The 57,097-nt window shown below is 54.8% G+C and carries 59 protein-coding genes and 7 pseudogenes (1 of these 66 cut by a window edge); 14 read left to right on the forward strand and 52 right to left on the reverse strand.

The window, feature by feature from the left end; translation table 11 throughout:
• Positions 1-442 precede the first annotated feature (442 nt).
• Positions 443-793 (forward strand): IS110 family transposase, encoded by a 351-nt coding sequence (locus tag PACILC2_RS06830; RefSeq protein WP_213528293.1) that lies wholly within the window; start codon positions 443-445, stop codon positions 791-793.
• Positions 794-804: 11 nt separating this feature from the next.
• Positions 805-1,692, forward strand: a complete 888-nt coding sequence (locus PACILC2_RS06835) for an IS110 family RNA-guided transposase (protein WP_244863317.1) — start codon at positions 805-807, stop codon at positions 1,690-1,692.
• Positions 1,693-2,286: 594 nt separating this feature from the next.
• Here the strand turns inward: PACILC2_RS06835 and PACILC2_RS29860 are convergent.
• Both PACILC2_RS29860 and PACILC2_RS06845 read right to left on the reverse strand, forming a co-directional pair.
• Complete coding sequence (locus PACILC2_RS29860; RefSeq protein WP_504739381.1) at positions 2,287-2,601, reverse strand: hypothetical protein; 315 nt, start codon at positions 2,599-2,601, stop codon at positions 2,287-2,289.
• A gap of 4 nt (positions 2,602-2,605) precedes the next feature.
• The gene (locus tag PACILC2_RS06845) at positions 2,606-3,376 is read right to left on the reverse strand and encodes a DeoR/GlpR family DNA-binding transcription regulator (RefSeq protein WP_307860411.1); all 771 of its coding nucleotides are present in this window, start codon (positions 3,374-3,376) and stop codon (positions 2,606-2,608) included.
• A 251-nt stretch (positions 3,377-3,627) separates the two neighbouring features.
• On the opposite strand from PACILC2_RS06845, the pseudogene PACILC2_RS26495 reads away from it, so the two are divergent.
• A pseudogene (locus PACILC2_RS26495) lies at positions 3,628-3,927 on the forward strand (fructose-bisphosphatase class II); the annotation flags it as partial.
• A 349-nt stretch (positions 3,928-4,276) separates the two neighbouring features.
• Here the strand turns inward: PACILC2_RS26495 and dhaL are convergent.
• The 9 genes and pseudogenes from dhaL to PACILC2_RS06895 form a co-directional block, all read right to left on the reverse strand.
• Positions 4,277-4,921: a dihydroxyacetone kinase subunit DhaL gene (dhaL, locus tag PACILC2_RS06855; RefSeq protein WP_213528297.1), complete on the reverse strand. Its 645-nt coding sequence runs from the start codon at positions 4,919-4,921 to the stop codon at positions 4,277-4,279.
• A 20-nt stretch (positions 4,922-4,941) separates the two neighbouring features.
• Positions 4,942-5,946 carry a dihydroxyacetone kinase subunit DhaK gene (locus tag PACILC2_RS06860; RefSeq protein ID WP_062492983.1) on the reverse strand — a complete coding sequence of 335 codons (1,005 nt, stop codon included), beginning with the start codon at positions 5,944-5,946 and terminating at the stop codon, positions 4,942-4,944.
• Positions 5,909-6,403 (reverse strand): ribose 5-phosphate isomerase B, encoded by a 495-nt coding sequence (gene rpiB, locus PACILC2_RS06865; protein ID WP_062492982.1) that lies wholly within the window; start codon positions 6,401-6,403, stop codon positions 5,909-5,911. The genes PACILC2_RS06860 and rpiB overlap by 38 nt, the downstream gene beginning before the upstream one ends.
• Before the next feature lie 21 nt (positions 6,404-6,424).
• Positions 6,425-7,506: pseudogene (locus PACILC2_RS06870) on the reverse strand (MDR/zinc-dependent alcohol dehydrogenase-like family protein).
• A 14-nt stretch (positions 7,507-7,520) separates the two neighbouring features.
• Positions 7,521-8,624, reverse strand: a complete 1,104-nt coding sequence (locus PACILC2_RS06875; protein WP_062492980.1) for an ABC transporter ATP-binding protein — start codon at positions 8,622-8,624, stop codon at positions 7,521-7,523.
• Positions 8,617-9,714, reverse strand: a complete 1,098-nt coding sequence (locus tag PACILC2_RS06880; RefSeq protein WP_307860422.1) for an ABC transporter ATP-binding protein — start codon at positions 9,712-9,714, stop codon at positions 8,617-8,619. The genes PACILC2_RS06875 and PACILC2_RS06880 overlap by 8 nt, the downstream gene beginning before the upstream one ends.
• Before the next feature lie 58 nt (positions 9,715-9,772).
• Positions 9,773-10,543, reverse strand: a complete 771-nt coding sequence (locus tag PACILC2_RS06885) for a carbohydrate ABC transporter permease (RefSeq protein ID WP_244863304.1) — start codon at positions 10,541-10,543, stop codon at positions 9,773-9,775.
• Positions 10,544-10,607: 64 nt separating this feature from the next.
• Positions 10,608-11,576 (reverse strand): carbohydrate ABC transporter permease, encoded by a 969-nt coding sequence (locus tag PACILC2_RS06890; RefSeq protein WP_213528299.1) that lies wholly within the window; start codon positions 11,574-11,576, stop codon positions 10,608-10,610.
• A 75-nt stretch (positions 11,577-11,651) separates the two neighbouring features.
• Positions 11,652-13,106: an ABC transporter substrate-binding protein gene (locus PACILC2_RS06895; protein ID WP_062492976.1), complete on the reverse strand. Its 1,455-nt coding sequence runs from the start codon at positions 13,104-13,106 to the stop codon at positions 11,652-11,654.
• A 372-nt stretch (positions 13,107-13,478) separates the two neighbouring features.
• Here PACILC2_RS06895 and PACILC2_RS28490 point away from each other — a divergent pair.
• The 3 genes and pseudogenes from PACILC2_RS28490 to PACILC2_RS28500 all read left to right on the forward strand — a co-directional run.
• Positions 13,479-13,598, forward strand: a pseudogene (locus tag PACILC2_RS28490) (DeoR family transcriptional regulator); the annotation flags it as partial.
• 116 nt (positions 13,599-13,714) lie between these two features.
• Complete coding sequence (locus tag PACILC2_RS28495; protein WP_307860412.1) at positions 13,715-13,840, forward strand: hypothetical protein; 126 nt, start codon at positions 13,715-13,717, stop codon at positions 13,838-13,840.
• Positions 13,816-14,244, forward strand: a complete 429-nt coding sequence (locus PACILC2_RS28500) for a DeoR/GlpR family DNA-binding transcription regulator (RefSeq protein ID WP_307860413.1) — start codon at positions 13,816-13,818, stop codon at positions 14,242-14,244. The genes PACILC2_RS28495 and PACILC2_RS28500 overlap by 25 nt, the downstream gene beginning before the upstream one ends.
• Positions 14,245-14,259: 15 nt before the next feature.
• Here PACILC2_RS28500 and PACILC2_RS26500 read toward each other — a convergent pair whose 3' ends face one another.
• The 5 genes from PACILC2_RS26500 to PACILC2_RS06920 all read right to left on the reverse strand — a co-directional run bounded on the left by PACILC2_RS26500 (position 14,260) and on the right by PACILC2_RS06920 (position 16,734).
• Positions 14,260-14,673: a dehydroquinate synthase/iron-containing alcohol dehydrogenase family protein gene (locus PACILC2_RS26500; RefSeq protein ID WP_244863305.1), complete on the reverse strand. Its 414-nt coding sequence runs from the start codon at positions 14,671-14,673 to the stop codon at positions 14,260-14,262.
• Complete coding sequence (locus PACILC2_RS26505) at positions 14,673-15,416, reverse strand: iron-containing alcohol dehydrogenase (RefSeq protein ID WP_244863306.1); 744 nt, start codon at positions 15,414-15,416, stop codon at positions 14,673-14,675. Before PACILC2_RS26505 ends, PACILC2_RS26500 begins: the two co-directional genes overlap by 1 nt.
• A 111-nt stretch (positions 15,417-15,527) precedes the next feature.
• Complete coding sequence (locus PACILC2_RS06910) at positions 15,528-15,695, reverse strand: hypothetical protein (protein WP_213528301.1); 168 nt, start codon at positions 15,693-15,695, stop codon at positions 15,528-15,530.
• A 14-nt stretch (positions 15,696-15,709) separates the two neighbouring features.
• Positions 15,710-15,883 (reverse strand): hypothetical protein, encoded by a 174-nt coding sequence (locus PACILC2_RS06915; RefSeq protein WP_213528303.1) that lies wholly within the window; start codon positions 15,881-15,883, stop codon positions 15,710-15,712.
• A 272-nt stretch (positions 15,884-16,155) separates the two neighbouring features.
• The gene (locus PACILC2_RS06920; RefSeq protein WP_244863307.1) at positions 16,156-16,734 is read right to left on the reverse strand and encodes a helix-turn-helix transcriptional regulator; all 579 of its coding nucleotides are present in this window, start codon (positions 16,732-16,734) and stop codon (positions 16,156-16,158) included.
• Positions 16,735-16,901: 167 nt separating this feature from the next.
• On the opposite strand from PACILC2_RS06920, the gene PACILC2_RS06925 reads away from it, so the two are divergent.
• From PACILC2_RS06925 to PACILC2_RS27910, 5 genes and pseudogenes are all read left to right on the forward strand, one after another.
• Positions 16,902-17,516 (forward strand): FMN-dependent NADH-azoreductase, encoded by a 615-nt coding sequence (locus PACILC2_RS06925; RefSeq protein WP_213528305.1) that lies wholly within the window; start codon positions 16,902-16,904, stop codon positions 17,514-17,516.
• Positions 17,517-17,553: 37 nt separating this feature from the next.
• A complete protein-coding gene (locus tag PACILC2_RS06930) occupies positions 17,554-19,014 on the forward strand; it encodes a DHA2 family efflux MFS transporter permease subunit (protein ID WP_244863308.1) in 1,461 nt (486 codons plus the stop codon).
• A gap of 117 nt (positions 19,015-19,131) precedes the next feature.
• A complete protein-coding gene (locus tag PACILC2_RS06935) occupies positions 19,132-20,271 on the forward strand; it encodes an NADH:flavin oxidoreductase (RefSeq protein WP_062492970.1) in 1,140 nt (379 codons plus the stop codon).
• A gap of 199 nt (positions 20,272-20,470) precedes the next feature.
• Positions 20,471-20,581 (forward strand): annotated as a pseudogene (locus PACILC2_RS27905) (tyrosine-type recombinase/integrase); the annotation flags it as partial.
• A 116-nt stretch (positions 20,582-20,697) separates the two neighbouring features.
• Complete coding sequence (locus PACILC2_RS27910) at positions 20,698-20,856, forward strand: hypothetical protein (protein WP_280515288.1); 159 nt, start codon at positions 20,698-20,700, stop codon at positions 20,854-20,856.
• A 136-nt stretch (positions 20,857-20,992) separates the two neighbouring features.
• Here PACILC2_RS27910 and PACILC2_RS06945 read toward each other — a convergent pair whose 3' ends face one another.
• From PACILC2_RS06945 to PACILC2_RS06965, 5 genes are all read right to left on the reverse strand, one after another.
• Positions 20,993-22,549: an APC family permease gene (locus tag PACILC2_RS06945; RefSeq protein ID WP_213528307.1), complete on the reverse strand. Its 1,557-nt coding sequence runs from the start codon at positions 22,547-22,549 to the stop codon at positions 20,993-20,995.
• A 145-nt stretch (positions 22,550-22,694) separates the two neighbouring features.
• A complete protein-coding gene (locus tag PACILC2_RS06950) occupies positions 22,695-23,297 on the reverse strand; it encodes a DUF3298 and DUF4163 domain-containing protein (RefSeq protein ID WP_213528309.1) in 603 nt (200 codons plus the stop codon).
• Positions 23,298-23,315: 18 nt separating this feature from the next.
• Positions 23,316-23,558, reverse strand: a complete 243-nt coding sequence (locus tag PACILC2_RS06955; RefSeq protein ID WP_213528311.1) for a GNAT family N-acetyltransferase — start codon at positions 23,556-23,558, stop codon at positions 23,316-23,318.
• On the reverse strand, positions 23,552-23,830 hold the full coding sequence (locus tag PACILC2_RS06960) for a hypothetical protein (protein ID WP_213528313.1): 279 nt from the start codon (positions 23,828-23,830) through the stop codon (positions 23,552-23,554). Before PACILC2_RS06960 ends, PACILC2_RS06955 begins: the two co-directional genes overlap by 7 nt.
• Positions 23,827-24,552 carry a phosphonate ABC transporter ATP-binding protein gene (locus tag PACILC2_RS06965; RefSeq protein WP_062492966.1) on the reverse strand — a complete coding sequence of 242 codons (726 nt, stop codon included), beginning with the start codon at positions 24,550-24,552 and terminating at the stop codon, positions 23,827-23,829. The genes PACILC2_RS06960 and PACILC2_RS06965 overlap by 4 nt, the downstream gene beginning before the upstream one ends.
• Positions 24,553-24,703: 151 nt before the next feature.
• Between PACILC2_RS06965 and PACILC2_RS06970 the strand changes: the two genes are divergently transcribed.
• A complete protein-coding gene (locus PACILC2_RS06970; protein ID WP_062492965.1) occupies positions 24,704-24,928 on the forward strand; it encodes a hypothetical protein in 225 nt (74 codons plus the stop codon).
• An 80-nt stretch (positions 24,929-25,008) separates the two neighbouring features.
• Here the strand turns inward: PACILC2_RS06970 and PACILC2_RS06975 are convergent, their stop codons facing one another.
• From PACILC2_RS06975 to PACILC2_RS07075, 26 genes and pseudogenes are all read right to left on the reverse strand, one after another.
• Entirely contained in the window at positions 25,009-26,403 is a 1,395-nt protein-coding gene (locus PACILC2_RS06975; protein ID WP_062492964.1) for a sulfatase family protein, read from the reverse strand.
• 43 nt (positions 26,404-26,446) lie between these two features.
• Complete coding sequence (locus PACILC2_RS06980) at positions 26,447-27,691, reverse strand: hypothetical protein (protein ID WP_244863309.1); 1,245 nt, start codon at positions 27,689-27,691, stop codon at positions 26,447-26,449.
• 135 nt (positions 27,692-27,826) lie between these two features.
• Positions 27,827-29,788 (reverse strand): glycosyl hydrolase, encoded by a 1,962-nt coding sequence (locus tag PACILC2_RS06985; RefSeq protein WP_244863310.1) that lies wholly within the window; start codon positions 29,786-29,788, stop codon positions 27,827-27,829.
• Positions 29,743-30,240, reverse strand: a complete 498-nt coding sequence (locus tag PACILC2_RS26510) for a beta-galactosidase (protein ID WP_244863311.1) — start codon at positions 30,238-30,240, stop codon at positions 29,743-29,745. The genes PACILC2_RS06985 and PACILC2_RS26510 overlap by 46 nt, the downstream gene beginning before the upstream one ends.
• Before the next feature lie 84 nt (positions 30,241-30,324).
• The gene (locus tag PACILC2_RS06990) at positions 30,325-31,161 is read right to left on the reverse strand and encodes a substrate-binding domain-containing protein (protein ID WP_307860416.1); all 837 of its coding nucleotides are present in this window, start codon (positions 31,159-31,161) and stop codon (positions 30,325-30,327) included.
• Positions 31,131-31,481, reverse strand: a complete 351-nt coding sequence (locus tag PACILC2_RS28505; RefSeq protein ID WP_307860418.1) for a LacI family DNA-binding transcriptional regulator — start codon at positions 31,479-31,481, stop codon at positions 31,131-31,133. The genes PACILC2_RS06990 and PACILC2_RS28505 overlap by 31 nt, the downstream gene beginning before the upstream one ends.
• A gap of 119 nt (positions 31,482-31,600) precedes the next feature.
• On the reverse strand, positions 31,601-31,807 hold the full coding sequence (locus tag PACILC2_RS29235) for a glucoamylase family protein (protein ID WP_372447072.1): 207 nt from the start codon (positions 31,805-31,807) through the stop codon (positions 31,601-31,603).
• Complete coding sequence (locus PACILC2_RS06995) at positions 31,713-32,855, reverse strand: glucoamylase family protein (protein WP_213528315.1); 1,143 nt, start codon at positions 32,853-32,855, stop codon at positions 31,713-31,715. The genes PACILC2_RS29235 and PACILC2_RS06995 overlap by 95 nt, the downstream gene beginning before the upstream one ends.
• 12 nt (positions 32,856-32,867) lie before the next feature.
• Positions 32,868-33,935: a Gfo/Idh/MocA family protein gene (locus PACILC2_RS07000; RefSeq protein ID WP_213528317.1), complete on the reverse strand. Its 1,068-nt coding sequence runs from the start codon at positions 33,933-33,935 to the stop codon at positions 32,868-32,870.
• 43 nt (positions 33,936-33,978) lie between these two features.
• Positions 33,979-34,290, reverse strand: coding sequence for an ABC transporter permease family protein (locus PACILC2_RS26515; protein WP_244863321.1), 312 nt, complete (start codon positions 34,288-34,290; stop codon positions 33,979-33,981).
• Positions 34,226-34,909, reverse strand: a complete 684-nt coding sequence (locus tag PACILC2_RS07005) for a carbohydrate ABC transporter permease (protein ID WP_244863312.1) — start codon at positions 34,907-34,909, stop codon at positions 34,226-34,228. The genes PACILC2_RS26515 and PACILC2_RS07005 overlap by 65 nt, the downstream gene beginning before the upstream one ends.
• Before the next feature lie 58 nt (positions 34,910-34,967).
• Complete coding sequence (locus PACILC2_RS07010; RefSeq protein ID WP_082655203.1) at positions 34,968-35,903, reverse strand: carbohydrate ABC transporter permease; 936 nt, start codon at positions 35,901-35,903, stop codon at positions 34,968-34,970.
• A pseudogene (locus tag PACILC2_RS29240) lies at positions 35,851-37,886 on the reverse strand (DUF5696 domain-containing protein). Before PACILC2_RS29240 ends, PACILC2_RS07010 begins: the two are co-directional and overlap by 53 nt.
• Positions 37,887-38,260: 374 nt before the next feature.
• A complete protein-coding gene (locus tag PACILC2_RS07025) occupies positions 38,261-38,407 on the reverse strand; it encodes a hypothetical protein (protein ID WP_213528323.1) in 147 nt (48 codons plus the stop codon).
• Entirely contained in the window at positions 38,392-40,206 is a 1,815-nt protein-coding gene (locus tag PACILC2_RS07030) for a hypothetical protein (protein ID WP_213528325.1), read from the reverse strand. Before PACILC2_RS07030 ends, PACILC2_RS07025 begins: the two co-directional genes overlap by 16 nt.
• Before the next feature lie 14 nt (positions 40,207-40,220).
• Positions 40,221-40,409 (reverse strand): hypothetical protein, encoded by a 189-nt coding sequence (locus tag PACILC2_RS26520; protein ID WP_244863313.1) that lies wholly within the window; start codon positions 40,407-40,409, stop codon positions 40,221-40,223.
• On the reverse strand, positions 40,406-41,095 hold the full coding sequence (locus tag PACILC2_RS07035; RefSeq protein ID WP_244863314.1) for a carbohydrate ABC transporter permease: 690 nt from the start codon (positions 41,093-41,095) through the stop codon (positions 40,406-40,408). The genes PACILC2_RS26520 and PACILC2_RS07035 overlap by 4 nt, the downstream gene beginning before the upstream one ends.
• Before the next feature lie 26 nt (positions 41,096-41,121).
• On the reverse strand, positions 41,122-42,015 hold the full coding sequence (locus tag PACILC2_RS07040; protein ID WP_062496831.1) for a carbohydrate ABC transporter permease: 894 nt from the start codon (positions 42,013-42,015) through the stop codon (positions 41,122-41,124).
• 8 nt (positions 42,016-42,023) lie between these two features.
• Positions 42,024-43,472, reverse strand: a complete 1,449-nt coding sequence (locus tag PACILC2_RS07045; RefSeq protein WP_213528327.1) for an ABC transporter substrate-binding protein — start codon at positions 43,470-43,472, stop codon at positions 42,024-42,026.
• 45 nt (positions 43,473-43,517) lie between these two features.
• Positions 43,518-44,323, reverse strand: a pseudogene (locus PACILC2_RS29865) (carbohydrate-binding protein); the annotation flags it as partial.
• A gap of 530 nt (positions 44,324-44,853) precedes the next feature.
• Positions 44,854-45,078 (reverse strand): hypothetical protein, encoded by a 225-nt coding sequence (locus PACILC2_RS07055; protein ID WP_213528331.1) that lies wholly within the window; start codon positions 45,076-45,078, stop codon positions 44,854-44,856.
• A 109-nt stretch (positions 45,079-45,187) separates the two neighbouring features.
• A complete protein-coding gene (locus PACILC2_RS07060; RefSeq protein ID WP_213528333.1) occupies positions 45,188-46,594 on the reverse strand; it encodes an ABC transporter substrate-binding protein in 1,407 nt (468 codons plus the stop codon).
• Between the two features lie 375 nt (positions 46,595-46,969).
• Positions 46,970-47,731, reverse strand: a complete 762-nt coding sequence (locus PACILC2_RS26525) for a Gfo/Idh/MocA family protein (RefSeq protein ID WP_307860423.1) — start codon at positions 47,729-47,731, stop codon at positions 46,970-46,972.
• Positions 47,686-48,096 (reverse strand): Gfo/Idh/MocA family protein, encoded by a 411-nt coding sequence (locus PACILC2_RS26530; protein WP_244863315.1) that lies wholly within the window; start codon positions 48,094-48,096, stop codon positions 47,686-47,688. The genes PACILC2_RS26525 and PACILC2_RS26530 overlap by 46 nt, the downstream gene beginning before the upstream one ends.
• A gap of 15 nt (positions 48,097-48,111) precedes the next feature.
• Entirely contained in the window at positions 48,112-48,882 is a 771-nt protein-coding gene (locus PACILC2_RS07070) for a sugar phosphate isomerase/epimerase family protein (protein ID WP_062492954.1), read from the reverse strand.
• Between the two features lie 103 nt (positions 48,883-48,985).
• Positions 48,986-49,726 (reverse strand): endonuclease/exonuclease/phosphatase family protein, encoded by a 741-nt coding sequence (locus PACILC2_RS07075; RefSeq protein ID WP_213528335.1) that lies wholly within the window; start codon positions 49,724-49,726, stop codon positions 48,986-48,988.
• 376 nt (positions 49,727-50,102) lie between these two features.
• Between PACILC2_RS07075 and PACILC2_RS07080 the strand changes: the two genes are divergently transcribed.
• Positions 50,103-50,849: an HAD family hydrolase gene (locus tag PACILC2_RS07080; RefSeq protein WP_213528337.1), complete on the forward strand. Its 747-nt coding sequence runs from the start codon at positions 50,103-50,105 to the stop codon at positions 50,847-50,849.
• 5 nt (positions 50,850-50,854) lie between these two features.
• Here PACILC2_RS07080 and PACILC2_RS07085 read toward each other — a convergent pair.
• Positions 50,855-53,100: pseudogene (locus PACILC2_RS07085) on the reverse strand (type IA DNA topoisomerase).
• Positions 53,101-53,106: 6 nt separating this feature from the next.
• Entirely contained in the window at positions 53,107-53,439 is a 333-nt protein-coding gene (locus tag PACILC2_RS07090) for a hypothetical protein (RefSeq protein WP_213528339.1), read from the reverse strand.
• 229 nt (positions 53,440-53,668) lie between these two features.
• Here PACILC2_RS07090 and PACILC2_RS07095 point away from each other — a divergent pair, with 229 nt between their 5' ends.
• Positions 53,669-53,839 (forward strand): hypothetical protein, encoded by a 171-nt coding sequence (locus tag PACILC2_RS07095; protein WP_213528341.1) that lies wholly within the window; start codon positions 53,669-53,671, stop codon positions 53,837-53,839.
• 311 nt (positions 53,840-54,150) lie between these two features.
• On the opposite strand, the gene PACILC2_RS07100 is transcribed toward PACILC2_RS07095, so the two are convergent.
• The 3 genes in view from PACILC2_RS07100 to PACILC2_RS07110 are tightly spaced (at most 28 nt apart) and all read right to left on the reverse strand, a layout consistent with a single transcriptional unit that may run on beyond the window.
• Complete coding sequence (locus PACILC2_RS07100; protein WP_213528343.1) at positions 54,151-55,596, reverse strand: sensor histidine kinase; 1,446 nt, start codon at positions 55,594-55,596, stop codon at positions 54,151-54,153.
• Positions 55,593-56,306, reverse strand: a complete 714-nt coding sequence (locus tag PACILC2_RS07105) for a response regulator transcription factor (protein WP_213528345.1) — start codon at positions 56,304-56,306, stop codon at positions 55,593-55,595. Before PACILC2_RS07105 ends, PACILC2_RS07100 begins: the two co-directional genes overlap by 4 nt.
• 28 nt (positions 56,307-56,334) lie before the next feature.
• A protein-coding gene (locus PACILC2_RS07110; protein WP_213528348.1) for a lantibiotic immunity ABC transporter MutG family permease subunit crosses the window boundary here: on the reverse strand, positions 56,335-57,097 show its 3' portion. It continues 29 nt past the right edge of the window; 763 of the gene's 792 nt are visible here — the last part of the coding sequence; its start codon lies beyond the right edge, outside the window — the gene reads right to left on this strand; its stop codon occupies positions 56,335-56,337.

Genomic DNA, 57,097 nt, shown 5'->3' on the forward strand with positions numbered 1-57,097 from the left:
CCTTGTATGCTAAGAGCAGCTCCTGATATAGGGGTTGCTCTTATAATTTTTGTACTTTGAAAACTGAATGTTGTTGTCCCGGTGGGGGACGCAGCCCAAGCGAAGCGCGGGAGCGGCCCAAAGGGACGAAAACAGGTGTTTACGATCTTGGGCTGTCTTTGGGAAAATGCCAGTAGGTGCTACCGACGGGAATGTTCCTTTCCCCCCTGTAGACTCGAATTTCGGGTTCTTCCAGCTAAAGAGTGTTCCCTTGGCCTCTTCCGTATTTTCCTACACGCTGACTGTATCCCGCGCGTCACCATCCCTTCCGCATTGCAGAGGAAGGTTTGTGCACCGATGGGCCGCGGTGTATACCAATAGCTCGCAAGGCTGTAAGCGGAGAGCTTTCCCAAGGACATCCCAGGACCGTAGCGCCCAGTCCACAGCAAAGGAGGTGATTTCCATGTCCCACATCTTGTTTGTCGGGATCGATGTTAGCAGCAAGAACAACGTCGTCTGTTGCCTTCCCGAAGGTGACACCGCCAAATCGATAAGCCGATTCACCGTGCCCAATGACGAGCCCGGCGTGCTTGCTCTCCAAGAGCGGATTCTTGCACTCATGCAGAAGCATCATCTCTCTCACATCCGCTTCGGCCTTGAGGCGACCGGCTGTTACTCCAGCCATCTCGCCCGATACCTGGAGAGCGTGCTGAGCTTCGCGCCGTATGAGCACAGCGTCTATGTGTTCAACCCCAGTCTCATCAAAGCGTTCAAGAAGACCCACTTCCTTGACGCCCCGAAAACGACAGGGTAGACGCCTGGTTCATCGCCGCGAAGCTCCGATCCGGTCATCTACCCCGTGCCTTCACGTGGAGCGAACCCATCGCTGCTCTGCAGCGCCTCTGTCGGACTCGTTTCCACGTTATACAGACTTTGACACGGGAGACCAATTTCCTGCTGACCAACTTGTTCCTGAAGTTCAGCAGCTATTCGGTCGGGCCGTTCGGCAAGAAAACGTCGGCGACGAGCCTTGCGGTGATGGAGCACTTCGCCAGCGTCGAGACTCTCATCGACATGCCGGTGGAGGACCTCGTGGCGTTCGTTGCCCGGTGCGGCAAAAACCGCTTTGAGAACCCGCAGGAAGTTGCGCAGGCACTGCAGAAAGCCGCCCGCTCTTCCTACCGCTTGCCCAAGGCGATGGCCGATGCCGTGAACCTAGCGATGGCGTCCAACATCCGAGTCATCCGCTCGCTTCAGGAACAGGCCAAGTCCTTGCAGAAGGCCATTGAAGAACATCTGGCTACGATTCCGCAGACGCTGACGTCTGTGCCCGGAATCGGCCCGCTCTTCGCTGCCGGCCTCATCTCGGAGATTGGAGACATCCAGCGCTTTCCGAATCAAAAGGCGCTTGCCAAGTACGCAGGCCTCGCTTGGACGGAAAGCCAATCCGGCGATTTCAAAGGCGTTGAATCCTGGCTTATTAAATCCGGCAATCGCTATCTGAAGTATTACTTCACCGAAGCCGCAAAGAGTGTCCAGGTGCACGACACTGTGTTTGCGCAGTACTTCAGCCTCAAAGCGGCCGAGCCGGCCCAATATGCCGAAAAACGTGCCCTTGCGCTTACAGCTCGTAAACTGGTGCGGTTGGTCGATTATCTGCTTCGAACCAACCGACTTTACGAACCCAGAGAGGTGATCCGACAACACCGATGACATAGGTCATACTACGAAACCACCTATTTCCTAGATCATTAGGAAATATCTGAAAATCTAGGTAGGGCAGGTTTAGTTTGGGTTTGCCTTTTTTCGGGTCACCCCCTGGAAAGCGTGCGGTTCATTCAAATTCGTTCATTTTAAGGGCTTGACATCGTACCGCTGCTCTTTTGAATGAGTTACTTTATTATATCATAGGGTCGCACCGGAATCCCCGTCCGCAGCCAGGGAGTAGCGCTTATCACCCAGGCCCTGAATCAGTCCTCTTTAAAAGCTGATTTTTTATAGATTTGATATTCCCAAGGCCCCAGTTCGATTGAGTGTTCTTATTTCATTTCCGTTGGTGTCTGACATTGGAACGACTTAAAAATGATTCTTCTCTTGAAAGTGAAGTTCTTAAATCGGTTTAATATGAAGGTAATGGTTATCAAATCCCTTTGTCGAATCATATTTGCCATTCATCACCAGTACAATTTCCTTTATTTTTGGACTCAAGTAATACGTTCATCGGTTGCAACAAAAAGGGCGGGTTCCGCGCTACCGCGCAAACCCGCCGCAAGCCATCCTTGGAGGACGACTCGAAGTCATACCAGCCTACCCCAAATTCTCAAACAACCGGCGCACGATGTCCGCCCCGCCGATAAACGTGCCGAAGGAGGCCCCGATGTTCGAGAGGGTGACGACCAACAAGATGCGCGTCACCTTGTTGTACCAAAACCCTTTGACGCTCAGCACGTCCTCGGACAAAGAAAAGACCCGGCGTGCTGCCGGACGCAGCCGACACCAACACAAAAAGCCGGCCCCATGGCCGGCTCCTTTCGTTCGTGACAGCAAAAGCGGCAACCGATCGCGTTGTTCACGCCACGCCGCGCAACACCACGCGCGCTGTGCGGCGCATACGAGGCTCACTCTATCACGCGACGATCAGCTCGATGTTTTTCTCCGCCAAGCTGTCCATCAATTCCGCGGCGGGCTCGATGTCCGTGATCAGCGTATCGATCTGATAGGCAGAAGCGAACGAGGCGATCGAGCTGGCGCCGATTTTGGTGTGGTCCAGCAGCGCGACCAGGCGATCTGCGGAATTCGCCATCACTTTCTTTAATTCCACTTCGTACACGTTGAAATCGGTCAGTCCCGCTTCCATGGTAAAGCCGCTTGCCGAGGTGAACATCGTATCCACGTTGATCGTTTCGAGAATGTTCGCTCCGAGTGTGCCTTCGACGCTGGTGGAACCGATCCGGAGCAGCCCGCCGATCAGAATGACCGTGATCGACGGATTTTCCTTTAGCTCCATGGCCGTCATCAGCCCATTGGTAACCACCGTCAGGCGAATCGGTCTCGTCTTCAGAGATCTGGCCATCTCCAGCGCGGTCGTACTCGCATCGAGCAGAATGCATTGTCCCGGCTGCACAAGCGAGGCGGCTTTCTCGCCGATGCGGATCTTTTCCTCCCGGTTCTTCTTTTCCCTCTCCGAGAAACTGTTGCCGCTCTCCGTCTTCTCGTTGACCATGGCGCCGCCGTACGTGCGGATCAGCAGACCTTCCTGCTCCATCGCGTTCAGATCCGCGCGCAATGTGGCTTCGGAAACGTTCGTATACTCGGACAATTCCTTGACCGTGATTCGTTTCTGATGATTCAAAATATCCAAAATGCGCTTTCTTCGTTCATGGGCAAAAAGTTTCACCACGTGAATCTCCTTCGAATGAGTAATTGAAAACTTTATGAAAATCATTTTACTGAATTTCATTTCAACATTCAACAATAAATACGAAACCATACGAAAACAACAGAAAAAATATGCTGTCATTGTATCAATATTTTTCAGCGTTTTAATTGGCGTTTTAAAAACAAACAACAATAATATACTTAATCACACTAATAGATTTTATTAAAATGAGGTAAACAATCAAATTCGAAAATATCGGAGGGTTCGAAATGAAAACTCTTGCGCTGGAATTCGCGGCCGTCACCGAAGCTGCCGCACTGGCTTCATTCCGCTGGGTAGGCCGCGGCAACAAGACGGAAGCCGACCAGGCCGCCACTACGGCCATGCGCGACCGGTTGAACCGGATGAACATCAACGGCACCGTCGTGATCGGCGAAGGGGAAATGGACGAAGCCCCCATGCTGTATATTGGGGAAAAAGTGGGCACCGGTTCGGGGGAGGAAGTGGATATCGCCGTCGACCCGCTGGAAGGAACGAACCTGATCGTGAACGGCCAGAGCGATTCCATCATGGGACTGGTTCCGCACGAGGTGCTGCCCATGAACCGGCTGGCGGGTTCCGACGAATGCATTTTACGGCAACCGGCATCACGGACGGATTTTTGCTGCGGGGGGGTGCAATCCCGGGAGGGCGCGCTCGTCACTCATACGCTGCTGCTGAGCGGCACGGAACGAAAGGCCCGTTTTCTCGAATCGACGCACTTCCTTCATTAAATATAGGAAGCTCATCAAAAAAAGACCCGGAAGCGGCGCCTCTTCGATTAGGCGTCCGTATTCCGGGTCTTGCTTTGCCGCCGGATCACCGCGCGCAAATCCCGGCGCGCGCGGTGCGGCGCATGGCGCGGTAAACCGCAAGGAATCAACCGGCCAGCGATTTGACGTATTGATAAAAGCTGTCGAGAATCATATAAGCCGATGTCGCTCCGGGATCCTGATGACCGACGGACCGTTCCCCCAGCCGGCTGGACCGGCCTTTCTGCGAAAGCATCTCCGCCGTCGCCTCCGCGCCTTCCTCCGCCGCCCGCACCGCGTCTTCCAGGCAGGCCGCCAAATCTTTGCCCGCCGCGCGGCCGGACTCCATCGCCTTCATGGCCGGGTACCACGCGTCCACCATCGTTTTATCCCCGGGCTGCGCTTTGCCGCGGTCGAGAATGCCGTTCACGGCGGCGATCCAGAACTGCACGATATCGTCGTCGCTCAGTTCGGTCTTGCCCTGCAGAACCGCGCCGCCCCGGAGAAAGGCCGTCGCATAGAGCGGACCGACGGAAGAACCGACGGCGTTCAAGAACGTCATGCCCGCCGCCTTGCTGATCTCCCCGCAGCCGCTCTCTCCGCCGAATTCCGCCAATTTGGCCTTGACGGCCTGCCATCCGATGGACATCGTGACGCCGTGATCCCCGTCGCCGACGGCCCGGTCCAGATCGGACAAATAATCTTTCTCCCGTTCGATCCGGTCCGCGATGTGATGCAGCGCCTGAATGAAATCCGCACTAGTCAGTTTCATGGTGCTCCTCCTTACGAGACTTACGACATCTGGACGAACATGGGGCAATCGGCCGGGTGATCGATGAGGCGGGCCAATTCGTCATCCACCTTCATGAGGGAAATCGAGCATCCGCCCATCTCCAGCGACGTGACGTACTCGCCCACATAGGAGCGGTGGATTTCGATCCCTTTGTCAGCCAGCACCTGCGCGGTCCGCCGGAACATAATGAACAGTTCCATGTAGGTCGTCGATCCCAAACCGTTCACCAGCACCACGACCCGGTCGCCTTTGGACAGAGGCATATCCGCAAATATGCGGTCCAGCAGATCGTCCGCCACTTCGTCCGCCGGTTTGATTTTTCCTCTCTGCACCCCGGGCTCCCCGTGAATGCCGAGTCCGATCTCCATCTCGTCCGCACCGAGTTCGAAGCTCGGCCGGCCCGTCTGGGGAATATGGCACGGGCTCAGGGCGACGCCCATCGTCTTCGTCATTTGATTGGCTTTGGAAGCGGCCCGGACCACTTCGTCCAGGTTGTAGTTCAGGTCGGCCGCGGCCCCGGCGACTTTGAAGACGAGAAAATCTCCCGCGATGCCGCGCCTTCTTTCTTCTTCGGACTTCGGAGCGGAAGCAACGTCGTCCGTGATTCTGACGGTTTCGACGCGAATGCCTTCCATTCCTGCCAATTCGGCCGCCATATCGAAATTCATGCAGTCACCGGCATAATTTCCATATAAATAGAGAACGCCCGCTCCCGCGTCGACCGCTTTGGTCACTTCGAGAATCGGATCCGGCGGCGGGGAAGCGAAAATGTTGCCGACCGGAACGCCGTCCATCATCCCTTTGCCGATCAGCCCGAGAAATGACGGTTCGTGGCCGGAGCCGCCGCCGCAAATGACGCCGACTTTCCCGGGCCGCACCGTGTTTACGCTCACAATGGACCGCGGATTTTGCGGAAGCTGCCGCACATACCGGGAATAGGCCGCGACATAGCCCTCAAGCATTTCCTCAACAACTGCAGTTGGATTGTTGATCAGCTTTTTCATCGTCCCCGCTCCTTATAAACTCCTGTTCTTTTTCCATGATCTTGTTGACCTTGCGGCTGGAATTGCCGCCCTCGAATTCGGCGTTCATCCATGCCTCCACCACTTTCAAGGCAGCCTCGGGGCCGATCACCTTGGCCCCCATGGTCAGAACCTGAGCGTTGTTGCTTTTGCGCGCGCGTTCCGCCGAATAGGTGTCGTGACACAGCGCCGCCCGGATGCCCGGCACTTTGCCCGCCGCGATTGCCATGCCGATTCCCGTGCCGCAGACCAGAATCGCCCTGGAAAATTCGCCCTTCCGCAGATCGAGCGCAACTTGAAACGCGACATCGGGATAATCGACCGCATCGCAGCTGTAGCACCCATAATCGACGACCTCATGGTTATGAAGTTCCAGGTACTTCTTGATCGTTTCTTTCAAATCGTAGGCGTTATGGTCGCTTCCCAATGCGACTTTCATGTTTGCTGCCACCCTTCCGTTTTAAGGAACCAAAATGACTTTGAGCGAGTTTTTGCCGCTTTTGACGAGTTCGAAACCTTCCTTGAACCGTTCCAGCGGCAACTGATGCGTGACGACGCCTTCCGTCGGCAGCTTGCCCGATGCAATGCCGTCGATGACGAGCGGATAGCAATACGGTCCGAGATGGGAGCCGAGGACGTCGAGTTCTTTGCGGTCGCTGATAATGCTCCAGTCCACCGTGACGGGATCCTTGAATACGCTGAATTCCACGAACCGGCCCAGTTTGCGGATCATGGAAAGGCCTTGCTCGACGGATTTCGGATGGCCGGTCGCTTCGATGTAGATATCGCAGCCGTAGCCGTCCGTCATGTTCTTGATTTCTTTCACGACATCCACTTTGCTCGGGTTCATGACGATGTCGGCGCCGAACTTTTGGCCAGCTCGAGCCGGTCGTCATGCAGGTCCAGCACGACCAGTTTGCCGGGACCCGCCAGACGCGCCGCGCCGACCATGCCGAGGCCCAGCGTTCCCGCGCCCGAAAGGACGACAAAATCTCCCAGCTGGATTTGGGCGCGCTGAACGGCGTGGAACGAGCAGGCGTAAGGTTCGATCAGGATGGCGGCCTCGATCGGCAGGTCCGCCGGCACTTTGAAGTTGATCGCCTCTTTGGTAAATTTCATATATTCGGCCATGCCGCCGTTGACGTTGTTTTGGAAGCCGTACAGGTCGTGCTTCTCGCACATCCAGTATTGCCCCCGCTTGCAGAAGCGGCATTCCCAGCACGGAACGATCTGTTCGGAAATGACCCGGTCCCCGACTTCGAATCCGGTTACGCCTTCCCCAAGCTCGACCACATGGCCGATGAACTCGTGGCCGGGGATGACGGGAGCCTTGATGTAAGCGGGCTGCGTCTCGTCCCCCCAGAAGCTCGGCGCCCCCAGATACGCCTTGACATCGCCGGCGCAAATGCCGCACGCCTCCACCTTGACGAGAATTTCACCGGGTCCCGCCTTCGGGGTGTCCACCGTTTCAAGCCGGTAATCCCCCGGGGCATACGCCACAACCGCTCTCATTTTTCCGGAATTGCCGTCGCCATGTTTCATTCCTCCATATTCGTTTATTGAATGCGATTGCCGTTGCTTGGGTCGAACAGATGAATCCGGTCTTCCCGAAACAGCAGATGGATCGGGTCCCCCGTCCGGTAGTGGACGTCTTCCCCGGTGACCAGGCTGAGCAGCGTCTCGCCCACCCGGATATGGACCCGGCATTCTTCGCCCAGGCTCTCGAAGATCGTAACCTTGGTGCTGATCGTGTGCGGGTCGCTTCCGCCGACGATATGGATGTCGGCCGGCCGGATGCCGAATCGGTACGGCTGGCTGTCTCTCACTTTTTCCCGGTAGGCGGCGGGAACCTCGAATTCCAGGAGCGAATCTTCGATGCGGAACATCTTTTTGCCCGTCTTCGCCGTGAAGGCGTGGACGGTAAACAGGTTCATCGGCGGTTCCCCGATAAAGCCGGCCACGAACTCGTTCACCGGATGGTTGTATACTTCCAGCGGGGTTCCGAACTGCTGCAGGACGCCTTCGTTAATAATGGCGATCCGGTCGGCAAGCGCCATCGCTTCCGACTGGTCGTGCGTCACGATGATGCTGGTCGACTTGATTTCCGTGTGCAGGCGTTTCAGCTCGGTGCGCATGCTCTGGCGCATTTTGCCGTCCAAATGGGACAATGGTTCGTCCAGCAGCAGAATGCCCGGTTTCCGCACGATCGCCCTGGCGATGTTGACCCGCTGTTTCTGTCCTCCTGACAGAGCCGCCGGCTTCATGTCGAGCAGCGAAGTGATGTGGAGAAGCTCCGCGATTTTCCCGACCTCGCGCTTGATTTCCTCCTCCGGCGTCTTTTTGGCGCGCAGATTGAAAGCGATGTTGTCGTACACCGTCAGCGGAGGATAAAGCGCGTAGTTCTCGAACGCGAGGCCCACGTTCCGCTTGCTCGGATGCAGGCGGTTGACCACCGTTCCGCCGATCTCGATTTCCCCGGAAGTGATATCCTCCAGACCGGCGATCATGCGCAGGGTGGTCGACTTGCCGCAGCCGGATGGGCCGAGGAAAGCGATGAATTCTCCGTCGCGGGCAGTCAAATTCAAAGATTTGACGGCATGAATCCGTTCTTTCTGCTTCATGTACGTCTTGTTCAAATCCCGGATCACCAGTTCAGCCAACGGAACGCACTCCCTTCTCTCCGGCTCTCGCGATGAATCGTCCGGTTCCGCTGTCGAAAAAGATGGCTTCCTCCACGTTGAATTTGAGATAGATCGGCTGGTCCGGCTTTACGTCCAAATCCGCAGCCGCGATCAGCCGGATCAGCTGCCCGTCGGCTTGAACCGTCAAAATCGCTTTCGCGCCGAGCGGTTCGAAGCTGTATACCGACGCGCGGAGCATGGAAGGATCGCCGGTGAAGCTGTATTTGATGTCCTTGGGACGGAACCCCGCCCGCACGGTATCCGCGCCGTGTTCCTCCAGCGCTTGCCTCACCCGGCCGGGAACCGCAAAATGATCGCTGTCGCCAAGCAAGTTCAGGTACATCCATCCGTCCTTGTTCACCAGACCGGCGGTCAAAATATTGATCTCCGGTTCGCCGAACGCTTCCGCGACGAATTCGGTGGCAGGCCGGTAGTAGATTTCGTCCGGCGTGCCGATCTGCTCGATTCTGCCTTGATTCAGAACGGCAATGCGGTCGGCCAGGCTGAGCGCTTCCAGATAGTCGTGCGTGACGTAGATTGTCGTGGTATTGAGATTGGCCTGCATTTCCTTGAATTCCGCCCGCATCTGGTGGCGCAGCTTGGCATCCAGGTGCGTCAGCGGTTCATCCATCAGAAACACTTCCGGATTTCGGACAAGCGCGCGCCCCAGCGAGACGCGCTGCCGCTGCCCGTTCGACAATTCGGAAGGGAGCCGCTGCAGCAGCCAGTCGATGCGCAATATTTTGGCCACCCGTTCGACCTCTTCCCGGATTTTGCCCTCCGGCTGGCGGTACTTCGGACTCCGCAGCGGGGAAGCGATATTTTCAAACACCGTCAAATGAGGATACAAGGCGTAGTTCTCGAACACCATCGCCACGTTGCGGTCCTCCGGCTCCAGCGAATTGACGACATTGCCGTTCATGGTGATGACGCCTTCCTCCGGCACCAGGATGCCCGCGATCAGGTTGAGCAAGGTGGTCTTGCCTGCGCCCGCCGGCCCGAAGATGACGTAGAACTCTTTGTCCTTGACGTCGATGCTGACCCCGCTCAGCGCCGTATTTTTTTGAATTTTTGGTAACGTGCTTCAGGGCGATATTCGCCATCGGCTCTCCTCCTTTCCCTTGTTGTCAGCCTTTCACCGCACCCATGCTCAAGCCGCGAACCAGGTGCTTCTGGATCAGCAAAGCCAATATCACTTCCGGCAGCGCCGAAATGGTGACCGCGGCTGCCATCTGTCCGTAATGGACCGTGTCGGAAGAGATGTATTTTAGAGACGCCACCGTCGTGGTGACGACATCCTGGCCGGCGAGCAGCAAGGCGAAGGTGAAGTTATTCCAGACGAAGATGAACGACAGCAGCGCCGCCGCAACCATGCCCGGCTTGATCAGAGGCATGTTGATTTTCAGAAACACGCGCCACCAGGAATATCCGTCGACCCTTGCGGCATGCTCGATTTCGGGAGAAATATCCTCAAAGTAGCCTCTCAGAATCCAAATGATAAAGGGCAGCGAAATCAGCTGAAACACCCAGATGAGACCGAACGCGGTGTCGTACAAGCCGATTCTTTGGTAGATCAGAAACAAAGGAAGAATGACGAGCATTTCAGGCGCAAACCGGAAAGACAGGAACGTAAACGCCAAATCTTCTTTCCCTTTGAAATCGAACCGGGCCAGCGCATAGGCCGCGGGCACGCCCACCACCAGCGACAGCAGCACCGCTCCCACGCTGACAAACACGTTATTCATGAAGTAGCCGATATACTCGCCGGTGGAAAACAGCACCCGATAGTTTTCCAGCGTCGGGTGGAACACGAAAATGGTGTTGAACATCTCGCGGTCGTGCTTGAACGAAATGAGCAGCATCCAAAACAGCGGAAACAAGGCAAACAAGGCGTACAAGAGCAGCGCCGAGTTTTCAGAATTTTGACAATCGGATTCGCATTTCCCATCGGTTATGGCCCCCTCAACTCCCGGATGCGTTTTTCTGCGCGCGGCTCCAGTATCGGATCAGATAGTAGCTCAGGATGTAAATGAACACCCAAAGAATGAGCATATAGGGAAGCGCAGTGCCCAATTCCTTGTACGTAAAGGCTTCGTTGTAAGCGGTCAGCGGCAACGACATTAAGGTGTCGCCGGGGCCGCCGCGGGTCAGGGCGAAAATTATCGAAAACTCCTGCAAGGAGATCATGATCCTGAACAGCAGGGCGATCAGCAGCAAAGGCTTGATCATCGGAAGCGTGAGCGTCTTGAACGTAAACCAGGCCGATCCACCGTCCACCATGGCTGATTCGAACGGCGCTTTGGGCAGCGATCGGAGTCCGGCCAGCACGAGGACGATGACGAAAGGCGTGTTTACCCAAACGTCGATCAGGACGACGGAGAACATGGCGGTCTTCGGATCCGCGCCCCACAGGAAGTTGTCGATTCCGATCGATCGAAGGGCGTAAGCGATGACGCCGACCGAGTTGTTCGTCATCAGCTGCCAGATCAGCGTCGCAATGACGGGCGCGATCATCAGCGGGAAGATCAGCACCATCCGAAGCGCCTTGGACAGCCGGGTGTCCTGGTTCAGCATCAGGGCAATCCCGATGCCGAGCAGCATTTCCACGCCAGTCGAGAAGAAGGCGTACTGCAAAGTGACCCAGACGCTGTGCCAGAACAACGGATCCGTCAGCATTTGGGTCCAGTTCTCCAGCCCGACGAACGAATAATCTTTGTATTTGAAAGAGTAGTTGGTCAGCGAGTAATAGATCGAAATAAAGAACGGGATCAAAATGCCGATCGTAAGCAGCAAGGCGGGGGCCAGAATCAGATAGGGCCGGGCCTTGCGCATGAAAGGAATCGGCGGGATCTTATCCGAATTCGGGGTCGCGCTTGCATTGGCCAGATCCGCGAACGGGACCGACGGGTCCGGTCTGCCGATTGAACTCATGGACATTCTCCTTCCGGTACGGCAGACGGACGCGACAGATCACGCCATCGCGTCCGCTCCCGTAAATCGATGGGATTATTGCACGCGAATGCGGGAGACGCGTTCGTTGATGTCTTTGGCGAGCTGCTTCATACGGCTTTCCGCATCCGCTTGCCCTGTCACGATATCTTGCAGGGCGGCCGCCCATTCGGTAGTGGTGTTGAAAAATTCGGGCTGCGGCGTGAACTTGATCGAAGTGTTGTCGATGACCGCCCGGAACGTTTGATAGTAGCCCGGGAACTTGGAGATCCGCGCAAGGAAGTCCGGGTCCTCCCATACCGATTGTCGGATCGGGTTGAACACTTTGGCTTGGGTCGCTCCCCAAAGGGTGTGCTCCTTGCCGGTGAAATACTGCATGAACAGCCACGCGGCGTCTTTCTTCTTGGACGACTGGTTCATGGCGATGGACCAGATCCACTCGTTGGCTCCGACCGGCTGGCCTTCCTTGACGATCGGAGGCGGCGCGGTGCCCAGGTTGCCCGCTTCTTGGGAAGCGCCTTCAGAACCCTGGAAGATGGCGAAAATGTCGGCGTCGAACGCCATGGCCGCTTTGCCGGCGCCCAGGTCGGAAGAAGCTTGATACCAAGTGTAGTTCGTCCAGTCTTTCGGTCCGGCTCTCTTGACGAGCTCGGCGAATTTCTTCGTGATTTCGATCGCTTCCGGGCTGTCCAGCTTGGAAACGAGCTTGCCGTCCTGAATTTCAAAGTCTTTGGCGCCGCTCATGCTGAACGCCGACATGTAGCCGGGGTGGATCGTCGCCCACGAACGGGTGCCGCGCACGGCAACGCCGTAGGAGCCTTCGCCGTTCCAGCCGTTCAGTTTCTCGCCGATTTCAATGAGTTCGTCGAACGTTTTCGGCGGCTGGGCGCCGATCGATTCGAGGGCGCGCTTGTTGTAAATCAGGACGTTTGACTCAAAGCCGAGCGGCAGCGCCCAGAGGCTGCCCGTGCCCACCGCGTGGCCGGGGACGAGATCCCAGCGGTCGCCGTCCAGGATGCCTTTGAAAATATCGTTTATGTCGTATCCGCTGTCCGTTTTGGAAGGGTCGTTAAGGAACGAGTCGAGTTCCTGAATGTAATCCGCCGGCGCGTACTCCCAGAGCTGATACGAACCGGTCATGAATACGTCCGGGTTCCCGTTGCGGGCGTTGAGCGCCGTCGTCAGCTTGTCGAAGTAGTTTTCTTCGGGCGTGATCGAATAGTTGACTTTGATCCCGGTCAGCTCTTCGAACTGCGGCAGTCTGGCGATGATGGCTTCCGCATAGGGATGCTGGTTCAGCATCACATTGATTTGTCCGCCGGAATGCTTCTTCCAGTCGAAGGCCCCGCCGTCCGATGCCGGCTGCGGGCTTGATGCGCCAGGACTTGCCCCGCCGGAAGCGCTCGGACTGGGGCTTGACGATTGTCCGCCGGAAGAACAGGCGGACAGGAAGACGAGTAAAGCGGTTACAACAAGCGGAATGATCGATTTCATGGCACGGCTTTTTTTCATGCTTGAATCCCCCATTGTCTCGTTGCGGCATGGCAACGAATTTTTTGACGATCCGTTGTAAGCGTTGCCAAGTTGTTGTGCTAATGGTTCCCTTCGAACTCCGCAACCCCTCCCTTTCATCGGAACAAATCCGGATTGTAAATTTAATGTTATCATTTATTTTCGATTTGTCAATTTCATTTTCGATTTTTATTATTTTTATTTGCAATTGTTTAATATAACGAACCATAACGATAAGTGTTATCTTACTTTTTCTTTTATTTAATGGATTAAACGCTTCCAACTTCAAATTGATAAGTCTATGCGCTTTTGATATGCTAAGCGTAATATGGACTTAACATAAAAAAATAAAAGGTGATTATCGTGTCAAAAATGTTCAAAACTGAAAGAAGAGACAAAATTATAGAGCTTCTAAAAGAACAACAAAGAGCGACAGTGAAGGAACTGTCGAAAATGCTGGGCGTATCCGAGGCCACTCTCCGTTCCGACCTGCAATGGATGGAGGAAGACGGCCTCTTGCAGCGGACGCACGGGGGCGCGGTTCTGCAGACCGAAGCGCAGACGGAAACCAGCTTTGCCGTCCGGGAAAAAAGAATCCGGAAGAGAAGATGGCCATCGCGGCCAAAGCGGCGGAATTGGTGGACAGCGGCCAATGCATCTTGCTCGATGCCAGCTCGACCGCTTTGGAACTGGCCAGACGCCTGAAAAAATGCCGATCCGGCTCATCGTGGTGACGAGCGGGATTCACGCCGCCCTTGAACTGCGGGAAAATCCGGGTATAACGGTCATTTTGATCGGCGGGGTGCTCAGGTTGGGGTCGTTTGCCATCGAAGGAACATTGGGGATGCACATCCTGCACCAGATCAATGTCGACACGATGTTCGCGTCGGCGAGAGGATTTACGATCGAGGACGGATTAACGGACTTCAACGTCTACGAGGTCGAACTGAAGAAGGAGATGGTGAAAGCGTCCCGGAAACTCATTGCGCTGCTCGATTACAGCAAGCTGGGCAAAAGCTCGATCTCTTCCTTTGCCCGGACTTCGGAAATCGACACGATCATCATCGATTCGAAGGCGTCGCCGGAGATGCTGGGCAAGCTGGCGGAGATGAATATCCGCGTCTTGAAAACGGAATAAAAAGGCAGGCACATTTCATGCCCGCCTTTCGTTATAGGCCTTCAGCAGCGTATTCCGGTTTTTGCGCACCTGATGGGCTTCTTTCAGGCTTCTGTCCAGCAGTTCCTTGTCGATCCCCAGTTCCGCCGGCGAGGCAGGGCCTCCCGCCGTCCGAAGCCACTCGCGAAGCTGATCGGGCGAAGGGATTTGCCCGATTTCCCGCTTCGTTTGGTCATCGAGCTCCATCAACCCTTCCCCGGCGATTTTCCGGTACAACGCCGATATTTCCGCGCACGCGACTCCCACTTTCGCACCGTGCAGCAGCTGCTTCTTGCCGAGCCGGATGTATTCCATCTCCCAATAGTGCGACAGATGATGTTCGGAACCCGAAGCCGGATAAGATTGTCCGAAGATGAGCATCGCCAGCCCCGATTCAATCAATCCGTTCATCAGAATGCGGATCCCATCCCGCTCCCGCTTTCCGATGCTCTCCACATGCTCCGCGCAGCGCGCAGCGCGTCGGCCGTGATCTTATAGGCCGCATGGCAGTACCTTTCCCCGGCGGTCCGATAGCCGTAAGTCCAGTCGAACAGCGAAGTGAACTTGCCGAGCATGTCCCCGAAACCGGCGGCGACCATGCGGGAAGGCGCTTGGACCAGCACGTCCAGTTCGGCGAAAATCGCCACGGGGGAAGATGCCGGGATCGTGATTTTCTCCCCTCGAACAATGATGGGGGCCCCTTTGGAATTGAAACCGTCAACCGACGGCGCCGTCGGCACGGAAAGGAACGGCTTGTTCGTCTTGAAGGCGATGAAACGGGATATATCGTGCAGCGTCCCCGCACCCGCAACCAGGATCAGATCGGTTTTCTCCGTATCGATCTCCAGCAGAACCTGGATAATCGTCTGCTCGTCCGCGACCACATCCCCGACGGCGTTCGGCTGCGCGAGAACGAGCCTGCTGTCGATCCCGGCATCTTTCAGTGACTGCTCCACTCTCTTTCCGGCCGCCTCGTACGTATTGGAGTCGGCCACCAATGCGATATGGCGGTATCCCCGCTCCGCCAAATAACCGGGAATCAGGTCGACGGCGCCCGCTTCCACGACAATCGAGTCCAGCGTGACGGGATTGTGCGGATGTCCGCACGGACAGGAGGCGACGGCCTGATTCACTTTTTGGATCATCGTTTCCATGGGCAAGAACCTCTTTTCGTCAAAATTCGATCGCATCTCTAACCCATGTTTTATTTTCCGCCGCCCGTTATCATTTTGTCAACTTTTATTTTCGATTATTTTCAATAATTTTCAATTCGAAACAATTTCCGTTTTCATTGTGCCGATATGTACGCGTGCTGCGCAAGGCAAGGGACGGATCAAGGGGTCACCGAATCCCATGAGCGGCAGGAAGACAACGATGCGGTCCATCACGAAGGGCCATCCCAACACTACCAACAAGTAAAACATTTCGAGCATGAACCGTTGCCTCCTCAGACCGGGACTTTCTCGTTCCAGTCAAATTGGTAATCGTAGATCCATTCGTTCGAGTGATTGTTCGCGGATTTCAAAAACAAAGGAAGCATCAGATCGCGGAAAAACACCTGGATCGGGCCTGTCGCATGCTTGCGCTGTCCGATGCTGCGGTAATTTGTTGTTATCGACAAAGCCGAGTCCGGAGCCGTTTGAATCAGTTGTAACCGATGTATACCCAGTATTTGGGATAGTGCCGGCGAAGCTGTCACTAAGTGACAAACTAAAGATTGGCATATTGAATTTGAAGTCTTTGTCGATAAATTAAGTGGGGTAGTGAAGCGCTCACCCAGCTAGTTTAATTGCCTAAGAACGATCCCTTTTTAACTTGACAGATCCTGGTCTTCTGTTATCCGATAAGAACATCGGTTTCCGCCTGACAAGAGATATTCCACTCGTTCGACGGTCACATGATCGCCGAGTACCGATCGAAAGAGTTCAAGCTCTTTCCGGCAAAACCGGAGCAAACAGCGGCAGCCTCCATGATCGGACAATGTTTCTGTACGAATAAGTAGCTTCCGTCCTCTTGCTCCTGTACTTCTGCGAAATACCCCTCGTTCATGCGGATCATTGATAAAGTTTGAAGCCTGTCCTTCAAATTTATCGCATCCGATAATTGCGCTTGATATGTTTCCTTCTGAGTAAGATTATGATCATCCAGTATTTTCCATAATCCTTCTTCTCCGAACGAGGCTCGAATCGAATGAAGCAAATCAACCGATAATTGCAAATAACCATTAGGAAACCAACGGTTCGCCAGAGCCGTCAGCCTCCATATTTTCGCAGGCCTGCCCATTGGGCGGGCCTCTTCTTCATATTCAACGACTTGTTGTTTTTGTAGTTCATATAAATGTTGACGCACAGCCATCCCTGTCAATGACAATTTGGAAGCTAATGTAACGGCATCCATAGGACCATGCTGCTTCAGCAGCGTAACAATCGCCTTTCTCGTGTTTTTTACAGACGTTTCGTCCTTCTTCTTCACGTCTCATCGACTCCCATGTTCCATAATTTTCGAACGGATCGTGCTTTTTCTACATTCTAAAGAAAATTCTTGACAAAGTCAAAACTAGAGGATAAATTTGGTTTATAAATATAATACTTTATAAAGTTTTTATCATCGAAAGTAAATCGTGAGCGGAGGGAAAGAAAATGACTACAACGTTATTTATTCAAGCTAACAATCGTTCGGCGGAGCACTCCGTCAGTGTAAAAATGTACGATGCTTTCTTATCGAGCTACAAGGAATCGCATCCAAAGGATTCGATTGTGGAAGTGAATTTATTTCATGAGCAACTACCCTATTTGGGAGCCACGATGATCGCAGGAAATTACAAATTCGCTCAAGGCATGACTCTTACCCCGGAAGAAGCAGCCGAGCATCGGATTGTCCGTAAACACCTGGAACTGTTTCTCGCAGCAGATAAAATCGTAATTGCTTTCCCTCTATGGAACTTGACGGCTCCCGCTATCTTGCATACGTATCTGGACTATATGCATCAGCCTCGCAAAACCTTTAAATATACAACGGAAGGATTGGTTGGCCTATTGCCCGACAAGAAGGTTGCTTTATTAAATGCCAGGGGCGGCGTGTACGGAGAACATGATGAACTCGCGGTCAATTTCGTCAAAAAACACTTACGGGTGTTCGGCATTCAGGACATCACAACGATTGTCATTGAGGGTCATAACCAGTACCCCGATCGCAGTCAGTCGATCATTGCGGAAGGACTCCGGAATACGGCGCTTGCGGCAAAAGAGTTCTAATGGTGGCTGCATGTCGAAATAGAGGGAGGGGAATTGTTTGGCGCAACAAAAAGAAGGCATCATCTTGATGTCCATTGCTTTAGGTTTGGTCCTGACCGCACTGGATAACACGATCGTATCGGCAAGCATCAATCGAATCATAGACGACATCGGCGGTCTCGATAAAATCACCTGGATTTATACTACCTACGCGCTGGCCGGAACCAGCACTATGTTGATATTCGGCAAGCTCTCCGACCTTTTCGGGAGAAAAACTTTGTATTTGATCGCAATCGGAATCTTCCTGCTGGGTTCTGCGCTCTGCGGAACGGCCGAGACGATTGAGCAACTTAGCATTTACCGGGTCATACAAGGAATCGGATCCGGCGGCATTTTCCCGATTTCCTTCTCCTTGATCTATACCTTGTATACCGACCCGAAAGAAGCGGGGAAACTGTCCGGGATATTCGGTGCGGTATTCGGACTCTCTTCCATTGCGGGACCGCAGATCGGCACGTGGATTTCGGAAACGCTGTCCTGGCGTTGGTGTTTCTATATCAACATGCCGTTCGGTATCGTCTCGTTCGTGGCTCTGCTCTTGACGCTTCGGGAATCCCGGGCGGAGACGAAACCGAAAATCGATGCGTTGGGCGCCATGCTGCTTGTCATCGCTACGGTCTGCGCCATGCTCGTGCTCCAAATGGGCGGTAAAGACGAGGCATGGACTTCATGGAAGATCATTGCTTTGTTCGGGGTCTCGGTTTTGGCCGTCATCAGTTTTTTCTTTGTGGAACGACGGGCCAAGGAACCGATATTGCCGTTGCAGCTTTTCAAAAACCGTATGGTGACAGGAACAAGCATTGTCGTATTTTGCCAAGGCGCCATTATGTTCGCCGCGATGACATACCTGCCGCTTTATACCAACTACGTACTTGGCGAAAGCAGATTAAATTTGCTGTTAACTCCATTGATGCTTTCCATGATCTGCGGCTCCGTTCTGATGGGTTTTATTCTAACTCGCTTCAAAATTCGTACCGTCATGTCGATCAACATGGCGATCGGAATCGTTGTTTCTTGCTTACTTATGAGTCTTTCAGCGGACGTCCCTTTTTGGCAATTCATTGGAATGGTAGTCTTACTCGGACTAGGTGTACTCGGCCCTTTGAACAGCATCAGCCAGAATGCAGTCGCATACAGCGTTGAAGAGCGCTTCATCGGTATCTCTTCATCGCTTGTCGGTTTCTTCCGCAGTATGGGTGGCGTAATGGGCGCTTCGATCATGGCTGTCATCGTCAATACTCAAATTGCAATGTCGGTCAAAAAGGCAGTTGCCCAGTTCAACCTGAATCCGAATTCGGACCCAGCCAATCATCCGCCGGATACCGAAACCGTGTTACGGTACAAGGATCAATTTGAACCGGAGATGTTTCCTTCTATAAGCACGCGATGGATCATGCCATCACACAAGGGTTTGTACTATTTCTTTGCTTATCCATCATCGGCGCCATCGCAACTCTGACGGTTGGATCAATGAAAATAAAAAAACGGTCCGAAGAAACATCCCGGGCCGCCACAAGTTCACAGCTTGAAATTTAAAAAAATAAGAAGAAATCGAACAAGGAGGATTTGATCAATCATGTCCAATGAATCAAAAGGGAACGCATCTGCTATTCATCCTTCCGTACAACCTTTATTTAAGCCATTCTCAATCGGCAAGTTGACGCTTCCAAATCGAATCGTCATGGCGCCTATGACCCGATCGTTCTCGCCGAACGGCATGCCCGGTCCTAATGTAGCCCAGTATTACCGACGCCGAGCTGAGAACGGGGTGGGTTTGATCATAACGGAAGGTACTGTCATTAACCACCCTTCGTCTGCTGACGATCCGAACGTCCCCCAATTCTACGGTCCTGCACTGGAAGGCTGGTCCTCCGTCGTAGAGCAGGTACATGCAGCTGGCGGTCTCATCTTCCCTCAACTATGGCATGTCGGCATGGCTCGGAAAGTTGGGAGTCCTCCGAATCCGGAATCCCTCCCTATAGGACCGTCCGGTATCGATCTGTCCGGCAATCAGGTAACTGTCCCCATGACCGAATCGGAAATCCTTTCCGTAATTGAGGCATTCGCCCAGGCAGCTACCGATGCGAAGCTGCTAGGATTCGACGGAATCGAAATCCATGGAGCGCACGGTTATTTGATCGATCAATTTTTCTGGAAACAAACCAATCAAAGATCGGACCGATACGGCGGCGACAGCTTCGAGGGACGAACGCGCTTCGCAGCAGAAGTCATTCGCTCCATTAGGAAAGCTGTTGGTCCCGACTTCCCTATCATACTTCGCCTTTCTCAATGGAAAACGTCAAACTATTCGGCTAAGCTGGCGGAGACGCCGAAGCAGTTAGCGTCATTCCTAGAGTCGCTTACAGCCGCAGGCGTCGATATTTATCATTGTTCGACCCGGCGATACTGGGAACCGGAATTCGAGGGCTCGGACCTGAACTTAGCAGGATGGGTAAAAGCATTGACCGGACGACCGACCATTACCGTCGGATCTGTAGGCTTGAACGAAGAGTTGATGCGTTCCTTCGCTTCCGGCCAAGTGACCCAGGTTACCAGCCTTAATGGCTTGATCGAAAGACTCGAGCGCAACGAATTTGATCTGGTGGCCGTTGGGCGCTCGTTGTTGGTAGATCCAGAGTGGGCCATGAAAATCCGGAACGGACGGTTCAACGAACTGAAACCTTTCATAGTCGAATCGTTGAGAACACTATCCTGATAGTTGTTATAAATTCATTCGACTCACGATCCAATGAGTGAACGATTAACTTTGGAAGGGGAACTAGCGTGACGGAAAAACGCACATCATCCAAAAAGAAGGCTCGTGAATTGGCCAAATATTTGCGCGGCGAGCGGCCAGACTACGCCTACTTGAGAAGTCGAAAAATTTCCAAGACATGATGATTGTCAAGACGCTCATGTATACCGGTATCCGCGTAAGCGAACTAATCAATATTCGGCTGGCGGACATTGATTTTCATTACTACCAGGTTCGCATCAATAACGGAAAAGGCGGCAAGGATCGCATTGTCCCATTCCCTCAGTCATTTAAAGAACTGTTGGCCATGCACGCTGACGCGATGAAGAAAAACATGCGGTCTATTTATTTGAATCATCGTGGAAGAAGAAGTGCACGGATCGGAGAATACGAAAGATTTTGTCCAAATATTCGGAGGAAGCTGGCCTTGTACAAAACTTATCGCCGCACAAGCTGCGACATTTCCTGCTGACTTGGCTCAATGCCGCAATTATAAGTCCGGATTCCCGGAAAGACAACGGAGAGATTAATCATTCGCTACATTAATAATTAATAGGATAAAATATTAAGATCGTTCGCCTTCGTTCGACAGAACCGTCCATCACCGGCCGGTTCGCTGTCGAACGGCTCGCATTATGTAAATTTGTGCGTTTCCCCGGGAAATGACAGCCGGCCCGCCCATTCATTTCCCGGACATCCTGCGGCGGTAAGTGCGTTCCATACGGATGATTTCGTCGCGCGTGCGCCGGGAAGCGTTCTCCAAACCTTCTTTATGCCGCTTGCCGTAACGAAAGTCCATGATGATCACGACGAGCACGATGATGGCGGCGGCCGCTGCTGCCCAGACGCTGAACAAATAAACGGCGGCGGCCGCGGTCAGCAGCAGCCAGACGAAGGCGATCCAGCCGAGCGGCTTTCCCCAACCGCCCAGCCGCCACGGCGCGTCGGCCTCCAGCCGGCTCCATCTGTCCCTGCGCGTCAGCTTGAGGCCGATCGGAATGGCGTACGCGATATGAAGACATAACATCACGAACGCCAGCGTGAAAGAGACCGGCGACAGCCGCTGCAGCCAGACGGCCGTATCGAGCAGTACGGCGCAAGTGAGGCCGGCGGCGGTGACGAGCCAGATCGCCCGGACGGGCATATGGCTTTTGGCCGACACCTGGGCCCACAGGAAGCTTCTGGGGGCCGCCTGATCGCGGGCCAGCGCGAAGAGCGACCGCGATGCCGTACCGAGCACCGCAAATCCGCTGAACCATAGCGCAAGCGCGATGCCGGCCGCGACGACCGGTCCCGCCGCCTTCCACGGCGCCAGCGCCAACTGGAGGAACAGGCTGCCGCCGGCGGCATCGGTGCCGGCTCCCCAGGACAGCGCCATGAACGCGAGCAGCACGAATCCGATCACGGCGACATAGGCAGCCGACAAAAACATCCCCCAGGGAACGCGGATGCGCGGATCGACCGTTTCTTCGCCCGCATGGCCGGCCGCGTCCCCGCCGATGAAAGCCCGCATCAGCAGCAGCGTGCCGGCTGCGAATGCCCATAGGTCGCCTTCCGTTCCGAGCACCGAATTGTCGAATCGATACAACCAGTCCGCCGGATAGGTCCCCGGCCAGACGATCCAGACGAGTCCGGCTATAATCGCGACCGCAAGCAGCGCCTGCAGCCAGGCGCCCGCCGCGTGTACGGCGGCAAGCAGGCGGATGCCCGCATGATGCGCTGCCGCTTGCGTGCCGAACAGCGCCAGCGTCCACGACCAGAACGTCAGCGCGCCGGGCGAATAGCCGAACCGCTGCGAGGCGTAAGCGTCCAGCAAACCGGCTGCCGTCACGTTCACGAGAACGAGCAGTGCCCCATATCCGGATAGATGGAGCCAGCCCGCATACCAGCCCCATCTCCGTCCGCCCAGTGCGGCAGCCCAGTGATAACAGCCGCCGGCCGTCGGCACCGCCGATGCGATCTCGGCCTGCGAAGCGCATACGGCCAGCGAGAACAGCGCGACGATCGGCCAGCCGTAGCCGATCACCGCCGGTCCGCCCAGCATGAGGGCCGGACCGAACAAAACCGCCGAGCTGCCGATCAAAGACATCACATTGAAGGATGCGCCGAACGACGACAGGCCCCCGAGGCCGCGGCGCAGCTGCTGGGCGAGACCGAACCGGTTCAGGTCATGTTTGTCCCGCATCCACCGGACATATTCGGTCTGATCGCCGAGCGTCAGATGCCGTGAAGCTCTCACCCGCCGTTCGGCCAGCGCGGCCAAAGCGATGGCTGTCGCGCAAACGGCGGCAAAAGCAGCGCTCCTACGAGCACGAACCCCATTGATGCCCACCTCCCTCTACTACCCTATGAAGAGGAAGCGAACCGCAGCACTGCTTGTTTTTTTACAGCATGGCAGCCAATGGCCCGTCATCGTTAATGATCGGCTCCAGCTCGTAGACGGAGATCGGAAAATAGGGAAATCCGTAAACGTACGGCGCCAATTCATACAATTGAAAGTAAATGACCAGCGAGCGGTCCGCTACATAAAAATCCTGGTCCGGACGTATCGACTGGAACGGCTGGAGCGTATCGATCTTCCGCTCTTTAATCTGCTCCGCCACGATTTCGGACAATACTTTGACATAGGGACTGCCGGGTTTGAACAATTCGTGAAGCGCATACGAGCGGCCGGTTGTCGTATCGAACGTCAGCGAGCGCTGCAGCGTCAGCCCGTGCGCCCCGCCGGTGTACGCATAATTGAAAAGCGAAATGCTCAGCACCTGGCTGTGGTTCGTCTTTGTCTCGAAATAGCCGATCATCTCGGCGCGCGGATCGTCCAGCGAGCCTTGATCGACGACGAGCTGGCGGACCGTGCCGCGAATGGCATCGTTAATGTCCGCTTCCGCTCTGCGGCTGTGCAAGCCGCGTACGACCGGAACCCACAGTTCCGTCTTCGGCAACACGACGCGATGCGACGAAATGATTGGAGGAGGGTGAAAAACCATAATGGAACACCTGCCTAGTCAGCAATGATGTTCCATTATATGCGCCCGCCTCATCTCATGCCATTCGATGCCTCCATGGTTCGAGGCGGCCGGACCGATATATTCGAAACCTTGTTTGCGGTAAAAATCGACCAGATGCTTCTCGCACATCAGCATGACGGATGCGAGTCCGTCGGTTTCGGCTTGACGGATCAGACGTCTGACAAGCTTGGAAGCGATGCCGCGGCGGCGCCATGACGGCTCGACTGCGACGGTCAACACGCAAAATGAATGCCGTCGTCGTCCGCCCCCTGAACCCCCTTCGCCTCGTCGCCGCAAGTCGGACTGTTCGTTCGTACGCCGTTGGCGATGCCGACCAGCTTGCCGCCGATCCAGGCCGACCAGAAATAAGCGCCGAATCGCCGGTAGCGGTAACGGAACGCTTCCGTCGTCGCCGCCGCCTCCGGCGGGTAGCACAGACGTTCCAGCCGGTAAGCTGCATCCAGCTCCTCCTCCCGAATCGGGCGCAGCTCGATCGCGGACAGCTCGCTCACAGCAGCATCTTCTCCCGCTCCGTCAGCCTTCTGCCGCTTACGTCGAGCACGATCCGGCCCTGATTCAGTCCGATCGTGCGGTCGGCGAAACGCTCCGCCCAATCGCCCTGGTGGAGCACCGCGATGACAATCAGCCCCTGCTCCTTGCACAGCCGCTTCAAGTCGGCGAGCACCGTATCGGCCGCGTGCGGATCGAGTCCCGATACCGGTTCGTCGGCCAATATCACCTTGGCGCCGTGCACGAGCGCCCGGGCGATCGCGATGCGCTGTTTCTCGCCGCCGCTCATGTTGCTCACTTTCTGGTGCGCCTTGTCCAGCAGCCCCATTTTCTCGATCATATCCATCGCGCCCATATAATCGTCATTGCGCACCATGCCGGTCAGACGCCGGAAGATCGACGTTTGATAAGCGGAACCGATCAGCACGTTTTTCAGACCGGTCCGGTTCGGATACAGAACGGGCTTCTCTTCCAGGTACGCGACCTCTCGCCGGATTTTGCGAATGCCCGCCCAGCCCTGCTTGAAAATATCCGTCCCGTCGAAGACGTACGTGCCGCCGCTCCATTTTTCGCGCAGCGCCAGGCAGCGCAGCAGCATCGACTTGCCGCTCCCGCTCGCGCCCTTGACGGCGATGAACTGGCCTTGTCCGGCTTCCAGCGTAATATCGTCCAGCACCTTGGGCCCGCCGGGTATCTGTTTCGTCAATCGGGATACGTGAATCATGTCCGTTTCTCCTTTGCAGCGCGTCCGTTTTTGCGAAATTTTCCTATAAACTAGTTTACGGGAAACAAAAAACAGTTTCCACCCGAACAAATGTTTGTTATAATAGAAACAAGAACAAACGTTCTATCCATTGCGAAGGAGGCTGACCAGCATGACCAACTGCGAGAACTATCGTTTTGTGGAAAAGCATCGTCCGTGGCGGGACTTGACGTTCAAGTTTTATGCCGACGGCAGACTGACCATTATCGATAACGAAGCGGGGGTGCCGGTCGCTCCGCGCGAATTGAAAGGAGACAGTCTGGATTTTTACGTACGGAAGCGCATTTCGTTCATCAAGAACGATCTGATCGCGAAGAAGACCAAGTACGGCGCCTGACGACGGTCAGGCAGCAGCCGTTATGATGAGAAAGCAGAGGTCGCACAAGGCGCCCCTGCTTTTTTATCCTATGAAGCCGCTTATTCGTAGTCCTTTACTTTTTCTTTCAGCCGATACAGCTGTTCCTTGAGGCTGCGGACGGTATCTGCATATTCCGGATCGTGGTAGACGCTGTTGAGTTCGTAAGGGTCTTTCTGCAGATCGAACAGTTCCCATTCCGGCTCTTTCGGATCGTCGATCGAATGGGTCGTGCCGAGCGCCTCCGCATAATAGTAGATTAATTTGTATCTTTCGGTGCGGATGCCGTAATGCGCGTACACGCCATGATGGGACAGATGCATCCAATAACGGTAATACATGGACGTTTGCCAGCCTTCCGGCACTTCGCCTTTCATCAGCGGCCGCAAGCTGCTTCCCTGCATATGATCCGGAATATCGATTCCCGCATAATCCAGGAAGGTCGGAGCGAAGTCCACATTCAGCGCCATCGCCTTCTGCACGCTGCCGGGACGGATTTCTTTCGGATACCTTACAATAAAGGGCATGCGCAGCGATTCCTCGTACATGAACCGTTTGTCGTACCAGCCGTGGTCGCCCAGGAAAAAGCCCTGGTCCGACGTGTAGATGACGATCGTATTGTCCGCTAGCCCCTTCTCGTCGAGATAATCCAGGAGACGGCCGACATTGTCGTCGACCGACGCGATACATCTCAAATAATCTTTTATGTACCGCTGGTATTTCCACTTCTTCACCTCGAGCGGCGTAAGCCCTTCCGGAGGCTCTCCTTTCGTATCGAGCGCATTCAAGTCCCTGTCGATCCTCATCGTAGCGGCTGCGGCGGCCGCCGCCCGGTTGCTGTAATCGTCATAGAACGTCTCCGGCTCCGGGATGTCGATATCCTCGTACATATGGGCATGCTTGTCGTCCGGCTCCCAATGGCGATGCGGCGCCTTATGATGGCACATGAGAAAGAATGGTTTGTCCTGATCGCGATTTTCGAGCCACTCGAGCGACAAGTCGGTGATGATGTCGGTGACATAGCCGGTATACGGCTTGAGCTCGCCCATTTCGTACATCGAAGGGTTGTGGTACTCCCCTTGATCGGGGAGAATATTCCAGTAATCGAAGCCGGTCGGGTCATAGACCCCTCCGTGCCCCAGATGCCATTTGCCGATCAGCCCGGTCTGATAGCCGTTCTTCTGCAAAATCTTGGGCACCGTTTGTTGTCTGCCATCCAGGCCGTCTCCCAATGTTTTGACCCCGTTCAAATGATTATAAAGACCGGTCAAAATCGTGGCCCGGCTCGGGGCGCAGATCGAGTTGGTGCAGAAGCAATTGTCGAACCGCATCCCTTCCTCGGCGATCCGGTCCAGGTTGGGCGTCTCGTTGATCCGGCTGCCGTAGCAGCTCATCGCATGAGCGGCATGATCGTCACTCATAATAAATAATATATTCGGGCGTGAATCGGACCCCATGGTTAACCATCCTTTCAGTCGAAGTAATCGGTATCAAGTACCGTTATGCGATCGTATTTTGATCGTCTGCGTAAGATGCCGTACCGGTCTGAAGCTGTTCCAGCTCGATAAGCCGCTCGGTGAAGAACGCCATCCCCCGTTTGAAGGCCGTCAGTCCGTACAGCATGGAGCTCCAGTCGATCAGGGTGATCTTCGTCGGGTACCAGCGGTTCGGCTGTTCGAGATGCCACCAGGAATAGCGGTGCAGGCCGTACCGATACGCCGCCCGGAATTTGCGCTCGTCTTCCTTGTCGTTCGGATTGGTGTAGCTGTCATAAGGGATATGCAGTTGATATAACGCATACAGATCGTAGATGCCTGCGGGATATACCGGCAGGAAACCCGCCACGATATAGGCCGAGGCGATGTTGTGCGGCGAATTGCCGATCTTGTCCGCATGGTAACCGCCGAACAACCCGTCGTTCGGGCCGGCCCCGTACCCCCACACATAGGACGGAACATCCTGAAGCTCCTTCCATTTTAACCGGTCGGCAAGGCACGCATTGGCGAAATAATCGCGGTACGTCGGGCTCTTGGCATATTCCGGAACAAGATAAAACGGAAATTGATGCACGAAGGAGGACAGGAACGCGCTGTGATTGGTCGTCGTGTCTGTCAACACCGTAATGTCCCGGTATTTCGACTTCGGAAGCTCATGCATTCGCTCCTCGGCAAAATTGTTGTACCACAAATCGCGGATATCCGGATTTTCCGGCTGTCCGAGCAGCGCCAGATAGGAGACCAGCACATATTCGTTGTAGGCAGGCAGCGGCGCAGTGCCGATCCCGTCCTTCACGATCATGTTGATGACGCCTTTATTCTTGTCCGCGACAACGACGCGCCAATCGATCGACCGGAGCAGATCGTACGCCATGGCGGCGATGTCCGGCGCCCTGTCCTTGAAATGCTCCCCGGCGAAGAGCGCTCCGGCAACCAGCAACGACGTGTCGATCGTCGAAATTTCCGAATTCAGATTCTCCCCTGTCTCCATATCGACAAAGTGAGCGTAGAAGCCGGTGAACGTATCGCGCGCCACCCGGCAGCCTTCGATCTCTCCCGTTACCCCGCGCAGCGTCACCCTTGCCTTCTCCGCAGCGTTGTCGTCCCAGCCTTCCAGATCGGCTACGCAAAGGCTGATCAGGCCGACGCCTGTGGCCGCAATGGAGCACCTGTTCTCCGGATTCGGGCCGAACGTCATAAACGCATCGCCGTACAGGCCGGTCCGCGGATGGCGCGCAGCATCGATCAAGGCGTACGAATCTTTGTATTGACGGTCAAAAAAGCTTTCACTTTCTCCGGCAGTTCCTGATAAACGTTCGTAACGGCGTTCGTAATGGCGTTTGTCATCGGATTACTCCTCTCATGATTCAAATCTCATGCTTTCTCATGATGCAAAGCGAATGACCAGACGATCGTCCACCTTGGCATGCTTCTTGGAAATAATATAAACGGTGCTGCCGTCTTGCCGAACGGAATACGCATCGCTCGCTGCAATCCTGCGGTCCGTTTCCAGCGCGATCACATCTTCGGCCTGCGTTAATCGGAAGGCCAGCTCGTCTTCGCTCACCTGCGCGATTTCCGCGGTCGAATAGACGATCTTTACGCCATGATACGTGATATCGAGCGGAAGCATAACCCCGTCTTTGCTGGAAAGTACGAACGGCCGGCCCTCCAGCAGCGGCGCCCCGCGGTCATACAGGCGAATCTCTTTGTCAAATCCGTCCAGATTGAGCAGATGAAGAAACCGTTCCCCGTCCTCCGTCGCCGTCGAGGTCATAAAAATGCCGTGGTCCCTGCAGTCATGCTGCAGCTCGGCCTTCGCGCCCAATCGCTCGAGCGCCGTGCGGAACAGCGGAATATCGCAGCGGTAAGCGGAAGCGATGACAATCGCTTTGCCGTCGCCGACAGCCGCTTCGAAAGCGCACACTTCGCGGGTATCGTACACGCGCAGCAGCGGCTGCGTCTTGCCGTGATCGAACGTCTGGGCGTAATAAGCGCGGATTTCCGGCCGCGGCGCGGCCCAACCCTCCGCGCACAGAGACAAGTAATAATGTCCTCCGTCTCGAAGCGTGCGCGTCGGCTTCACGCCGAAGGCATCGGCCAGAATGGTGCACGGAGCCCCTTCCATATCGTAGAGCGGAACTTCGCCGTACAGCAGAAGGCCGCCGCCGGCTTCCATATACGCGACCAGCTTGCGCTGGATATGCGCATGCATATATCTGGCCGATGGAAGGGCGATTACAGGCGTCTGCTGCGGATCGATCGGCTTGTTCTGCACATCGACGGAACCGAAGCGGTATCCCGCAAGCAGCATCGCGCGGGCCATAATATCCCATGCTCCGGCATTGCGATTCGCTTCGAGATTCGTAACGATGTCCTTCATTACGGTGCTGTGAGGATATTTATACTCCGTCATGTAATAGTCGGGAATGAAGCCATATGCGACCGCGTCGCGCTCCTCGTCCATGACAGCCAGCTTATCCGCCACGGCCATGACGGTCTTGTTGACGCGGGCCATTCTCGGATAGGTATAATTCAGATCGCCATCCGGACCGACCGGCGCCGCAAATCCGTGGCGCTCCCCGGTGAAGGCGATGCGGTCATTGCCGTCGCCGAGCTTTTGGTCCATCCGGTAGTTGTACCCGCCGCTGAATAAGTAGAAATTAAGCAGCCGATTTCCTTGCGCAATGCACATCCGTGTCTTGAAATCGACGGCCGAAGGGTCATAGCGGCTGCCGTAGGTTTCCCCGAAATTGCCGTCGCCGCAGTTAAACTCCAGCGACGCAAGCGGCTGATCCGGCAAATGAACCGCATCCATAAATCCGTTGATCAGATACAAGTCCTGAAAGGTGTCCATATTCAAGTCGCCGAAATAGATATCCGAGCCGGACAGGTAACCCGGCGCCTGCGTATACGATTCATACAGCTGGCTGATGCCGATCGGATAGGTTTTGCCTCTTCCGTTTCCTGTGCCGTGAATATTCACCAGGAACGGAATGCCGGTGACCCCCGATTGCTCCGCATATTTGCGAAGCTCGGCTACATACTTGGCAAAACGATGGCGCATATAATAGCCCAAATCGTGAAGCAGCGCAGCCGCATATTCCTCCCGCGGCGACCGGACGGCCTGCTCCCGCTCTTCCTTCCGGTCCAGCTTGAACGGGTATCGCCGTCCCAGCGTCCCGGCATCGTATTTCCGCTGCAGCCAACCGGCAAAGTCCTCCAGCACATGCTCCGTCAAATCGGGCGAATTGCTCACCCAGGAGAGCATGCCGATTTCATTGTCCAGCTGCACCCCGATCACATTGCCGCCTTTGCCGTATAGACGAGCGGCCAGAACCGGCATAACTGCGGCGTACCATTTTCCGCTTCCTGCAGAAATTCCGGGGCCAAGTAATCGACGGTCTTCGTCGGAACCGCACGCCCGTCCCATGTCACCGGCACGATCCGGGGATGTTTCGTATAGATCCAATGCGGCAGCCCTTCGTTTTTCATTTCCGCCATAATGAACGGACCCGGCCTGGCGATGAAATACAGCCCGTTCTCCCGGCACAAATCGATGAATCCGCCCAGATCGAGCTCCGGACGCGTTCTGCCTTCCAAATCGATTTCGCCTTCCACCGGTTCGTGGCACAGCCAGGGTATATACGAGGCTACGGCATTGAAGCCGGCCGCCTTCAGCTTATCGATGCGATCCTGCCAATCATATCTGGCCAACCGGTAGTAATGAATCTCGCCGCACATTATGAGTTGCGGCTTGCCGTCGATAAGGATCCGCTTGTTTTTGATTTCGATCATTTCCGTTCTCCTCTTCCAGAAGATGTCTCTCGATTGACCGGAGAAAGGTGAAACGTTTCGAAAATCCGCTAAACGTATCCCGGACTAATCGTGCCGATTAATCCGGCGAACCGTTTCACCGCTCCCCCGTTTACTCCGTTCTTTTTGAACGGAATCCCGGAGCACCAGCTGTGTCGGTAACTTGTAGTAATTTTGCGTCTCCTGGCCTTCGAGAATTTGGAATATCAAATGCGCCGCCAATGCGCCGCGTTCATATTTGGGCTGCATGACGGTTGTGAGCGCGGGACGAACGTATTGCGCCAGCTCGATATCGTCGAACCCGACGATGGAGACGTCCGAAGGCACCTTGATGCCGTACTCCCTGAACGCTTTGAGGCCCCCGATCGCCATCTCGTCGTTGGCATACATAATGGCTGTCGGCAGATTGCCTTGGGCGATCAGCATCTTCGTCATGCTGTAGCCGTTCTCCTGATTGAACATCCCGAACTGATGCAGCCGGCTTTTGCCGTCCAGCCCGTGCTTGCGCAGCGCGCTCTCGTAGCCGCGCGCCCGCTGCACATGCAGGCTGCTGATCGCATTGCCGCTTATAAACGCAATATCCCGATGCCCCTGCTCAATTAAATATTCCGCCGCCATACGGCAGCCCTGCTCGTTATCCACTTCAATGCTCACGACGAATTCACTGTCTACTTGCCGGTCAAGCAGAATGATCGGAAATTCTTTGCGAGCCGATTGAAGGATGATCTCTTCACTAATATTGTGCGCCAACACAATCGCGCCGTCGACCCGTTTTTCCGTCAAAAACTTGACGGCGGTGGAGGTTTTCTCGCCAACCGAGCTGCATGCGAGAAGATCGTAGCCCTTGGACATCGTAACCTCCTGAATGCCTTTTACCAGTTCTGCATAGTGAGGGCCGGCCAAGTCCGTAACAATAATGGCAATCGTACGCGTACTGTTTTTTTCAAATCGGATGCGAGGCCATTTTTTTGATAATTAAGCTGGCGTGCGGCTTCCATAACCTTTTGTTTCGTTTTTTTGCTGACCTTGGGATTGTCGTTCAAGGCATAGGAAACCGTCGATATCGATACACCCGCCATCTTGGCGACATCTTTGATCGTTGCCATTGTTGTCTCCTCATCTAGTTCCAGATTTACTCGGCAAGCTGCAGCGGCTCCTGCCGGATGCGGCGGCAGAAAACCGTTCTTGATGTTGTATGTTCCGGAAATAATTACATAATACATTCTTCGTTTTTCAACCGTAAACCTTCTTTATCGGCAGGAAATGATGCGATTCTATGAAGACGAATCTTGTTTTTCCGACATGCCGACAATTTCCATTCCTTTTTTGACATATTCGTTTTTCATGAACCATTCCCAGACAAACCGGTCCGGTAGTTCTCAATCATGAGCAGCGTGATGCCTTTGTCGATTCCGATCACATCGCGGGCATACCATGCCGGCGATACGGCGGTATTATAAGCATCCTTCAATCCGTACTCGCCGATCAGATCGGGGAACGTGTAGTAATGCTTGAGCGCCGCAATCGATTCCTCCGGCGTGAATACGATGGAGCCGAGCGCTCCGGCCGGCGGCAGCGTACCGTCTACCAAATGCGCATCGTTGCTGTAGCCCGAGGGCCGCCCCGTATTTCCCCTCATAGCCCCTCGGCCCGTCCGAGGCGGTAAGCCCCCATGCATCCGGACCGAATGTGCTGAACGTCTCCGCTTGATCGATGGCGAACAACCGGGCCGCTTTCGAGGCGTTCACGGAATTTACCCACCAATCGACTCCCTGTTTGTCGACTTTATTGCGCAAGTCAAACCATGCGTGCGAGAACTGATAGGTAAAGATCGAGCCGAACCAGGAATGGATGAAAGGCTCGCTGTCCCCATACGACCCGGTATGGCGGATAAAGCTGTAGAACATATTCTCGTCGAGCGGATAAGTCGGCGAACCGGCAGCCAAGAAATACAGCATCAGCTGCTCCGCATAGAAATCCCAATGGCCCTTGAAACCTTCTTCCGGATGGTATCCCATATAGAACAGATTCCGCTCCGGGTCGCGGTACCAATTCCAGTCCACTCTTTCGTAGATTTGCTCTGCGAGCTCCTTGATTTCCCCGCCGAAATATTCGCCTGCGACAATGGCGCCGCACAGCGCAATGGCCGTATCGATGATCGATACCTCGCTGTTGCCCGCTCTGGTCGCATCATTCATGTTCAGGAAGTGGTAGTAAAACCCGTTGATCTGCTCGGCGTGATTCCACAGCGTGTTCAATGTGCCCAGCGCACGCTCTTTCGCTTCCTCGCGCGTGATCCACCCGCGCTCGGCGCCGATCGCCAGAGCGGTCAGGCCGAAGCCGACCGAGGCGACGCTGCTCAAGTTCGGATTACCGGGCCCGCGGTCCCGGATCAGGCCGTAGCCTTTGCTTGCAGGGTCCGTATTGGCCTCCTTCCAGAAAAATTCGAAGCTTTTGCGGCTTTCCTCCTCCAGCAGCGGATCGTCAATCTTATCCCCCCGGTCGGGGGAGGCCGGACGGCTGCACCCGGCCAGCACGACTTGCAGCACGAACGTGACGAGCAGCAGCCCTGCCGTCAAACGCGTTATCCGGTTCATCTTGCCGCCCTCTTATAACCTCACCTCGCGTCCGGTCCGTGCCGATTCGTAAATGGCGGATAATATTTTGATCATTTCCACCCCTTGCTGCGGAGTAAAGATCGGCTGCGTGCGGCCCTGGACGACATCGACAAAATGGTTGATATTGTTGGCATGATCGCCGACATGATGGGTGTGAAGCTCCGGATTGACGTTCCACATTTTCCCTTCCACTTCCGTGATGAGCTTCAATTGGCCGTTTCTGAAGTTTGCGCCTGCTTTGGTGCCGCGCAGCTCGTAGAAGGTCACTTCCTCCTCGACATTGGAAGCCCAGCTGAACTCGATCTGCAGGCTGACCCCGTTGTCGAACCGGATGAAGCCCGTTGCCAGATCTTCCACATCAAATGTGCCCTGATCCTGCTTCTCGCCGAACCGGCTGTGCTCCGAATCGGAAATGTCCGTATCCGCAAATTTCGTATAGGTGGCGCCTACGACGGATACCGGGCGCGGATTGCCCATCAGCCAGACAGCCAGATCGATAAAGTGAACGCCGAGATCGATGAGCGGACCGCCTCCGGACAGTTCCTTGGTCGTAAACCATCCGCCCTTGCCCGGAATTCCGCGGCGGCGCAGCCAGCCGCAGCGGCCGGTATAAATCTCTCCCATGTGCCCTTGCTCAATAAATTTCTTCATATACCGGGCGGCGGCGCTGAACCGGTTGTTGCGCATCACGATCAGCGTTTTGCCCGTTCTCTCGGCGGTCTCCGCCATTTTGACCGCTTCCTCCGGGCTGACCGCATCCGGCTTTTCGCACAGGACGTGCTTGCCGGCTTCCAGCGCCGCAACGGTATACGGCGAATGGTACAAATTAGGGGTGCAAATATCGACGATATCGATCTCATCATGCGCCAGCAGATCGCGGTAGTCGGTGTATACATGCGGAATATTATACTGCTTGGCCGCTTCCTCCGCCCGCTCCCGGTTCACATCGCATACGGCTGTGAATTCCACTTCCGGATGCTGGGCCCACGCCGGACCATGCACATATTTGAAAATGCCTCCCGCTCCGATAATACCCAGTTTCAACTTTTGTTTGCTCATCGTTCCCACTCCTCCAATGATGAATATTTTTGGTCTTTGATGATTACTCGCCTGTAATGCCCGTCTTGTCGATAACCTCGACGAACCACCGCTGTGCGAACAGATACAGGATCAAGAGCGGAAGAATGATCAGCATCGTTCCGGCAAGCTTGATCGACTCGTTAATGTTCGCCGTATCGCCGCTCGTCTGGCCCGAGGTGAACACTTGAGAGAAGGCCAGATCGAAGGACTGCAGCTTCAGCGGAAGCGTCCTCATGCTTTCTCCCAAATAAAGCGATGTCGTATACGTTTCATTCCAGTGCCATACGAGCGAGAACAGGAAGACGACGACGATCGCCGGCACCGAGATCGGCATAATAATGCGGAAAAGGTTTGATCGCGCCTGCGCCGTCGATTTGCGCCGACTCCTCAAGCGCTTTGGGCACCGTTTTGAAAAACTGCAAATAGATCAGGATGAACAGCGCGCTCTTGAGTCCGCCGGCAAACAGGGCCGGTACGATAAACGGAAGCGGCGAGCCCAGCATGCCGTACTGCTGAAACAGCAGGAACAGCGGAATCATCACGACCTGCACCGGAATAATGAATGTCAGCAATATAAAGGCCAGCATTACGTTTTTGCCCGGAAACCGGAATCTGGCAAACCCGTAACCGACCAGGGCGCAGGATACGGTCTGGGCGATAGCCGGGAGCACCGAGTTGAGCAGCGACGCACCGAACGCCCGGGTGAAATCGAGCACCTTCCAGGCCTGGACATAGTTTTCCAGATGAAGCGTCTTCGGCAGCCACAGCACGGTCGGGTCGAGCAGATCGTCCAGACTCTTGAGGCTCTGGGAGAGCATATAAAAGATCGGATACAAATAGACAAAGCCGATGCTGATCAGCAGCGCGTACACGACGAGCTTGAAGACGATGCCGTCGTTGCCCTGCTTGCCGAGCAAAAACTTTTTCAGCTTGTTCCAGCCGTTTTCGATCATTTTTTATCTACGGTCCTGGCTGACCTCACAATGGAAGCGATGTCCGGCTTCATCCTGTTCACCTCACTGCCCTTCTCGGGTTGTAGTCTTCATTTCGGCCGAAGATGAGGACGACGAGCAGCAGGATCACAAAGATGATCGCAAAATAGATCCATGCCAGCGCTGTCGCATAGCCAAAACCGGTATTGATCTTAAACATATGCTCTTTGATCAGGTCGATCACGCCGTTTAAAGAGTTGGTAAACAGGTCGACGGTCGTATAGACGATATTGACCAGGATGAACGGCTTGATGCTGGGCAGCGTGATCTTCCAAAAAATTTCCCACGGCGAGGCGCCGTCGATCGAAGCCGCTTCATAAATTTGGCTGTTCACCTTCTGCAATCCGGCCAGAAAGATCAGAATCTGCACGCCCGAATACCATAAAATGACGATCAATTGCTGAATGACCGCAATAATCGGCTCCGACCAGGTCGGGCTAAAATTCGCCTCCAGAAACTGGACGATGCCGTAGCGCTCGACGATCGGAATGGAAGTCGCCCCTTGCGAGAACAATTCCTTGACGACCTCGCCGCTCGTAATGACAACCGGCAGAAAGAAAATCCCTCTGAACAAGCCTTTCAGGCGAATCGGCTGGTTAATCAGCAGCGCCACGAGCATTGCGAAGATGACGACCACCGGAATCATGAACACGACCTTCTGCACGAACAGGATCAATTCCTCCACATACTTCGGATCGGACAGAAACGCGTATTTGAAGTTGTCCCAGCCGATAAAGGTGGTGTTGATGCCGTCGGACGTGATCAGCACCCGATTAAAGCTCATGTACAGCGAGAAATAGATCGGATAAGCCATAAATAGCAGAAACCCGATAATCCAAGGGAGCACGAACAAATAACCCGTAAACATCTCTCTTCGTTTTCTGATCAGTTTCAGCAGCAACTCATTCACCCCCCGCCAGAATGAAGTCCATTCCCGGTACGGTACGGTTTTCATACTGAACGTCCTTCGTTCTGTAATTCACGATAATTTTGACGCCGTTGGAGTAGACGACTTCCACGACGCCCCAGTCCAGCATATTGCGCTGTTCGATGGTCGCGTCCTGCACCTGCCGCAGCGCCTCGTTCATCCGCTCGTAAGTGGAGACGATTTCTTCTTTCCAGTCCTCATAGTACGAGGTGAACATATAGTTGGAGAGCGTATACTTCAGCTTCCATGACGGCTCGCTGGTCACTTTAAAGGACGGATAAGCCCCGTACTCCACCATTCGCAGCAGGTACTCCTTCGGATTGGCGTTGTAATTGGCAGGCGGCGCAAAGTAATCGACAGATCCGTGCAGCACAATCTGCAGAAACGGCACGGTATCAGTCGCAAACATATACTGCGAAGAGTACATCGGCATTTCGAACATTTGCGTCGTATACGGCCACAAATATTCGTTCGGCGTATAGAAGCCAACGTTATCCAGCTTCTCCCGCAGCGCGCCCGCCAGCTTCGCATATTCCTCCGCCGACTGCTTCCGCGACAGGCGTTTCTGCGGATGATGATCCGACAATAGCAGCCGGCCTGTCTTGCCGATCGCCACGGAATCCATTCCCATATTGCCGAACCGCTCCGCATCCTTGGCCGCTATGCTTGACGCAACCTTCGGATTTATAAAGTAGACGGTCAGATCGCTGCTGCTTTCCTGGTCGACCCACAAATAGTAGGTTTCCTGCAGCACCTCGTTGCCGGCTGTGCGGATTCCGTCCGCATTCGGGCGGAAGTTGCCGTTGCTGCCGTACGCATTGGTATAGTCGTTGTACAGGAACAACGGGACGCCCTTGTCCGCCAGACGGTTCTTCAACTCAACGAGCCCTTTCTCACCTCCCAACTCCTTACCGACCGGGAACTTGTCGGGGTTGCTGCCATTCTGTCCGCCCTTGCCCCAGCCGGTGAACACGACGGACAGATTGTCAATTCCGCGCCCGCGCAAATCGTCCACGATTTTTCCGCCTCATCAAAGCTCGTCATTTTGACGATCCGGTTGCCGATGATTCCCGGCTCCTTGTCCGCGCCCAGCATCTCGAGGTTCAGCGGGATGTTCCCGTCCGAGCCCTGCTTCGGCGAAATCGCTCCCCGCTCGTTCAGGTAGCTCCGGTAAGCCTTCGCCATGCCGACGTAATCGGCGTCCTGGCCGCTTTGGAAAAGGTAGCGAACCTGCCGGTCCTCCTGGTTGCGATTGGCCTGGAACGTATTGAAGCCGCCCATGTTTTTGCTCGTTCGCTGAAAGTACGGATAGCGCAGCATAAATTTGGGCGATACCCAATAAAAGCCTGTATTCACGCCGCTCGGATAGGCGTTGATCCGGGCGCTGTATTTGCCGTCCTCGATAATGCCCAGAAAGCTGTTCTGCTTCACGCCGTGCGTCAGACCGAACACCGGCATCAGAATCGGCTGCTCGTTTATGGCCCACAGATCCGAATATTCGATCGCGTAATCCATACCGTACACGCGGCCTTCATACGCCTGATCGTACCGCGGATGGGTCGCCTGAAAACGAATGAGCGCCCCGCTGCCGTCCGGGATGAACATATAGCCCGGAATCTCGTTGTTCCTGACCGCTCCCAGAAACGGAAGCGGCTGAATGGAAGCCAATTTGCCGCTGCCGTTCTCCACGATGTCCTGGTCGGCGAATCGTACGACGAGCGAGTCGTTCTCCAGCTTCACTTCCATCGAGAACTTGATGCCGAGCGATTCGATAGCGTAGACGGCTTTCATTCCGCCGGGAACCGGCACCATGCTCTCCGTAGTTGCCCCGAGCGAACGGTAGCTGCCCCTTTTCAGCATCGCATTCTGATCGAAATATTCCAGCAGAAACGGCGAACGGACCGCCGATCCCCATTCCTCGTTCAGCTTCTCCTCCTTCAGCCACTTCTCGTCCGGCACGGAGCTCCATACGTAACCGGTGCGCTTGTTTTTAATCATAAAGCTTTGCATCTGCTCGCCGATGTACAATTCCAGACTGTCCGTTTGTCCGGCCAGCTCGAACCCGCTTGGAATTTCCCTTGGCGCGATCGCGGCGCTGTTGTTCGGTTCGGGTGAGGTATAGCTGTTGATTTTGTATTCGATCGCCCGGTCCGCCTGATCGTCCGAGAATCGATCGGACACTTCGGAGGGCTGCTCTTCCCCGGTCACCAGCGATACGGCGCCGAAAAGAGCAGCGATACGACGCACAGATAAGCGACCGTCTTTTTAATGAGAGACACGGTACTTCACCTCCTGGAAGATCGAATAAACAAAGTCCGTCACCTGGTTGGACAATCCGAACAGGATGAAGGCCAGCAGCGCCATAATCAACATGCCGACGATCGTCAGGAAAATATTTTGAATGACTGTCCGATCTCGTAATCGTGAATTTCCTTCACCATCATAAAGAAGAGAAAGGCGCAGTACACCACGATCGCCGTGGACGCGAAATTGTACAGCACGGCCTCGAGCCGCGTTAATCCCTGGGACAAGAGCGCCACCGGCCCGGCAAAATAATGTAAGGGCTCAAAGCGTATACCGAGCCTTTGAAAATATCCTTGAATTTGCCTTCCCCGTCATTGATCGTGCTGACCAGGTAGTTGGAGATGACCCAGGCAAAAAACGGAACGTACACCTTCAAAAATTCCGTGAACAAGTTCACCTTCTTGACATCCCAGTCCGCAAACAGGAAGTTCGTCTGATAGATCTCGAACAGGCGGACGGCGAACAGCAGCGCGAGCAGGATCCACGCCGACAACAGGGACGATTTCCCTTCCGCCTCCAGTTCGTAGTAGCCGTCAACCGGATGCCTCATCAGGCGGAACGTATGCAGCAGCTGCTTCACCAGCGTGATCTCCTTGAACCGTTTCCAGCCGTCAACGACCGGCCGCGCGAAGCCGTACTTTCGGTACAGCTTTTTCATGACCGAAATCGCGGCAAGCAAAAGGACGATGCCAATGATAAAAAACGAGGCGTTCTCCATCAGCCAGACTCTGCGGATTTCCCAATAGGCGTTCGAATACTCCTCTTTGTTGCCCGCTACGCTGAACTCCTCCAGCGCAAGCTCGTAATCGCCCTGCTTCATCGCGGCCATGCCGAGCCCGGTATGGGCCAGATCGAACATGCTGTTCAACCGCAGCACATCCAGCCACGGCCCTTCGCTCTGCGCATATTTGCCGTCCATGTAATAAAAGATCGCTTCATGGACAATTTCGGCAAATTCGGTCGGCTTCAAAATCTGAATATTGTTTCGCTGCTTGTCGACGACAAACAGCCGCCCGTCCGAGCTGGCCGCTATGCCGCTTGGCGAATTGAACAGCCCGAGCCGCTGGCTTCCCTGGTCCGTCCCGCCGAATACGAACAGCATGTTGCCGTCGCGGTCGTATTCGATAATCCTCCCTCTGAAAGCGTCGACCGCATAAATGTTGCCGAGCGCATCCACGGTTATATCGGCGATATCCGGGTATGACCACAGTCCCGGAAGCAAGTTTTTGCCTGCCACGTTCAGCTTCTTGATGCTGTCGGTTCGCGTGCCGACCGTGCTGGTGTACACAAGCCCGTCGCGGTCGATCGCCACATTCGTGGCGGAAGGCGGCAGCTGCTTCATCAGCTGGTCCAATTGGGCCTGGGTGTAGAACGTCCGCTGCAGCAGACGCTTCAGGCTGAAGCCGGTTTTATTGCCGCCGAAATAGCCGAGAAACTCGCCGTCCTGGCTGATCTGTATCAATCCGTGAATGGTGCCTTCCCCGACGATGAATAAATTTTTCCGCTTATCCGCGATCACTTTCGTCGGCTTGAACGGATTATTTTTCCCGTACAAATGGGATTTCGGCTTGCCGAACTCTTTGAGCAACGCTCCGTCTTTGCCGAACATATACACTTTTTCGTTGCCGTAATCGGCGACATATACCGTACCTTCGTCGTCGACGAACACGCCCGTCGGCTTGGACAGCACCTCCTGCCCGATCGTCCGCAAATAATTGCCCCAAACGTCAAACACCACAATTCTGCCGTTGCCGGTGTCCGCCACATAGACATGGTCAAGGCTGTCAATATAGATATCCTCCGGACGCGACAGCGGAACGCCGCTTTCTTCGCCGGTTTCGGCGTCCTTCTCGATAATGTTGAAGCCATCCACGACACCTGTCGGCAAGTAAGCGCTCTGGGTCAAAATCGGCTCGCCCTCATGATTGACGGTAAACGTCACATAAGGGGCGTCGGCGGAGGCCGCTGACGGCAGCAGCAACAGCATGACCAAAGCGATGAACAGTATGGATTTGAATTTCGCCATGCTTATCCCCCTTATCATTTCAGCCCCGAATGCGCCATCGTATCAATCACTCTGCTCTGCATGAAGATAAAAATAATCAGGTTGGGCACGAACATTATGAGAGCGGCCGCAGCCGCAATGCCTTGACCGGCGACCCGGTTTTCCAAATTGCCTGTGAGCGTGGTCATGTAAAAGGCAAACGTTCTGAGCGTTTCATTGTTCATGTAAATTTCCGACGTTTCCGTATTGTTCCAGGCCATCTGAAACGCCAGAATCGCCACGGTCGCCAGCGCCGGCATAATAATCGGAAGAATGATTTTCGGAACAGCGTAAAATTCGAGGCCCCGTCGATCGAGGCCGATTGAATCAATTCGTTCGGAATTTGATCCACGAACTGCTTGATCAGAAACAGGCCCACCGGCATCGCCAGAATCGGAATAATATGGCCGAGCAGATTATCGGTCAGCCCGAGCGCATCGACGATAAAATAGCGCGGAATCGCCATGGCGGCGGGAACGAACATCAACGCGATAATATTGGCTTCGAAGATGATCTTCTTGCTCTTGAATTCCAGCTTGGACAGCGCAAAACCCGCCATCGCGCTGATCGTGATGCTCAAAAATACGACAATGCTCGTGACGACGATGCTGTTAAAGAGAAAGCGGGTCATCGGAATGACCGTTACGCTCGTCACGTTAAACAGGTCGTAAAAGTTTTTGAAGGTCGGATTTTCCACAAAAAACCGCGGCGGGTACAAGAACAGCTCATCGATCGGCTTCATCGCCTGCGAGAACATAAATACGATCGGCAGCAGCATGAAGGCGGATAAAGTGATCAAGAACAGAAAGTACTTGATTTGGCTCCGATGAATTCTTGTCGGATTGATTTTATTGCCATGAAATGAATTCATTTCGTACCATCTCCTCCTGCATCACTTTAATCCTTCTCGGCGAACAGTCTCCAGCAAATCTTGGAGAGGCCGTATACGATGATGAGCAGCACGACGGACACCGCAGACGCATACCCCATGTCATAGCGGATAAATCCGTAATCCTGAATATGGTTGATGATGACCTGCCCGGCATATTGCGGCGTCGGATTGGCGCCGGACAGCTGGACGCCGATATCGCCGGCCTGGAACGTGCCGACGACCGCCATGACGGCGCCGAACAGCATTTGCGGTTTCATCGACGGAATCGTAATGTACCAAACTTCCTGCAGCCTGTTTCGGATGCCGTCGATGTAACCGGCTTCGTACTGCTCCTGGTTAATGTTCAGGATGCCGGCGAGCATCGCGAGAAAGCCGACGCCCATGCTGTTCCAGAGCGTCACCGCAATCATGATGTACATCAGATAATGCGGCGACTGCGTCCACTGGATCGGTTCATGGATAATGCCGAGGTTGATCAGCAAGCTGTTCAGATAGCCGGCCGCATCGCCGCTGAATACGACGAGCCATACGACGGCCATCGCCACCGCCGCGGTCATCGACGGCGAGTAAATAATGAGCGTCAGCACCGATCTCGAGCGTCTCGGAATTTGCGCCAGCAGCCAGGCCAGCCAGAACGACAAAATATAGCCTCCCGGTCCGACAATTAACGAGAACTTGAACGTATTCGGCAGCACGTACATCATGAACACATTGTCTTGCGTGAGCAGATTGACGTAGTTTTTCAGGCCGATGAATTCGGGCGGCTGTATGGTGTTAAAGTAAGTAAACGACAGGTAAATGGCGACAATGACCGGTATGACGATAAACAAAGTGAAGGTGAGAACGAACGGCCATACGAAAAACATGGCCTCCAGTTCTCTGCGCACTGATTTGCTCATAGCCACCTTCATCCCGAATCACCTCCTGACCTTTTGACATCCTCAATCGTCGGCACCTTCAGTTTTTTGATGATTTGGCCGTTCTTCACATAGCCGAACTCTTCCAGCTTCTTCATAATCTCGCGGTTCGCCAGCACGACGGCGTCCTCAATCGCCTTCCGCTGATTCTCCCCGTCGAACACAACCTTGTTCCATGCGTTGCTCAGCTCGCGGTCCAGCATATAATCCCCGGGAATATGCGGCACGTCCTTCAGCCATTTCCACTGCTCCAGAATGATTTCCAGATCCTCTTCCGGCCACGGCAGCTCGCTGAACGCATCCAGGTTCGCACTGTTCCAGCGGTAAGTCGGCCCGTAGATCGTCTCGATCAGATTGCCGAATTCGGCCTGCACTTCCGCGGACGTCCACCACTTCACGAATTCCCATGCCTGCTGCTGTTTATCGCTGTCCTTGAAGACGATGACGCCTTGGCCGGTACCCGGCGCCCAGCGGGCAATGTTCCCTTTGTCGTCGGCGATTCCGGGGTAAGGCGCGATCTTCCAGGACCCGCTCAATTCCGGCGCGGCCGTCGTCAATTCCACATATGTGTTGTAGTTGGAAATGCCGATCGGCAAATGTCCGTCCCGGAAATGATTGTAGAAATTCGGGATTTGCAGCGGCATGTTGTACACCGTGAAAATATCCGTCATCAGCTTGAACCCTTCCAGCGCTTCCTCGCTGTCCACCGCCGTTTTCGTGCCATCCTCCGCGAACAGCTCGCCGCCCTGCTGATAGAAGAACGGTGTCGTCAGGTTGAACGATTTCATCGCGCCCGCTTCGGCAAGCGGAACATAAAAGTTCATGCCGTAGCGCTGCAGGCTCGGCAGGATGGCCAGCACATCCTCCCAGGTTTGCGGCACTTCCAGGCCGAGCGCATCGAGAATGTCCTTGCGGTAAAAGAGCACCCAGAAGTTCTGCGTCTCCGGCAGCGCATAGACTCCGCCGTCAAAGATGAACGGCAGCATCGCTCCCGGCGCGAAACGTTCGAGGACTTCTTCGTAATCCTCAAATTGGCTGAGATCCGTCAGCGCTCCCCTTAACGCGAATTCATAAGGAAATTTCTCGCTTACGCCGAGCGCCACATCCGGCGATTTGCCCGATGCGTTCGCCAGGATGAGCTTCTGCTCGTTCGGCATGAGAGACAAGGAGACTTTAATGCCGGTTTCGGCCGTGAACGCCTGATTGGCCAACTGCTGCATCAGCATGACATACTGCCGCGGGCGGTTAACCCAAATTTGCAAGGAGTCCTCGTCCGTAGGGCTGATGCGCGTGTAATCCGTCGTAAACGAAGTGAAGAAGTTGCCGGACATGGCGGATATTTTCTGCCACCAGCCTGCCTTGGCCTTCGGCAGCTTCTTGTTGTGATAGACATAGAACTTGTCGAATTGGATCGGCTGCTGCGGCAACGTCAGCAGCATGTCTCCCAGCTTTTGCGTAACGGAGCCGGAACCTTGCGAAATTTGATCGAACCTTACAGGTATTTGGGCCGGTTCTTTGGCCAGCCGCTCCAGTTGCTCGGCCCCGATCAGCAGATTTCTGGCCTGATCCGGATTTTTCCGCTTAGATCGCGCAAATATTGATACTCCTCACGCAATTTGCCGGCAATCCCGTTCAGTCTTTCCGTAATATCCGGCATCTGTTCGGTAATATCCCAATCGCGGTAGACGTCCTGGGTGTTTCCGGTCGCCATTTTGATTTCCAGATTGAGCTCGTTAAGCTCTTCCATTACATCTCTTACCGTTTGAATGACCCGTTGGTAAGGAGACGGGTCGGCGATCAACGTCAGCTGATGCTCTCCTTCGGTCAGATAAAACTTGAAAGGTTCTCCTTTGTCGTTCGAGAGCACCTCGTTTTCCCAGTCCGAAGCGTACGGAAACGGATAAGGCGCCACTTCGCGAAACGGTACTTGCCCGTCGATCAGCAGCTTGCGGAATACGGGCATGTTGATATTGAAATACTGGGTATATTTGAAAGCAAGCTCGTAATATCCGGTTTTTTCCACGTTGATATTCCAGGTGACGCTCTGTCCGCCGTGCTTCCAGCTGTCTCCGCCGAGCGTATTGAGCGTAATGAGAGACCCCCGGTTCGGCGTTACGTTGGCATCTCCGCTGGCTATCGCCTGAATATACGAATCCGATTTCAAATCCGACTTCTCCGCCTCGAATGTATAGAGCGCCTCGATCTCATCGGATGCGCCGTTGCGCTGCAGATAGTCTTCATAGGAAGGCAACGCCTCGGGAGACTCCACACGGATCCGTCCGATCAGCATCGCTTCCCTCAAATACAGCAATTTGATCTCGTTGCGGCCTTTCTTCAGGTAAAATGTAAGCGGCTCATTGTTCAGGTAGCTCGCATCCGTCAGCGCGGCGCTTTGCCACCGCTGCACTTCGACCTGCTTGGCGAACACCTCATTGCCCAGCTCATCGGTCTGGAACTGCTCGGATTCATTGGCCCAGAGCCGCGGAAATACGATTCTGCGGCTTTCGAAGTACTGGTATTCGCCGTTAATTTGAATGCCTCTCTCCGGCGGCGTAATTTTGCCCGGAAGGGCAAAATAATCTATTTGAATCTGATAAAGCCCGTCACTCGGGACATTTACCGTGAAATTGATTTCAGGAGTCAGTTCGTTCCATAACACGACTTGCTCATCGTAACCGTTTGCTTGCGAGATTGGAGTTAACTCGGCTTTTTTGCTGCCGGCATACAACTCGGCAGGATGAATAACCGCTTGAAACGATTGCGAATCGGAGTAACCCGCTTGCTCCCACTTCTGTTTCACTTGCAAATAATAATCCTCGGTCACTCTCCGACCGATCCCGCGGCTGCCTTCCTCCTGCTCTGTATCCGTTCCGCCTTGCTCATCGTCTTGTCCGGAATTTTCTTCACCGTCTTTTTAAATAAGCTGTCTAGCAAACTCTTTGTACTGCCGTCCGAATTGGCCGAGACATGCTGTGACGGAGAGGATGGAAACAATGCCAACAGCATACATAAAACAAGCATTAATGCCGGCGCTTTACGCTTCATAATTTATTCTCCTCTTCGAGGTAAATAATCGAACGCCAATATCCAAACAGCAAAGTGTGAAAAAGTGTTCTCTCCCTGAAGCAGGGAGAGAACATGTTCATCCCGGAAGTTATGGCGCCGCGCTCAGTTGGTCCGCAGCGGTTTTGTAAGCATCGTTCATCCGTTTCTCCAGATCGGGCGCCACGTCTTCCAGCTTGGCCTTACGCTCGTCGATTTGCTTGAACGTCTCTTGATAGATGTTCAGCGCATCCATGTAGCCCGGCAGCCACTTGATCGGATCGACAAACCCGTCCGGAATCATGGCAATCATGTCGCGCATGCCTGCAGGCATATCTTCTCTGCCCAGGTAAGCGTTCCATACTTCTTCGTCATTAATGAGCGGAATGCTGTTCAGCGGCCATTCCGGCTTCATTCTTTCCATCCAGCCTTCCTTGGAGTAAGTCAGCCATTTCACGAATTCAAAAGCTTCTTCTTTATGCTGGGAGCTTTTCGTAATGCCGACATAATCGGTAATGAGCGGAATCCGTTGTCCTTTGGAAGCGGGCAGCGGCCGGATATCCCATTTGAAATTGGCATCCTGGATGCTTCCGTTAATGAGCCAGGTACCGTCATACTGCATGCCGATCTTGCCGAGCATCCAGGGGTTTTTATCTTTGCCGTACCATTGTTCTTTTTCTTCCTGCTTGTAAATATCCAGAGACACCTTATCCGAATAAAGCAACTCATCGATAAATGCTATCGTTTCTTTAAAGGCCGGACTGGTGAAGTTGAACTTCTCGCCGTCCCATGTATTCCAGCCCAGGGACGGATCGAACGCAGAGGTCAGCGTTTCGCGCATCCCTTTAATATTCGCCATGCCGAATTGATTGTCGTTGTACTTGGTCAGTTTGATTGCGGCTTCGCGCATTTCGTCGACGGTCCAGTTGGCAGACGGAATCGGAATGTTCTCTTTTTCGAACAGATCCAGATTGAGGAACACGCCGAACATCAGAAGCGAGTGCGGAAGCGCATACTGTTTGCCGTTATAGTTGGCGGTCTCGTCCAGGTTCTTGAACGTGTTGCCCGCCTGATACTCGGGATCTGCTGCCAGGAAGGGGGTCAGATCCTCCAGCCATCCGTTGGCGGCCGCTACCGGTACGCCGAATGTCCAGATTACATCCGGAAGCTGTCCTGCGGCTGCTACAGCAGCCAATTTCTCGTTCCACGGCCAGGTGACCGCCGGATCCGTCTCGATATTGATGTGCGGATGCGTCGCTTCGAAAGCCTCGATGATGCGATTCGCTTCTTCTTCGCCCATCCAGGTGCCCCATTTGAGCGTCACCGTTTCTTTCGGCGTATCCGTCTGTTCGTTTGCCTGTTCGTTCGTCTGCCCGGCAGAGCCTTCCGAGTCCGTCGAGGAAGCAGGAGGTTGATTCTGGTTGCTGCTGCCGGTTTCCCCGCCGCCGCTGCCGCAGCCGGCAACGACGAGCGCCAGACTCAGTACCAGCATCAGGATAAATGAGGTCGTTTTTCTCATTTTTACATCAGGCTCCTTTTTTTGATTTCCTGTGACATGCCCTTTCTTTTTTCAACATGCATGCGCTTTCACAATCCGCCCGACCCTATGAATGCGATTACATTTTCCCCGATAGTTGCAAGACAGGAAGTAGCATAGAAACGCGGAAAGAAAAAATAGAAACGTTTCGATTTTAAGGTGAAAAGATTCGATTCATACGCAAAAATACGATATTTTTCTTTTGAAAGCCAGTTGATTGCTAGCTATTTTCGCGCTTGTTAGCCCTTTCATCATTTGTCGTGAATATCGAAACGTTTCTATCATTAATAAAAATTTACCATATGATCATGTCGAAATCATTTCTTTTTATCTTTTTATCCTTCTCGTCTACCGTGCCTATGTGAGTTGAAGCGCCAGGGATTGGGATAGCGAGACGACCTCGTCAGCCGTCACCTCCCGGCCCAATCGCTGCGAAATATAGATTCCTTCGCTGATCAGCATCGTCTGCAAGGCGATATCCGCCGTCGGCAGCAGCTCGACCCTGCCTTGAAGCGCGGCGATCCAGTGGTGCTGCGAAGAATCGTAGGCGTCCATGTTGTCCCGCAGATTATGCCAGCGGTAGCTCATCGCGTCCAGGTTGAAGGTACTGTCCATTTCCATATCGCACATATTCGTATGGTAGGTCATCGGCGTCGGTTTGCCGTGCGCATAACCCGGAAGCCGTATTCCCCCCTCCGAGCCTATGATGCTGCTGCCTTCGAAATCATTCAAATGAACCGCCCACGATTCGATGATGTCGAGCGTAAGACCGTCCTTGAACCGGACAAAGCCGACGCCGAGCTCTTCCACGTCAAACTGCGAAATGTTCTTTCGGCGTTCGTCGATCTCCATTTCCTGATAAGTGCTGCCCGTTATCGTCTTGACTTCCCTATTGCCGAGCAGATACAGCAGCTGGGAAATATGATAGACGCCCATATCGAACAAAGCGCCGCCTCCGGCCGATTCCTTTCTCGTAAAAAATTGCGTGCCGTAGCCGTCCACATAAGGGCGTCCGCGCCGCCGGTAGCCGGTCGAGCGAGCGTGATACAGCTTGCCGAGCTTCCCGGCTTCGATCAGCGTTTTGCCGCTAAAGTTTCTTTGGCGTAGAGATAGCTTAATTGGATATGCAGCTTCCTGCCGTACTGCCTCGCCGCATCCACCATCGACTTGCCGTCAATATACGAGCCGGCGATCGGCTTCTCGCAATAGACGTGCTTCCCTGCCTTCAGCGCTTCAATGGTCACCGGCGCATGGGCGTTATTATGCAGGCATATATCGACCGCGTCGATGTCGTCGCGCTGCAGCAAATCTTGGAAGCGGGTATACGTATGGGGAATATGATATTTCTCGGCTACGCTTTGCAGCTCGGCTTCATTGAGATCGGCCGCCGCCACCACTTCGGCGCCTTCGATTTTCGCATAATAATCCAAATGAACTTTTCCGATAATGCCGACGCCAATAATTCCGATTCTGATTTTATTCACCGCCGATCCCCTCCGTTAATCCGTTTCGCCGTTCAGGTGTGCAAGAATGCGCCGGATATTGGCAAGCTGCCATTCGACTTCCACGTACTCATTTTTGCTGGAATGATGCTCGACACTGTAGTGTCCTTCATATCCCGCATCGATCAGGATTCGAATCTTTTCCTCGTAGCGCGGCAGCACCCATGCTGCAAAATGAGTATGGAAGGCATATTGCGCACACAAGCGGTCCCCGTTTTCTTTATCCACGTCCCAGTTTTCCAAATGCAGCAGAATCCCAAAAGCGGGACTGTCCACCGCTTCCACCAGCTTCTTGATGTTTTCGGGAACGCGTGAGGTGCCCCAATGGTTTTCCGGACCGACCTTATAACCGCCTTCTTCAGCGCGGCGGGCAAATTCTTTGTATGTTTTGACGGTATACTCGAATTGTTCATCCGACATTTCCAGATCATGCCCGCCCATGTCGATTCGGACAGTCTGCGCGCCCAACAGCTCCGCGGCACGCAGGTTCATCAGCGCGTTTTGATAGTTCTTCTCCCTCAGTTCGGGGTCCGGCTCCCATACATGCGCGCCGTCCACGCATAAATTGGCCAGATGGAGTTCCCGTTGGTCCATATGCTTCCTGATTTTCAGAAGATAGTCTTCTTCATAGGAGACGAGCATCATATTCCATATATCGGCTCCGCTGACATGATAACGATATTTCAAGCTTTCCAAATAACCGAACAAATCGATTTCCTTCCGATTAAACATGCCGTGAAAAGAATAAGACGCGATTGAAATATGCATGCTCCCGCTCCTTACATTTTAACGTATTCATCCTAACGCAGACCCTCTCATTCCATCTCCAAAACTGCCGCTACAGGATAATGGTCGGACGGAAATTGGCCGTTCACCTTGCTCCTGACAATCTGCACCTGACTAATCCGGATCTCCTCGGTGGCAAAATGTAGTCGATCGGCTCTCCCTCTTCACCCCCTTCAAAATTATGATAGGTTGCCCCCGGTCTGGCCGCCGCAGCCTCGAAAGCGTTCCGAAGCTGCATCTTATAGCCTTTCAATGTCACTTCCCCGCACAGAAACCGGATGACCGGATTGTCCGGCGCGGCGTTCAGATCTCCCATCAAGACGGCAGGAAGCCCGGTGTGGGCACGCATTCGCCCGATTGCACCGGCAATAAGCAAAATCCCTTCCTCACGCGCCTGTTGGCCGATATGGTCCAGATGGGTATTGAAAACCAGCCATTGATGAGCCGGTTGTTCAATCGATTGGAATTGTGCCCATGTGCATATTCGAGGAAAAGCGGCATCCCAGCTCTTGCTTCCCGGCACATCGGGCTGCTCGGATAACCAGAATTGGCCTTCCTCGACAACGTCAAGCAAGCTTGAATCGTAAAATATCGCGGAGTATTCGCCGTTCGTTCCGCCATCTCTTCCCTGGCCTATGTAACGAAAGCCTTTCAGCTTTTCTTTGAGAAGCTCCAGCATGGAGCGGGAGCCTTCCTGGGTTCCGAGCAGCAGCGGCCCGAATTGCCTGATCACCTCTGCCGCCCGTTCAGAACGGCTCTCCCATGCATGCTTCGCCGAAGTCCCGCTCTCGGTGCGCAGGTTAAACGTCATAACCGGCAGCTTCACGGCTCTTCCTCCCTCCGGTACGAATCAATTCGAAACGTTTCGCAAATCGGATAAAAAAATACAAATGAAACGGATAAAAACGCAATAACAGTCAACCTTTCGGTTTTTTAGTAATCGCTTTCAAGAATTCGAAACGTTTTTCTTCAATATATCACCGTATCGGACGGTTGTAAACCCTTTCTTTTAGATCTATATGCCCATTTTCATCTTCTATTCGTCCCGCTTCGCTTCGGTATTCGCTTGGTGTTTCGTTCGCACGGCCTTTTCGTTTCTGTGCTATACTTGAAGAAACTGTTGTGCAATATAAAATGGATACGAGCCGACCCGAATTCGGAGCTCTTACCCGAAACAGAGGACGCAAAAAAGGAGTTGCCCGATGAAACAACATCTGCTGTTCGATCTGGACGATACGCTAATTCATTGCAATAAATATTTCGGCCTCATCATCGACCAGTTTATCGATGAGATGACGACCTGGTTTAAAAGCTTCGACGAAATTACGCCTGAAATTATCCGGGACAAGCAAACCGAAATCGATATCGCCGGCATCGAAATCGTCGGCTTCAAGAGCGATCATTTTCCGCAATCGTTCGTCGAGACGTACCGGCACTTTTCAAGATTGACCGGCCGTCCCGAGTCCGATGCGGAGAAGGAGCGGCTATGGAAGCTGGGCCTTAGCGTCTACGAACAGGAAGCCGAGCCGTATCCGCATATGGAAGAAACGCTTATGACGCTGCGGGAGTCCGGTCACGAGCTGCATCTGTACACAGGAGGAGAGCGGCGGATTCAGCGGCGAAAAATCGAGAAGCTGAAGCTGGAGCGGTACTTCGGCTCCCGCATCTATATTCGCCGCCATAAAAACAGCAATGCGCTGGAAGCCATATTGGCGGAAGGCGGATTCGACCGCAGCCGGACGTGGATGATCGGCAATTCGATCCGGACGGATGTCGTGCCGGCGCTGACGACCGGCATTCACGCCATCCACGTCAAAACGGAGCAAGAGTGGCAGTATAATATCGTCGATATCGACGTCGCCCCGAAAGGCGCTTTCGTTACGGTCGGCCGGTTGTCCGAAGTGCCCGGCGCCATTCAAAACTACGTGGTCTCGGCCTGGAACGCCTGACTCGTCTAATCGTCGAATACGGCCCGGATCGCGCCGCTTGCCGCGTCGTGCAGCACGAGACGGCCTTTTCCCTCCGAGCCGTCCGGACGGCGAAGCGAAAGCTTTCGGGTTTCGCCTTTTTGAAGCAAGTCCCGGACCATGGCCGGGGTCAGCTTCTTGCCGGACTGGTCCTTCCACATGACGAACGTGCAACCTTCGCGGTATGCGCTGCAGCCGAAGCCCCGCTTCCCTTCGATAATCGTCCCCCGGCAACCCGGCTTCGGACAACTTCCATAAGCGGCCGGCTCCTTGCGTTCGGCGGACGCTGCCGGTTTGCTCCCGCGCGCGGCGCTGCGCCTGCCTGCCGTTCTGCCGCTTTTGCGGCCTCGGGACCCGGAGCCGGTTCTGCCGCCGTCCTCCAGCGTGCCCGGCGCTGCCGGCTGCTGCTGCCGAACCTTCTCGACAATTTGGACCGCAAACCGTTTCACCTGCTCCATAAACCGTTCATCGGACGCTTCCCCGCGGGAAATTTGATGCAGCCGCCGCTCCCACTGCCCGGTCATCTCCGGAGAGGCGAGCAGCTCCACACCCGCGCCCCGAATGAGCTCGATCGCGGTCAGCCCTTTGGCCGTAATATCGAGCCGTTTGCCGCTCGCGGCAATGTACCCGACCTGCTTCAGCCTTTCGATCGTGGCCGCGCGGGTCGCCGGCGTACCGAGCCCCGTCTCCTTCATCGCTTCCCGCAGCTCGTCGTCTTCGATCGATTTCCCGGCGCTCTCCATCGCTTTCAGCAGCGTTCCTTCGGTATACGGCTTCGGCGGCTGCGTCGTCCTCTCTTTCGCTTCGGCTTCGGTGCAGCGAACTTCTTTGGCCTTATCGATGAGGAACGGCCGATCCGTTACCGTCTCGTCCTCCGGACCGGCTTCGTCCTGCCCGTCCTTCTTCCGCTTGCGCGCCGCGGAAGCGTCGGCGTCCTGCTGCACGACCTTCCAGCCCGGTTCGAGCAGCTCCTTCACTTTCGTCCGGAACGTCTCACTTTCGCAGATCGTCCATACCGTATGATTGCGATAGCGGGCCGGCGGATAATATTGCGCCAGGAAGCGCCTGACGATCATGTCGTATATTTTTTGCTCGTCGGCGTTCAGCGTTGACGGCTTCTTCGGCGTCGGCAATATGGCGTGATGATCCTCCACTTTCGCCGGATTGCATACGGCCCGGTTGCCTTTATGGACGCGCCCGCGGTCCGCGCCGGCCGCCAGTTTGGCATATTCGGTCCCGCCCAGCATCGCCAGCGCTTTGCTCATCGCCGCGATATTTTCTTCCGTTACATAGTTCGAGTTGGTGCGCGGGTATGTAATCACTTTATGCTTTTCGTACAGCGACTGCGCAATGTCCAACGTTTTTTCGCCGAAAAGCCGTATTTTCCGTTCGCTTCCCGCTGCAGCAGCGTCAAATCGTACAGCTTGAACGGATACTCGCTGCTCTCGGCGCTCTCGTATTTGGCGATGGCGGCGGGCTTGCCCCGCACTTTCCCGGCGATCGCTTCGGCCTTTATCCGGTCGGTGAGCCGCTCGCCCTGCCAGACGCCGGCATAGCTTGTCTTCTCTTGGAGGAAGCTCGCCGCAACGACATAATACGTTTCCGGCCGGAACGCCTCGATTTCGCGGTGGCGGTCGTACAACAGCGCCAGCACCGGCGTCTGCACCCGGCCGACCGACAGCAGCGCCTTATGGCGGATCGTGAAGGCGCGCGAGGCGTTCATGCCGATCAGCCAATCCGCCTCGCTGCGCGCTCTCGCCGCCCGCGTCAGCGCGTCGTACTCGGCGTCGCTGCGCAGCGTCTCGAAACCGCGCCGAATCGTCTCCGGCGTCAGGTCGGAAATCCACAGCCGGTCGACGGGCTGCTTCAGCTTCAAATATTGGCGGATCAAATGGAAGATAAGCTGCCCTTCCCGGCCGGCGTCGCACGCGTTGATCAGCCGGTCGCAGCGCTTGGCGAGCTCGCCGATCGTCTTCAGCTGCTCCTTCGTCCGGGCGTTCGGCCACAGCTTGAACCGTTCCGGGATGATCGGCAAGTCCCGGTCGTTCCACCGCTTGTACTTCTCGTCGTACCGCTCCGGCTCGGCCAATCCGACGAGGTGGCCGATCGCCCAGGTGATCACATACCGTTCGCCTTCCAGATACGTCCGTTTGTTGACCGCCTTCGGCTCGACCACCGCCGCGATCGTCCGGCCCATATCCGGCTTTTCGGCTATAATAAGCGTCTTAGACATACCGCGTCAGCGCTCCCGCTGCGCCGCCGCCACTTGCTCGGCTATAGCCGCCTGAATGTCCGGCAGCGCGATAAAGGCGGCAATCTGCTCTTTCTCGGCCGCCGTAAACTGAAACTCGCTGTCGCACCCTTCTTCCTGCGGCACGATCTGGAAAATCTCCCCGTCCGGCGTACAGATGACGAGCGCGGTCAAGTCGGCCGCATCGGCCGGCGCCGGCGTCTGCGGCGACAGCTCGAACCGCAGCTCGATGTCCACCCAATGCTCGTTCCGCCGCTCGATTCGCGGATAAAATGCGGTGAAGCGCAGCTCCTCCGCCGTATCCTGTCCATAACGGATCATGCCCCATTCCCCCTGCAATACGAACTCGAAAAAAGAACCGTTATCTATTTTACCACAACGATAAGTTCCGGTCAGCGAGCCGACGTTTCGGTCGGAGGCAGGGGCCGAGGTGGATGGGCGGGCAAAGGCAGACGGGTAGCGGGAGACGAGGCGGATGGGCAATGGCAGACGGTTTGGCGGGAGACGAGGAGGTCGGGCAAAGGTGGACGGGTAGCGGGAGACGAGGCGGATGGGCAGCAAAACGGATAAAAGGCGTCCTCCGGATTCGGCCGGCATGCGGCACGGCGCTTCTTGCAAAAAGCTCCCCGGCAAGACAGTGAACTTGACCTTCGCTTTAACATTTGCTACGGTACATCAAATGACCGAAAAAACTGCAAAAGTACAGTTTTTCATCCAATAATAAACAAAATTTAATAATTATTGCAATTATACAGGATTTTTGTTCGAATTAGGCCAGATAGACAAAAATATCAAATAATTCCTGTATTTTTGCAGGCTTTTGTGTAAAAGCAGCCTTTTGGAGCTGAAAATCCTGCATTTTTGCAGGTTTTTAGCCAAGCGATTCGACGGTGACGTGAAGCACCCACGGATTCGAATCTCACCGACGGACGCCGGTCGTGCGACGAACGCGAATCGCGTCAACGAATACCGGCCATTGCCTGGCCCGCTCAAGAAAGCACTGCAGGCTATTTCAAGGCGTCATCGGCAGGTTCAGTTTACCCCCTCTTCTCCGGCGGCGGCAATCACAAAGGACACCACCGCTCCGCCGTCCTCCGCGTTGCAAGCTTTGATCTCTCCCCCATGGCTTTCCACCAGCCGCCTTGCAATGTAAAGGCCGAGACCGGAATGGCCTTCCGATTGCCCCCGCGCTTTGTCGGCCCGGTAAAAGCGTTCGAACGCCCTTTCCTCCTCCCCGGGCGGGAATCCGGGTCCGGTATCCCGGATCCGGAAGCGGACTTGCCGCCCTTCGACTGCCAGTCCTACTTCGATCCGACCGCCTTCGGGAGTATACGATATGCTGTTGGAAACAATATTGCCGAGTATGCGCTCCAGCTTCTCCGGATCAATCCGGCATACCCCCATGGCCCCCTCCGGCAGAAAAGAAAGGCGAATCCCCTTGGCCGCGGCCGCCGGCTTGAATTGCTTGATCAGCTTCCCGGTCCAGGACACGAGCTCCACCGGTGAAACGTTCAGCCGGTCTTCGAATCGTTCCAGCTCAGCGCTGTACTGGAGCTGGCGCACGAGCCCGGCGCTTTTGCTGGCATTATCGCGGATGACCGTCAGATACCGGCGCAGCTTGTCTTCCGGAGCCCTGGAATCGAGCAAAGCTTCGGCATAACCCGAGATAATCGAAATTGGCGTTTTCAAATCATGGGCCAGCGCTTCGATCATTTCAGCCTTCTCCCGCTCCAGTCTCCATTGCGCGGACAGCGAAGAGCGCAGTTCCTCCTGCATTCGGGCGAACGCCGAGCACAATTGTCCCAGCTCATTGCCTGACCGGTATTCAATGGTGAAATCCAAATCTTTGTCCGCGACTTTGCGGGACGCCCTCATCAGCATCCGGATCGGCTCGTTGATTCGGCCGGCAATCGTTTTGGCGAAAAGCAGCGTAAACAGAAAAATGTAAAAAAACGGCGACAGCAAAAAGGCAGCAAAAACAGCGGCAAGCCAGCCTTGACCTTCGGCAAACGTCGGACTGAGCGAGTAGGACAGCAGCACAGCGCCCGCAATCCGCCCGTCCCCGCCGATGATCGGCACCGTCTGCACATACCGGCCGCGATATCGGATCGGCTTATTCAGCCCGTCATATAGTTGCTGCCTCCCCTCGAAGACTGGTTCGTGCAAGGTGCCGTATCTGTAGTTGCCGTCGCCGTCTACCACCTGATAAAGAAATCCGGCGCCGGGAACTTGCCGCTCCAGTTCTTCCTTCGCGGAAGGATTAAGCAATGCTGTATTCTCCTTCCGGATATATTCCTTAATGTCCGGAATCTGCTTTTCGTAGTAGTTGGCCGGATAGACGCCTTTGTATTCCATCCGGGTAAACAATACGGCGCCGAGCGCGTATGTGGCGGCGGTAGCCAGCAAACTGAGCAGAAGGATGAGCGCGAAGCCAAGGACGAACTGCGACTTCAGCGACCAATCGGCGATATTCTTCATCTTCTACCCCTTTTCCATTTGTAGCCGATGCCCCAGACAGTCTGAATATAGTCTCCGGAAAGATCGGCGGCGGCCAGCTTGGCCCTGATTTTTTTAATATGCTCGACAATGGTGGAAGAGTCCCCTTCCGCATCCCAGCCCCAGATCCTTTCATATATCTGCTCCCGGGAAAAAACTTGACCGGCATGCAGCGCAAGCAGTTCCACGATCTCGTATTCCTTCCGGGTCAAGGCGACCGGCTTTCCGCATACCGTTACGGACATCCCTTTCAGATCGAGCTCCAAATTTCCCCAGCGAAGCAGCGGCTGAGCGGCTTTGTCTCCAACGCCGGCCCCGATGTTCTGTCTGGCGCGCTCCTCCCTTCGCAAATTCGCCTCGATGCGGGCGAGCAATTCCCGCAGTCCGAACGGCTTGACGATATAATCGTCGCCGCCCATGGAGAAGCCCTTAACCCGGTCGTTCTCCGACTGCCTGGCGCTAACGAAAAGGATCGGGCACGCGACGGTGTCGCGAATTGCCCGGCACACGTCGAAGCCGTCACGGCCCGGCATCATGACGTCCAGAATGACCAAGTCGGGTTTGGAGCCGGCCAGCTCGATGCCGCGTTCTCCGTCATAAGCGGCCAGTACGCGGTGCCCCCTCGCCGTCAGTTCATCCGACAGCAATTCCACCATGTCACGCTCGTCGTCCACGATCAAAATCGTACTCATTTGATCCTCCGTTGTTCTACCAGCTGTTCTATTCGTAAGTTTTGCGTCCTTCCCAACCGACAAACCATATTGTACCGCAGATCGAAGCAACGATAAATGAGGCAACAGCCATCAGCAGGACGCCGTCCACCTGCCGGCAGTACAGCTCGAAGGCTGAGGTGCCGGTCCCGTTCTGAAATTCCGAAAGACGCGCCAGCAACGGAAACTGCGACAACCGGACAGGCCAGGCCCAAGGGACGAATTCCCAAATCCGGTCGCCGACCACCGTCGCGCCGACGATCGCAGCCAGCAAAAATCCCGCTCCGCCGGCAGCTGCCGAAGCGCCCATCCCGAAAGCCAGCGCCAAAAACAGATGAAACACACATAGCGTAAGCGATCCGATCGTCGTGTAAGCCGCGCCGGCGAGAAAGAGACCGGCATCGGCGTCTGCGATGCCGAGCAGCGTCTCCATACCGAAGACAAGCAGCAGAGCCGCTGCGAAAATCCCGAAGCCGACAGGAAGCGTCACCATCAGGAGCTTGCCCGCAAAGCTCAGCGCTCTCGGCTGCTGCCGACCCAACAGCCCGCCGAAGCAGCCGGCCTGCTCCTCCTGCATGGCGAGCATTCCGGCCAGCAGGCCGATCGCGAGCGGAAGCGCCGAAGCGGTCATTTGGCTGAAAGCTTCATAGATCGCATTCGCCAATCCCGGAGCAAGCGGCCGGCCTGAGAAATACCAAAGCAATATTCCCGCAGCTAGCGGCGGCGCCGCAAAGACGAGCCAGCGGTAACCGGTTCGTTTGGTGATCAGCCAA

The organism is Paenibacillus cisolokensis (genome assembly GCF_018403665.1).
Classification (GTDB): Bacteria; Bacillota; Bacilli; order Paenibacillales; family Paenibacillaceae; genus Paenibacillus_AH; species Paenibacillus_AH cisolokensis.

Coding starts and splice junctions, on each gene's coding strand:
- PACILC2_RS07000 (WP_213528317.1), bottom strand. CDS start 33,935: ATGAGCAAACAAAAGTTGAAACTGGGTATTATCGGAGCGGGAGGCATT.
- PACILC2_RS26515 (WP_244863321.1), bottom strand. CDS start 34,290: ATGCCGATCTCGGTGCCGGCGATCGTCGTCGTCTTCCTGTTCTCGCTC.
- PACILC2_RS07045 (WP_213528327.1), bottom strand. CDS start 43,472: ATGCTGCTGACGTTGCCGCAGCAGCCGATCCAATTCGACAAGTTCTAT.
- PACILC2_RS07010 (WP_082655203.1), bottom strand. CDS start 35,903: ATGAAAACCGTACCGTACCGGGAATGGACTTCATTCTGGCGGGGGGTG.
- PACILC2_RS07095 (WP_213528341.1), top strand. CDS start 53,669: ATGGGCAGCAAAACGGATAAAAGGCGTCCTCCGGATTCGGCCGGCATG.
- PACILC2_RS06985 (WP_244863310.1), bottom strand. CDS start 29,788: ATGCCGGTTCTGGCCGCTCGTCTATACGGCAAAGGCGGCAATGTGATC.
- PACILC2_RS07040 (WP_062496831.1), bottom strand. CDS start 42,015: ATGAGCAAATCAGTGCGCAGAGAACTGGAGGCCATGTTTTTCGTATGG.
- PACILC2_RS28495 (WP_307860412.1), top strand. CDS start 13,715: ATGGCCATCGCGGCCAAAGCGGCGGAATTGGTGGACAGCGGCCAATGC.
- PACILC2_RS06830 (WP_213528293.1), top strand. CDS start 443: ATGTCCCACATCTTGTTTGTCGGGATCGATGTTAGCAGCAAGAACAAC.
- PACILC2_RS06970 (WP_062492965.1), top strand. CDS start 24,704: ATGACCAACTGCGAGAACTATCGTTTTGTGGAAAAGCATCGTCCGTGG.
- PACILC2_RS26520 (WP_244863313.1), bottom strand. CDS start 40,409: ATGAACAATGAAACGCTCAGAACGTTTGCCTTTTACATGACCACGCTC.
- PACILC2_RS07005 (WP_244863312.1), bottom strand. CDS start 34,909: ATGATCGAAAACGGCTGGAACAAGCTGAAAAAGTTTTTGCTCGGCAAG.
- PACILC2_RS07060 (WP_213528333.1), bottom strand. CDS start 46,594: ATGAGAAAAACGACCTCATTTATCCTGATGCTGGTACTGAGTCTGGCG.
- PACILC2_RS07080 (WP_213528337.1), top strand. CDS start 50,103: ATGAAACAACATCTGCTGTTCGATCTGGACGATACGCTAATTCATTGC.
- PACILC2_RS07070 (WP_062492954.1), bottom strand. CDS start 48,882: ATGCATATTTCAATCGCGTCTTATTCTTTTCACGGCATGTTTAATCGG.
- PACILC2_RS06935 (WP_062492970.1), top strand. CDS start 19,132: ATGTCCAATGAATCAAAAGGGAACGCATCTGCTATTCATCCTTCCGTA.
- PACILC2_RS06890 (WP_213528299.1), bottom strand. CDS start 11,576: ATGAGTTCAATCGGCAGACCGGACCCGTCGGTCCCGTTCGCGGATCTG.
- PACILC2_RS06860 (WP_062492983.1), bottom strand. CDS start 5,946: ATGAAAAAGCTGATCAACAATCCAACTGCAGTTGTTGAGGAAATGCTT.
- PACILC2_RS26510 (WP_244863311.1), bottom strand. CDS start 30,240: ATGATCGAAATCAAAAACAAGCGGATCCTTATCGACGGCAAGCCGCAA.
- dhaL (WP_213528297.1), bottom strand. CDS start 4,921: ATGAAACTGACTAGTGCGGATTTCATTCAGGCGCTGCATCACATCGCG.
- PACILC2_RS06965 (WP_062492966.1), bottom strand. CDS start 24,552: ATGATTCACGTATCCCGATTGACGAAACAGATACCCGGCGGGCCCAAG.
- PACILC2_RS07030 (WP_213528325.1), bottom strand. CDS start 40,206: ATGGCGAAATTCAAATCCATACTGTTCATCGCTTTGGTCATGCTGTTG.
- PACILC2_RS06975 (WP_062492964.1), bottom strand. CDS start 26,403: ATGGGGTCCGATTCACGCCCGAATATATTATTTATTATGAGTGACGAT.
- PACILC2_RS06950 (WP_213528309.1), bottom strand. CDS start 23,297: ATGGTTTTTCACCCTCCTCCAATCATTTCGTCGCATCGCGTCGTGTTG.
- PACILC2_RS06925 (WP_213528305.1), top strand. CDS start 16,902: ATGACTACAACGTTATTTATTCAAGCTAACAATCGTTCGGCGGAGCAC.
- PACILC2_RS28500 (WP_307860413.1), top strand. CDS start 13,816: ATGCCGATCCGGCTCATCGTGGTGACGAGCGGGATTCACGCCGCCCTT.
- PACILC2_RS07035 (WP_244863314.1), bottom strand. CDS start 41,095: ATGAATTCATTTCATGGCAATAAAATCAATCCGACAAGAATTCATCGG.
- rpiB (WP_062492982.1), bottom strand. CDS start 6,403: ATGAAAGTCGCATTGGGAAGCGACCATAACGCCTACGATTTGAAAGAA.
- PACILC2_RS07105 (WP_213528345.1), bottom strand. CDS start 56,306: ATGAGTACGATTTTGATCGTGGACGACGAGCGTGACATGGTGGAATTG.
- PACILC2_RS28505 (WP_307860418.1), bottom strand. CDS start 31,481: ATGTATTATGTAATTATTTCCGGAACATACAACATCAAGAACGGTTTT.
- PACILC2_RS06895 (WP_062492976.1), bottom strand. CDS start 13,106: ATGAAAAAAAGCCGTGCCATGAAATCGATCATTCCGCTTGTTGTAACC.
- PACILC2_RS07100 (WP_213528343.1), bottom strand. CDS start 55,596: ATGAAGAATATCGCCGATTGGTCGCTGAAGTCGCAGTTCGTCCTTGGC.
- PACILC2_RS06995 (WP_213528315.1), bottom strand. CDS start 32,855: ATGAACCGGATAACGCGTTTGACGGCAGGGCTGCTGCTCGTCACGTTC.
- PACILC2_RS26505 (WP_244863306.1), bottom strand. CDS start 15,416: ATGGAAACGATGATCCAAAAAGTGAATCAGGCCGTCGCCTCCTGTCCG.
- PACILC2_RS06910 (WP_213528301.1), bottom strand. CDS start 15,695: ATGCTCGAAATGTTTTACTTGTTGGTAGTGTTGGGATGGCCCTTCGTG.
- PACILC2_RS07090 (WP_213528339.1), bottom strand. CDS start 53,439: ATGATCCGTTATGGACAGGATACGGCGGAGGAGCTGCGCTTCACCGCA.
- PACILC2_RS26500 (WP_244863305.1), bottom strand. CDS start 14,673: ATGAACGGATTGATTGAATCGGGGCTGGCGATGCTCATCTTCGGACAA.
- PACILC2_RS07055 (WP_213528331.1), bottom strand. CDS start 45,078: ATGAAGCGTAAAGCGCCGGCATTAATGCTTGTTTTATGTATGCTGTTG.